At 65.1% G+C, this 41,476-nt stretch carries 31 protein-coding genes and 1 CRISPR repeat array; of the genes, 15 read left to right on the top strand and 16 right to left on the bottom strand.

Annotated features, from left to right (window positions below; genetic code table 11):
* Nucleotides 1-35: 35 nt before the first annotated feature.
* A CRISPR array of direct repeats spans nucleotides 36-3,819; the repeat unit is 37 nt; unit sequence GTCGGAACCCCACAAACCGCCGAAAGGCATTGGTGAC.
* A 1,282-nt stretch (nucleotides 3,820-5,101) separates the two neighbouring features.
* Nucleotides 5,102-7,369, bottom strand: coding sequence for an InlB B-repeat-containing protein (locus G4L39_RS09650; protein ID WP_165107807.1), 2,268 nt, complete (start codon nucleotides 7,367-7,369; stop codon nucleotides 5,102-5,104).
* Nucleotides 7,370-8,095: 726 nt separating this feature from the next.
* On the opposite strand from G4L39_RS09650, the gene G4L39_RS09645 reads away from it, so the two are divergent.
* From G4L39_RS09645 to G4L39_RS09620, 6 genes are all read left to right on the top strand, one after another.
* Entirely contained in the window at nucleotides 8,096-9,370 is a 1,275-nt protein-coding gene (locus tag G4L39_RS09645) for an ABC transporter permease (RefSeq protein ID WP_165107806.1), read from the top strand.
* Nucleotides 9,363-10,160: an ABC transporter ATP-binding protein gene (locus G4L39_RS09640; protein WP_165107805.1), complete on the top strand. Its 798-nt coding sequence runs from the start codon at nucleotides 9,363-9,365 to the stop codon at nucleotides 10,158-10,160. The genes G4L39_RS09645 and G4L39_RS09640 overlap by 8 nt, the downstream gene beginning before the upstream one ends.
* 25 nt (nucleotides 10,161-10,185) lie before the next feature.
* A complete protein-coding gene (locus tag G4L39_RS09635; protein ID WP_205880924.1) occupies nucleotides 10,186-10,833 on the top strand; it encodes a methyltransferase domain-containing protein in 648 nt (215 codons plus the stop codon).
* 425 nt (nucleotides 10,834-11,258) lie between these two features.
* Nucleotides 11,259-12,146: a PEP-CTERM sorting domain-containing protein gene (locus tag G4L39_RS09630; protein ID WP_205880923.1), complete on the top strand. Its 888-nt coding sequence runs from the start codon at nucleotides 11,259-11,261 to the stop codon at nucleotides 12,144-12,146.
* Nucleotides 12,147-12,588: 442 nt separating this feature from the next.
* Nucleotides 12,589-14,112, top strand: a complete 1,524-nt coding sequence (locus G4L39_RS09625; protein WP_205880922.1) for a TonB-dependent receptor — start codon at nucleotides 12,589-12,591, stop codon at nucleotides 14,110-14,112.
* Between the two features lie 16 nt (nucleotides 14,113-14,128).
* On the top strand, nucleotides 14,129-14,509 hold the full coding sequence (locus G4L39_RS09620; RefSeq protein ID WP_165107802.1) for a hypothetical protein: 381 nt from the start codon (nucleotides 14,129-14,131) through the stop codon (nucleotides 14,507-14,509).
* An 18-nt stretch (nucleotides 14,510-14,527) separates the two neighbouring features.
* Here the strand turns inward: G4L39_RS09620 and G4L39_RS09615 are convergent, their stop codons facing one another.
* The 8 genes from G4L39_RS09615 to G4L39_RS09580 form a co-directional block, all read right to left on the bottom strand.
* Nucleotides 14,528-15,007: a tRNA (cytidine(34)-2'-O)-methyltransferase gene (locus G4L39_RS09615; protein WP_165107801.1), complete on the bottom strand. Its 480-nt coding sequence runs from the start codon at nucleotides 15,005-15,007 to the stop codon at nucleotides 14,528-14,530.
* Nucleotides 15,004-15,801 carry a tRNA pseudouridine(38-40) synthase TruA gene (gene truA / locus G4L39_RS09610; RefSeq protein WP_240893912.1) on the bottom strand — a complete coding sequence of 266 codons (798 nt, stop codon included), beginning with the start codon at nucleotides 15,799-15,801 and terminating at the stop codon, nucleotides 15,004-15,006. The genes G4L39_RS09615 and truA overlap by 4 nt, the downstream gene beginning before the upstream one ends.
* 65 nt (nucleotides 15,802-15,866) lie before the next feature.
* Nucleotides 15,867-16,277 carry a Holliday junction resolvase RuvX gene (gene ruvX, locus G4L39_RS09605; protein ID WP_165107800.1) on the bottom strand — a complete coding sequence of 137 codons (411 nt, stop codon included), beginning with the start codon at nucleotides 16,275-16,277 and terminating at the stop codon, nucleotides 15,867-15,869.
* A 35-nt stretch (nucleotides 16,278-16,312) separates the two neighbouring features.
* A complete protein-coding gene (locus G4L39_RS09600; protein WP_165107799.1) occupies nucleotides 16,313-16,765 on the bottom strand; it encodes a molybdopterin synthase catalytic subunit in 453 nt (150 codons plus the stop codon).
* A 10-nt stretch (nucleotides 16,766-16,775) separates the two neighbouring features.
* Nucleotides 16,776-17,012 carry a MoaD/ThiS family protein gene (locus G4L39_RS09595; RefSeq protein WP_165107798.1) on the bottom strand — a complete coding sequence of 79 codons (237 nt, stop codon included), beginning with the start codon at nucleotides 17,010-17,012 and terminating at the stop codon, nucleotides 16,776-16,778.
* A 42-nt stretch (nucleotides 17,013-17,054) separates the two neighbouring features.
* The gene (gene frr, locus G4L39_RS09590; RefSeq protein WP_165107797.1) at nucleotides 17,055-17,615 is read right to left on the bottom strand and encodes a ribosome recycling factor; all 561 of its coding nucleotides are present in this window, start codon (nucleotides 17,613-17,615) and stop codon (nucleotides 17,055-17,057) included.
* 135 nt (nucleotides 17,616-17,750) lie between these two features.
* A complete protein-coding gene (locus G4L39_RS09585; protein ID WP_205880921.1) occupies nucleotides 17,751-18,086 on the bottom strand; it encodes a septum formation initiator family protein in 336 nt (111 codons plus the stop codon).
* Between the two features lie 104 nt (nucleotides 18,087-18,190).
* Nucleotides 18,191-18,898 carry a superoxide dismutase gene (locus G4L39_RS09580; protein WP_165107796.1) on the bottom strand — a complete coding sequence of 236 codons (708 nt, stop codon included), beginning with the start codon at nucleotides 18,896-18,898 and terminating at the stop codon, nucleotides 18,191-18,193.
* A 240-nt stretch (nucleotides 18,899-19,138) separates the two neighbouring features.
* Between G4L39_RS09580 and G4L39_RS09575 the strand changes: the two genes are divergently transcribed.
* Genes G4L39_RS09575 through gatB form a run of 3 tightly spaced genes read left to right on the top strand, consistent with a single transcriptional unit; the run spans nucleotide 19,139 to nucleotide 22,877 of the window.
* Nucleotides 19,139-19,651 (top strand): DUF192 domain-containing protein, encoded by a 513-nt coding sequence (locus tag G4L39_RS09575; RefSeq protein ID WP_165107794.1) that lies wholly within the window; start codon nucleotides 19,139-19,141, stop codon nucleotides 19,649-19,651.
* 22 nt (nucleotides 19,652-19,673) lie between these two features.
* Nucleotides 19,674-21,386 (top strand): NAD+ synthase, encoded by a 1,713-nt coding sequence (locus G4L39_RS09570; protein WP_165107792.1) that lies wholly within the window; start codon nucleotides 19,674-19,676, stop codon nucleotides 21,384-21,386.
* Nucleotides 21,387-21,395: 9 nt separating this feature from the next.
* Nucleotides 21,396-22,877, top strand: coding sequence for an Asp-tRNA(Asn)/Glu-tRNA(Gln) amidotransferase subunit GatB (gene gatB, locus G4L39_RS09565; protein ID WP_165107790.1), 1,482 nt, complete (start codon nucleotides 21,396-21,398; stop codon nucleotides 22,875-22,877).
* Nucleotides 22,878-22,964: 87 nt separating this feature from the next.
* Here gatB and G4L39_RS09560 read toward each other — a convergent pair whose 3' ends face one another.
* The 5 genes from G4L39_RS09560 to G4L39_RS09540 form a co-directional block, all read right to left on the bottom strand.
* Nucleotides 22,965-23,945, bottom strand: a complete 981-nt coding sequence (locus G4L39_RS09560; RefSeq protein WP_165107788.1) for an NAD(P)H-dependent glycerol-3-phosphate dehydrogenase — start codon at nucleotides 23,943-23,945, stop codon at nucleotides 22,965-22,967.
* On the bottom strand, nucleotides 23,942-24,580 hold the full coding sequence (plsY, locus tag G4L39_RS09555; protein ID WP_165107786.1) for a glycerol-3-phosphate 1-O-acyltransferase PlsY: 639 nt from the start codon (nucleotides 24,578-24,580) through the stop codon (nucleotides 23,942-23,944). The genes G4L39_RS09560 and plsY overlap by 4 nt, the downstream gene beginning before the upstream one ends.
* Nucleotides 24,581-24,721: 141 nt before the next feature.
* Nucleotides 24,722-26,125 carry a CNNM domain-containing protein gene (locus tag G4L39_RS09550; protein WP_165107784.1) on the bottom strand — a complete coding sequence of 468 codons (1,404 nt, stop codon included), beginning with the start codon at nucleotides 26,123-26,125 and terminating at the stop codon, nucleotides 24,722-24,724.
* Nucleotides 26,122-27,102, bottom strand: a complete 981-nt coding sequence (locus G4L39_RS09545) for a CNNM domain-containing protein (protein ID WP_165107782.1) — start codon at nucleotides 27,100-27,102, stop codon at nucleotides 26,122-26,124. Before G4L39_RS09545 ends, G4L39_RS09550 begins: the two co-directional genes overlap by 4 nt.
* 43 nt (nucleotides 27,103-27,145) lie before the next feature.
* On the bottom strand, nucleotides 27,146-28,378 hold the full coding sequence (locus G4L39_RS09540) for a hemolysin family protein (RefSeq protein ID WP_343203328.1): 1,233 nt from the start codon (nucleotides 28,376-28,378) through the stop codon (nucleotides 27,146-27,148).
* A 247-nt stretch (nucleotides 28,379-28,625) separates the two neighbouring features.
* Here G4L39_RS09540 and G4L39_RS09535 point away from each other — a divergent pair, with 247 nt between their 5' ends.
* The 4 genes from G4L39_RS09535 to G4L39_RS09520 all read left to right on the top strand — a co-directional run bounded on the left by G4L39_RS09535 (nucleotide 28,626) and on the right by G4L39_RS09520 (nucleotide 35,767).
* Complete coding sequence (locus G4L39_RS09535; protein ID WP_165107774.1) at nucleotides 28,626-29,939, top strand: MlaD family protein; 1,314 nt, start codon at nucleotides 28,626-28,628, stop codon at nucleotides 29,937-29,939.
* Nucleotides 29,940-30,202: 263 nt separating this feature from the next.
* A complete protein-coding gene (locus G4L39_RS09530; protein WP_165107773.1) occupies nucleotides 30,203-33,838 on the top strand; it encodes a sensor histidine kinase in 3,636 nt (1,211 codons plus the stop codon).
* Nucleotides 33,839-33,840: 2 nt separating this feature from the next.
* On the top strand, nucleotides 33,841-34,473 hold the full coding sequence (locus G4L39_RS09525) for a response regulator transcription factor (RefSeq protein WP_165107772.1): 633 nt from the start codon (nucleotides 33,841-33,843) through the stop codon (nucleotides 34,471-34,473).
* Nucleotides 34,427-35,767, top strand: a complete 1,341-nt coding sequence (locus G4L39_RS09520) for a glycoside hydrolase family 71/99 protein (RefSeq protein ID WP_165107771.1) — start codon at nucleotides 34,427-34,429, stop codon at nucleotides 35,765-35,767. The genes G4L39_RS09525 and G4L39_RS09520 overlap by 47 nt, the downstream gene beginning before the upstream one ends.
* 69 nt (nucleotides 35,768-35,836) lie before the next feature.
* Here the strand turns inward: G4L39_RS09520 and G4L39_RS09515 are convergent, their stop codons facing one another.
* Nucleotides 35,837-36,742 carry a manganese catalase family protein gene (locus G4L39_RS09515; protein WP_165107770.1) on the bottom strand — a complete coding sequence of 302 codons (906 nt, stop codon included), beginning with the start codon at nucleotides 36,740-36,742 and terminating at the stop codon, nucleotides 35,837-35,839.
* 151 nt (nucleotides 36,743-36,893) lie between these two features.
* On the opposite strand from G4L39_RS09515, the gene G4L39_RS09510 reads away from it, so the two are divergent.
* On the top strand, nucleotides 36,894-37,817 hold the full coding sequence (locus G4L39_RS09510) for a LysR family transcriptional regulator (RefSeq protein WP_165107768.1): 924 nt from the start codon (nucleotides 36,894-36,896) through the stop codon (nucleotides 37,815-37,817).
* 81 nt (nucleotides 37,818-37,898) lie between these two features.
* On the opposite strand, the gene G4L39_RS15440 is transcribed toward G4L39_RS09510, so the two are convergent.
* Nucleotides 37,899-38,855 carry a phosphodiester glycosidase family protein gene (locus G4L39_RS15440; RefSeq protein WP_165107767.1) on the bottom strand — a complete coding sequence of 319 codons (957 nt, stop codon included), beginning with the start codon at nucleotides 38,853-38,855 and terminating at the stop codon, nucleotides 37,899-37,901.
* 159 nt (nucleotides 38,856-39,014) lie between these two features.
* On the opposite strand from G4L39_RS15440, the gene G4L39_RS09500 reads away from it, so the two are divergent.
* A complete protein-coding gene (locus G4L39_RS09500; protein ID WP_165107766.1) occupies nucleotides 39,015-40,667 on the top strand; it encodes a hypothetical protein in 1,653 nt (550 codons plus the stop codon).
* Nucleotides 40,668-41,476 lie beyond the last annotated feature (809 nt).

Below are 41,476 nucleotides of genomic sequence, written 5' to 3'. Positions count from 1 at the left end.
AATGGTTGCACGTTCCACTCATCTCCTTTGGTCAGGTCGGAACCCCACAAACCGCCGAAAGGCATTGGTGACCGGTCGTCTTCCGGGTCATCTGACCAAGGCAGCAGCGTCGGAACCCCACAAACCGCCGAAAGGCATTGGTGACAGGGTCCCAATAAGGACCCACCCGTGGGAATCCCGGTCGGAACCCCACAAACCGCCGAAAGGCATTGGTGACGCTCCCCCGACCACCGGCCTTCTGCCGTTGGCACCTTGTCGGAACCCCACAAACCGCCGAAAGGCATTGGTGACCCGTCGAACAACATCCTGCAGATCTCCTTCTTCATAGTCGGAACCCCACAAACCGCCGAAAGGCATTGGTGACCAAGCTCCGGGCGCAATTCCTCAACGCCACGGCGCGCAGGTCGGAACCCCACAAACCGCCGAAAGGCATTGGTGACCAGCCGGTCTGCTGTTCCAGTACCGCCACATATCCGGGGTCGGTCGGAACCCCACAAACCGCCGAAAGGCATTGGTGACAGGTTAATGCATCCACCCCAGACCTCAACGCCCGGGGGTCGGAACCCCACAAACCGCCGAAAGGCATTGGTGACGGGAGGCTGCTGGGCGGATGACACCAGCGGAGTACATTGCGTCGGAACCCCACAAACCGCCGAAAGGCATTGGTGACACCCCGATTCTCCCAGGTTAATGCATCCACCCCAGACCTGTCGGAACCCCACAAACCGCCGAAAGGAATTGGTGACGCCCGATTCTCCCAGGTTAATGCATCCACCCCAGACCTCAAGTCGGAACCCCACAAACCGCCGAAAGGCATTGGTGACCGGTGTTGGTGGCCAGGTCTGTCATGCCGGCCTCAAAGGGTCGGAACCCCACAAACCGCCGAAAGGCATTGGTGACTGGTGACAATCATGCGAACCTCCTCAAAGCCTGAATCACGTGTCGGAACCCCACAAACCGCCGAAAGGCATTGGTGACAGGTTAATGCATCCACCCCAGACCTCAACGCCCGGGGGTCGGAACCCCACAAACCGCCGAAAGGCATTGGTGACCTGGCCCGTAGGAGCCGCCGCTGGATATAAGACACGACGGGTCGGAACCCCACAAACCGCCGAAAGGCATTGGTGACACGGTAGTCGGTCAGGATTTGCTCCGCAGCCCTCCTGTGGAGTCGGAACCCCACAAACCGCCGAAAGGCATTGGTGACTCGTGGCGGCGATGCCCCCTTCAGCGGGGGCAAGGATGGTCGGAACCCCACAAACCGCCGAAAGGCATTGGTGACACCGGACGACTGAGAGCCCCAGGACCGCATTGGTGCGGGTCGGAACCCCACAAACCGCCGAAAGGCATTGGTGACTCCGACCCTCCGGGGGGCTCCCCCGACCACCGGCCTTCTGTCGGAACCCCACAAACCGCCGAAAGGCATTGGTGACTTGTCATAGCACCTTAAGTAATAGCAGTCTGAATGCGTCGGAACCCCACAAACCGCCGAAAGGCATTGGTGACTTAGGGCCGTCGAACAACATCCTGCAGATCTCCTTGTCGGAACCCCACAAACCGCCGAAAGGCATTGGTGACGTGTCGAGGGCTTGGATGTTTAGTGGCCCACCGGGTGGTCGGAACCCCACAAACCGCCGAAAGGCATTGGTGACGTTAGTGCCTTAGTCTCAAGTTAAACTGTCTTGGGACGCAGTCGGAACCCCACAAACCGCCGAAAGGCATTGGTGACAATTCGTAACCACGGTAACATTCGTATTACACCCCCCAGTCGGAACCCCACAAACCGCCGAAAGGCATTGGTGACCTGTGTCCAATCCAACTGAGCCGTAAACGACCCCGTAGTCGGAACCCCACAAACCGCCGAAAGGCATTGGTGACATTCGTAACCACGGTAACATTCGTATTACACCCCCGTCGGAACCCCACAAACCGCCGAAAGGCATTGGTGACAACGACCCCGTAAGGGTAAGATCAACATTCACCACAAGTCGGAACCCCACAAACCGCCGAAAGGCATTGGTGACGTCCCCATGACAGTTTGACCCGCAGTCCGACCCTGTCGGAACCCCACAAACCGCCGAAAGGCATTGGTGACGTCGCCCCAACCTTAACAGGGTCCGCGTGGTACCGTGTCGGAACCCCACAAACCGCCGAAAGGCATTGGTGACAAGAATGCCCAACATACTCCATCCTCCATCAACCGGTCGGAACCCCACAAACCGCCGAAAGGCATTGGTGACGGCACTCTCTCAACTGCCTTTCGGCACCAATCGCGAGTCGGAACCCCACAAACCGCCGAAAGGCATTGGTGACCACGACCGCACACACTTTTCTACCGCAACCACCAAATGTCGGAACCCCACAAACCGCCGAAAGGCATTGGTGACGCAACCAAAAGGAACGCACTTCATCATCAGGCAAACGTCGGAACCCCACAAACCGCCGAAAGGCATTGGTGACACCGGCCTCCACAACAACAGTCCCATGACCCCAGCAATCGTCGGAACCCCACAAACCGCCGAAAGGCATTGGTGACAACCCCGCCTCCGTGGGCGCACCAACGCGCAGTCGGCGTCGGAACCCCACAAACCGCCGAAAGGCATTGGTGACCGGCAGGGGCGCCCAGCATCGTTATCGACCAATCGCGTCGGAACCCCACAAACCGCCGAAAGGCATTGGTGACGTCGTCTTCACGGGCGACGATTTTGTATCCATCTCGGAGTCGGAACCCCACAAACCGCCGAAAGGCATTGGTGACATATGCTCCCCTTGGTTTTCCCCGGGGCATGACGCCCCGTCGGAACCCCACAAACCGCCGAAAGGCATTGGTGACCTCGGAGGCCCGGGTGATCACTACGACGACGGATCGAATCCGTCGGAACCCCACAAACCGCCGAAAGGCATTGGTGACAGCAAACCGGCACCCGAACGGAGCCGGACCGATGAAATAGGAGTCGGAACCCCACAAACCGCCGAAAGGCATTGGTGACGTTCAAACGCCGCCCGAAGCCCCGCCTTTACGGCGGGGGTCGGAACCCCACAAACCGCCGAAAGGCATTGGTGACTAGTGACTTACTTAACCTCGTATCCGGTCTGGACGAGTCGGAACCCCACAAACCGCCGAAAGGCATTGGTGACCCGGCCGGTCAGGGTACCAATCAACACCCACCCGTGGTCGGAACCCCACAAACCGCCGAAAGGCATTGGTGACACCTGGCCCGAGGGCGGGAGCTCCCGGGCCGTACCGGTCGTCGGAACCCCACAAACCGCCGAAAGGCATTGGTGACGCCAAGGCCTTGGTCAACCCGGTCATGGCCTAGGCCAAGGTCGGAACCCCACAAACCGCCGAAAGGCATTGGTGACTGGGGCTTTGGCGGAACGGCGTGCAGATCCCACGGGAGGCGTCGGAACCCCACAAACCGCCGAAAGGCATTGGTGACGGCACGATTCTCGCTAGAGGTTGGTGCGATGCCAACCGTCGGAACCCCACAAACCGCCGAAAGGCATTGGTGACATTATCGCGATGTCGTGTTGGTTGACCAGGCGGGCCCAGGGTCGGAACCCCACAAACCGCCGAAAGGCATTGGTGACGAGGCACCCAGTCTCCTTGGTGCCGGTGAGCTCCAGCAGGTCGGAACCCCACAAACCGCCGAAAGGCATTGGTGACCACACAATGGCGACCGGAGCCATCGAGGCCTGAGGATAGGTCGGAACCCCACAAACCGCCGAAAGGCATTGGTGACGCTGCGGTAGGCTCGGGACGTAACCCGGATCGTGCCGTTGTCGGAACCCCACAAACCGCCGAAAGGCATTGGCGACTTGATCGCGACCTGCGCGATCTACGGGATCTTCCGCCGGTCAGAAGGCAGCACATGGCGGAAAGGCACTGGTGACCTGTACGCGGCGGCAGGGCAGAACGTACCGTCCTGCCGGAACCCCACACACTGCCGAAAGGCCATATCGACAGATACTCCCTGGGCACCAATCCCGGGATATCTTAGCAATGGAGCCCGCGCTCCGAGCGCCGAAAGGAGACGACAGCCGTGGGGCAGACAATCATGTCTGCCGGGATCAGGCTGTGTCGTGAAGTTGCGTCGCGCCCAGAGGGGATGAGGGTTTTGCCGCAGGCATGATTGCCTGCGCCACGGCTTCTCTACGATGCGAACCCTCCAAACGCCGAAAGGCCTTGATGACCAGGCTCGCGCGTGGCAAATGACCTCCTCGCGCAGGCGGTCGGAACCCCACGAACCGCTGAAAGGCATTAGAGACCGTTCCACCCACTTTTAGATATCGACCGCACCCGAGACCGGCGCACGGCCACGCGCCGCCCAAAGATTACCGAACCAGCCCGTCCTCAAGCACTTGAAGGTTTCCATTGCGACCAGGCGCGAATAGGCACCCAAAACACGGTGGCTGCAGGACCTTGTTACGGTTCGGACATTGTAGGGAAACCAGGTAATGTGCTGTACAAAGCGAGCCCCCGGCGACACCGACGGGCCCAACCAGGAAGATGCTAATTATTAAAGCACAGGGAACACAAGACGCGGAGGCTGGCGTTGATTAGAGCCGCATGTCTCAAACCGACCATGTGCGTATGCCTGGGCTATTAGGCACATCGCCGGATGCCCTGCCCCCTGCGAATGGCAGCACTTCAGCGGCCCCACGGCGCCAGCCGATTCATCACAAGCTGCCGGCCGGCAGCTGTGAAGCTGCAGACACAGGGGTCCGTCGCCCTCCCTGTCCCGGGGCATCAGCAGCAATCCCCCGGGTTTCACCTCTGTGACCCGTGGTTCAATCCCCTCGCGTCTTTCCAGTGGAGCCGCGGGCATCCGGGAACTCTACGTGTCCCGCCGCATTTACCGGGGAGGCCGCATCCCGGCCGTTCGTTCTTTTACCGGCCACCGTGGAGGGTGGCCTTCCTTTCTATTTCATCGGCTTGGCCCCTCTGCGCTCCGCCTGTCTGCCCTCCGTATCTCTTCAGTTCATGTCCTCAGTGCTTCAGTGGTGAACGAGGCGGACAAGACGCAGGCACTGCCGGGCCCGCGGCTCTCCGACTTCTTGCCGGTCCACCGGCTATTCCGCAGGCGGTCTTCTTCCACGGCTATGGCTGAAGCCGGGCCCGATAGAAGCGGTGAGGAAGCCGTAAGGCGTTGGTATCCAGGAGGGTCACCCGGTCCAGTGCGGGGGTCACCTCCATCCAGGGCGTCCATTGGAGGAGGTCTTCGGAAGTTTCAACCGTTACGGACCGCCCGGGCATGCCGCGCAGTTCGAGACGCAATCCGGCGGCTTCGCGCGAGCCCGGACCGGTCACCAACTCGGGCAGCCGGCGGAAACGGGCCCGCACCACCTTGCTGGTCTCGGCGGGCACCTGAATGACCGGGTCCGTACCGGTGACGTCTCCGGCCCAGCCGATGAAGGTCCAGCCGGGCTCCGGCACGGCCCGGAGGGTCACAACCGTGTTGATTGGTACGATGCTGTTGGACGGGTTTGCAATCACCTGGCCCTGGCCTTCAAGAATCACCGTGACGGTGACCTGGTTGGATTCCAACGGGGCGAACAGGGCTGTCACAGTCGGTTCAGGTGTGGTGGGAACAATGATCACGGGATTGATTGTTCCGCCGGCATTGCCGCCCCACAGGGCAAAGCGCTGGCCCGGAGCTGGAACGGCCGTGAGCCGCACCGGCTGCCCGAAAGGATAGAGGTCCAGCGACGGATCGGTCTGAATGGACCCCTCCCCCACCACGCTCAGACGCAGGCCGGTGGCGAATACGGGCCGAATCCGGCGCGGTCGGTCCATGAGGAGTCGCAGCTCCGGTTTGGTGCCGGTAACGTCCCCCAACCAGCCCAGGAAGGTCCAACCCGGATCCGGCACGGCACGGACCGTGACCTCGGTGCCCCGAAGGAAAGACACTCCCGGCGGATCAACCGTGACCTGTCCGCCTCCGGGATTATTGATCTCGAGGTTCAGCCGTTGGGGAATGACGATCCGGATGGGCGGCATTTCCCAGCGCATGGTGAGGTCGGAGCTGCAGACGGCTGCCCGCAGCCAAGCGGAGCGGTTGAGCACGATGAGCCCCCCGGCCGGGGGATAGGGCAGGCCGCGGAAGTCCGGTGTGGTGCCGTTCAGGGTGTAAAAGATCTGTCCGTTCGGAAACCCGCTGAAGAGGAACAGGGCCACCTCCCTGTCACTTACGATGTTTGTCCCCTCGATAAGGGCCCAGGGAAAGTATCCAGTGGTGAGGGGATCGTAAATGGCCTCCTGGGCAATCAACCAGCGCGCGTCCACGCGCACCGGGGCACTGGTCCGTGCGCCGAGGGCATTCGATGCGACGACCTGATAGGTGTAGATGCCGGCCTGGGAGAATGGGCCGAGCGTCAGTAAAGGGCTGGTGGCGTCGGCAAGGGGCTGTCCGTCCCGGAACCATTGGTACTCGATGGGCTCGGCCCCAATGGCCCGAGCCTCCCAAACATTCGTGCCCGTCACGAGCATGATCGTGTCTCGGGGCAGGAGGATCCAGGCAGGCTCCGCCAGGCATTTGCCGGCCGAGTCGGAGGTTACCAGTGCCTGAATTTCCTCAGGGGTCAGGGCGCGATTGTAGAAACTGATCTCGTCCACCAGGCCCCGATAGGTGTCCCCGCTCAGGCTCAAGGGCTGGTAGGTGATGAAGCGCGTGTCCCAGCGGGGAATGCCCGCAGGAGGGACGAGCGCCTCGGCTTGCAGGGAACCGTTCACGTAGATGCGGGCGGTGGCACTGGCCAGGTCATATGTTACGGCCACGTGGGTCCACGCGTCGGGTTCCACCAACCCCGGCCCGGTTTGCACGAGCCCGGGGATGACATAGTACTCCCGTGAAATGCGCATTCTCTGGGCGATGTTGGCCCGCACGCCACCTCCGGACAGCAGTTCTACAAACAGTCCGGGACCGGCGTTCGCCCAAGGCTCATAGGAATAGATCAGATACTGGTTTGTGTTCGTGCTGGTGGGCCGGATCCACGCCTCCACGGTCAGCCCGGGATCCCGACCCACCTGAAGACGCTGGGCACTCAGGGCGATCCGCTGGTTCGAAGCAGTAAAAAGCCAGGCCTGCCCGACCTTGCCGGGTGCGTAGGCCACGTTCTGGGCCTCACTAACGGTATGCAATCCGGTGGCATTGGCAACGTCGCCCTCCGCCCGCCACCAGGCCACGAGCCCCAAGGGAGCGGGCACACAGGACGAAGCCCGGGCCGACAGTTCTGCGAAGGAGGTCGCCAACAACAACGCTGCAAACCATGAAAGCAAGGGCTTGCGACGCGAAGCATGGCTTGAGTGGACTGGGACTTGGTGGATGAATTCCTCGGGCGGGTTTCCAGGTCGTGTGAGCTGTTTCATAATGCAACCTCCCGGGTGTGTTCTGTGTGTATCTGGCCTCTGTGGGCCGGAGTTGTCAACGAAAATGTTTCGCGGCGCCCGGCCGGGGCAAGTTCCCGGGCTGGCCCGGGTTGGTACTCAGGAGCATACTGTGCATCGCGCAGGAGGGCGCGCCTCGCGTGCGGGCTGACTCCCGGCCGCGATTCGGGCGCGGCGCCGGAGGTTTTGGCTGGGCCGGGGGAGTAGCGTGGAGTTTCCCCGCTTGGCGGACGGGCGGCTAAATGCCCCGGGGGGATCCTGGCACCGCGAGGGGGTGCTGAAGGCAGGGAACGACGACATTCGTGCCGGATGGCGGGCTTTCGCAGAATGGCGAGGTGCTTGGCCAGATCCAGCAGTTTACAACGGACCGCGTGCCGGCAGCCGTTGCTGCGGCGGGCACGGACGACGGTGCCGCTCCCGTTCATCCTTCCCCGGAACAACACGCCGGTGATTCCTTCCATGTCCACTGTGCTCCTGTGGTTGAATCCCTCCGCGCCTTCATGGTTTGTGAACGGGCACCGGGCGCCGTGTCCATACCCTCAGTGGCGGTCATTGGCGTGGCAGGCGCCCGGCGAAATCCGGATCATTTGGCCCTGGCGGGTTTATCCGAGAGCCCTTGGTTGGTCCGGGTGGCCGAATCCGGCCTGTGCGTTGTTGATTCCGTGCGTTCGTTGACAGGCTGTGTTGCGGTTGCCTAGGCTGCCGCGGATGTCGCGTTTGCCTTTTGAACTGTTACTGGCATTGCGGTACCTGCGGCCGAAACGCTCCTTTGTGTCGGTCATCACGCTGATTTCCGTTCTGGGGGTGACCCTTGGGGTGGCGGTGTTGATCATCGTGATCAGTGTGATGAGCGGGTTCGACCGGGACCTGCGGGAGCGTGTGTTCGGGTTCAATGCGCATGCGCGGGTGTTGCTTCGGGACGGTGTGATGACCGGCTGGCAGGACTGGCTGGCCAGGGTGGAGAAACACCCCGTGGTGGCGGGGGCCACGCCGTATGTACTGGGCCAGGTGCTGGTGGAAACGCAGCCGGTGCACGGGCAGCCCCGGGTGTATGCCCCGGTGATCCGCGGTTGTCTGCCCGAACGGGAGGCGCAGGTGACGGCGCTGCCGCGGAGCATGGCCGAAGGTCGGTTCGAGCTCGGCCCGCGCGATCTGCTGGTGGGCACGGTGTTCGCGGAGAACATGGGGCTGCGGGTGGGGGATCGCGTCACGGTGTATTCCTGGCAGGAATTGCGACGGCTCAAGGAAAGCCATGAACGGGGTCAAGCCGAGGCCATTTTACCGGAGGACTTCACCGTGCGCGGCATTTTCGATGCCGGGTACTATGAGTTCAATGCCAACGTGGTGGTGGCCCGTTTGGAGGATGCGCAGGAGTTGTTCGACCTGGCGGATCAGGATGCCGTGCATGGTTTGCTGGTGGCGTTGCGGGATCCCCTTCAGCCCCAGGGCGCGGCTCGGGCGCTGCGCGAGGCGCTGGGGCCGGAGGCGTTGGTGACCACGTGGATGGAGGACAGTCCGCTCATGTTGGCGGTGCTGGTGGAAAAGAACGTGATGCTGTACATCCTGTTTTTCATCGTGGTGGTGGCGGCGTTCGGGATCACGTGTACCCTGATCACGTTCGTGGTGATGAAGACGCGAGAGATCGGTGTGCTCAAGGCCCTGGGGGCCACCAACCGGCAGGTGCTGTGGGTGTTTCTGGGTCAGAGCCTGATCGTGAGCGTGGGGGGTGTACTGGGCGGCATGACCCTTGGTTTGACCGCCATTGCCCACCGCAACGAGTTTCTGGCGTTTTTGAGGCGCCTGACCGGGTTCGAGCTGTTTCCGGCGTCGATTTACGGATTTGACCAACTGCCGGCCCTGGTGTTGCCGCAGGACGTGGCCATCATCTGTGGCGGGTCGCTTTTGATTTGCCTGCTGGCGGCGGCGTTCCCGGCCCGACATGCCAGCCGACTGAATCCGGTGGAGGCTTTGCGACATGAGTGAATCCATTTCGTCCATCCCGAACACCCGGGGAACAGGGCTCGGGCCGGGCGCTTCCTCGGAACCGGCGCGGCCGCCCATTTTGGAGGCACGGCGCCTGGTCAAGCGGTACCGCATGGGGCGTCGAAGTTTGGAGGTGTTGCGCGGGGTGAACCTGGTGATCCGGGAGGGGGCTTTTCTGGCCATTCGCGGCGCTTCCGGGGCCGGCAAGAGCACGTTATTGCACCTGCTGGGGGGCCTGGACGTGCCGGACGAAGGGGAGATTCTTTTTCAGGGTCGTCCGCTGGCCGGGTTGTCGGAAACAGCGTTGTCCCGATTTCGGAATCGACATGTGGGTTTTGTCTTTCAGGCCTATCATCTGCTGCCCGAGCTGGACGCACTGGAAAATGTGTGTTTACCGGCCCGGATGGCCCGCATGGACCCGCGGGAGGCGGAACGGCGCGGGCGGGAATTACTGGCCCGGGTGGGGCTGGGTGCACGCATGGAACACAAACCGGCGGAATTGTCCGGGGGCGAACAACAGCGGGTGGCCATTGCCCGGGCCCTGATCAATGAACCGGCCCTGGTTTTGGCTGATGAACCGACCGGCAACCTGGACTCGCAAACCGGGGAAGAAATCCTGCGACTGTTGTTGGAAATCCGGGCCGAACGGGGCCTGACGCTGGTCATGGCCACACACGACGATCGTGTGGCCGCTCATGCACCGGCGGTGGTGGAGTTGGTGGATGGGGTGATCCGCGGTCAAGTCCCGGTCCAACCAACAGGTCCGGACCTTTCCGGTGTGGGATGCTGAAAGTCTCATGAGATCCGAGGGACCGATGACGCCAGATCGTTGGGATTATTGGGAGCACCGTTACCAGACCGGTGACACTGGTTGGGACAAGGGTGAGCCGGCGCCGGGCCTGGTGGATTTTCTGGAGGCGCATCCGAACCTGCCACGGGGGGCCGTCCTGGTACCGGGGTGCGGCTCCGGCCACGATCTGATCCCGTGGGCCCGTGCGGGGTTCCATGTCACCGGGCTGGATTTTGCCCCGACGGCCGTGACCCGTGCCCGGCAACGCCTGGCCGGGGCCGGTCTGCCGGGCGAGGTGCTATGCGGCGATTTTTTGCGGCTGGAACCTCCCCGCCAGTTCGATTGGTTGTTCGAGCACACGCTGTATTGCGCCATTCTGCCGGCCGACCGTTCGGCCTATGTGAACGCCGTACTGCGGTGGCTCAAGCCGGGCGGGTACTTCCTGGCCATTCATTATCTCATACCCGATGACGGTCCGGAGCCGCCCTTTGGCACCACCGTCGAGGAGGTTAAAAGCCGCTTCGGACCCCATTTCGAACTCCTCGAGACCTGGGTGCCCCGATCCTACCCGAATCGTGTGGGGCTTGAACGGATGTTCTGGTGGCGCCGGAGCGTGGAAGCCCAAATCAGTCCTCCTGAAGTAGCCGGGCGTGGTCTGGGGGCTCCGGTCTGAACATGTGCGTGCCAATGTCGTACGCCGGCATGGGCTTGCCGGGTCGGCGTGGGATGTTCCCCGCCACTGCTGCCAAAGAGGTAGACCGGTCCAGGAGGGCGAGGACAAGCCAACCTGTTAGTTTCCAACGAGAAAGGCGGCCATGGGGAGAAGGTCAGCCGGCTCGGCGCCGGTGGTGCCGCCGTTGTTTAACCCGGACAACCGCAGGATGTCGGCAAGGACCCAACCCGGCCGGGGTTCAACTGGCCGGTCATTTCGAGCCGGGACGATCAGGACGCGCTAGTGCAAGGTTTGAAAAAACTTGTTGACAGGTGGGTTACAGTCCTGTAAAAGCGCGGTGTACGTAACTGAAACCCGAACAACCACACCTCTGAGTCGCAGCAGGCTCTATGCGTAGTATCAGCGCGCTCTGTGGGGCGGTGAGCTTGGCAGCGTTCACCGCGTTGGCTGGCGGCAACATCGCTTGGATCAGCTTTCACCCGGGTGACAACCAACCCTCGGCCGCAGCTGCGGCGCGTGGTTTTACCCAGGCTCCGGACGCCGGCTACACTCAGCTTTTAACGGCGAACGGGTACAGCGTCACCCGGTTCCTCACGCAGGACAACCCTCCTCAGAGCCTGATTGACCAGCTCAACACGTTTGATCTGATCATTATCAGCCGATCGGTCAACAGCGCTCATTACCAACAAAGTAACGAAACCTATGCATGGAACACCGCCATCACCAAACCCGTGATGATCCTGGGTGGATACGTCCTGCGGGACAATCGCCTGGGTTATGTCACTGCCAGCACTACTCCTATCGACACCACCAACGACATCCGGCTGCTTGTGGAGCAACCTGCGCACCCGATCTTCAATGGAATCCAGCTTGATCAGAACAACATTACCGTCAATCCGTACGCCACGATCGTCACGGCCATCATTGACGGTACAAACAACGTACAACGAGGCATTTCAGTCTCCCCCGACCCGCTGGACGGCGGGGGCACGATCCTCGCCAGAATTGCGCCGGCTGATGCCGGCCCGGTGGGTGGTACACGGATGATCATCGCCGAATGGCCGGCCGGGGCCACGCTGACACCCTCGGACGGCGGCGCAAGGAATGAAATCCTTGGAGGCCGGAGGTTGGTGTTTCTGACCGGAAGTCGTGAGAGGGATCAGGTGACATCAGAAGTGGCGGGGATCTTCGACCTGATCGGCGACGGTCCCCAGTTGTTACTGAACGCGGTGGCCTACATGATCCCCGAGCCCAACACGGCCGCGCTGTTGTTGTTGGGCGGATTGCCCCTACTGTTCCTCCGGCGACGCTGACCCGTCGTACAATCCGGCTGCTGCTTTTGGGACCGACCGGCAGGGCGACGTATCCTGCCGGTCGTTTCTTCTTCGGAACAACCCGTCTGGTTCTTTTGCGCCCATACGGAAAGGATCCTAATCGAACCGGCTGACCATGATGGGACTGAGCAGTGGTGAGGGCGGTGCATCCCCGCTCCGATCCCCGAGAGGGGCACAGCGCTCCATGCCCGTGCGCGACGCGGACCGCGAGGACGCGGTCTTCCTCCGGGGTGGGATTGATGGGCCGGGCACCTCCTTTGGTCCCCGTTAGAAGAACGGGGTGCGGGGACGTTGGTCATTTCCCATCCAATCGCAGGCAAAGGCTTGATGGCCCGGGGTTGTTGCCTGTTTGGATGGACACTTGAACGTTGCGGCGACGGGGGCACGCAGGTTTACTGGGTCGGACAAGGCACAACCATCCATGGACTGGTCAAGCGAGGCATCCCCCAGTCCGCACGAAAAGGCGTTGCGGATCAATCTGGACGCGCGCTGGTACGGCACGTTTGCCGAAATCGGCGCCGGGCAGGAGGTGGCGCGCTGGTTTTTCCGTGTCGGCGGTGCGTCGGGCACGGTGGCCAAGACCATCTCGGCCTATGACATGGCGGTGAGCGACGCCGTGTACGGTCCCACCCAGCGCTACGTAAGCCGGCAGCGACTGGAGGCGATGCTCGATCACGAGTTTGCCCTGATCCTGGAGCGGCTGGATCGGATCAAGGGTGCCGAACGGAATTTCTTTGCCTTTGCCGACACGGTGGCGACGCGAAGTTACGCCCGCCGACAGGAAGGGCATGGCTGGATGGGCATCCGGTTCCAACACGCCCCGCGCCAGCCGCCCTCGGACCTGATCATTCACGTCCGGCTGCTGGACAAGGAACCGGTGCGCCAGCAAGAGGCCCTGGGGATCCTGGGGGTCAACCTGATTCATGGAACGTTTTACCTGCGGGACCATCCCGAACAGCTGATCCGGTCCCTGCTGGATCATCTGACGTGGGAACGGATCGAGGTGGATTTGATTGATTTTTCCGGTCCGGCTTTTGCGCACGTGGACAATCGGTTGATGGCGCTGCAGCTGGTGGAGCAGGACCTGACCGAGGCTGCGATGTTCACCGCCAGCGGCGAACCGGTTCAATGGGCCGAGGTGCTGTACAAACGTCCCGTGCTGGTACAACGCGGCAGTTTCAGACCCTACACCAACGCCGCGCTGGACGTGCTGGAGCGGGCCCATGAACAATTCGTCCGCGAGCCGGAGCTGCACGGCGAAACCCCTGTGGTCCTGCTGGAGATGACGTTGCGCCATTTGACCACCGGGGATGCGGTGGATCATCGGGATTTCCTCCAGCGGGCGGACATGCTGCGGGTTTTGGGGAAACCGATTCTCATTTCCAATTTCCGGCGGTTTCACCGGCTTGCCTCCTACCTGAGCCGTTATACGCCGAAACCGATTGCGCTGGCGCTGGGCGCCTCCAAGCTGTTCGAGATTTTCGACGAAAGTTTTTACAACCCGGACGAGGGCGGCCTGCTCGGTGGCCTGGGCCAACTGTTCAAGAACCGGGGCCGGCTTTACGTGTATCCGTCGCTCGACAAGGCCACGGGCGCCCGGGTTTCGGTGGACAATTTTCCGGTGGCCGCACACCTGCGGCACCTCTACGAGCACCTGAGGACCAATCGTTATTTGGTGGGCCTGACTCCCACGGACGAGGAATTCGTTCGCATCCGGCGTGCGAAGGTTCTGGCCATGATCCAGCGCGGCGATCCCGATTGGGAAGCCTACGTACCGCCGCCGATCGCGGCGGTGATCAAGCGGGATCGGCTCTTCGGTTACCGGCCGCGGGCGGAGGAGGGGCCAACCGAAGGTGCATTGCCGCCGTCTCCGGCCCGGTCTTCGGGTGCAACGGCGCCGGGAGGTCTTTCCGGGGCTGACCCGGGCAGCGCCTCCCGTTCCTGAGCGTGTTGGGTCAGCCATGGAACGACCTCCCGAAATGCCCCCGCTGAAGGCAGCCGGGCCCGAGTTGACTCCGGTGCGGATTGCCGCCGCGCTGTTGATTGCGTTGGTGGCGGACGCGGTGCAGATCGGGCTCGGTCCCTTCGGATTGACCTGGGTAGACGACCTGTTGGACGTGGTGGTGGCGGTGCTGGAGGTGGCACTGCTGGGATTTCACCCGCTGTTGTTACCCACGTTTGTCCTGGAGGTGGTGCCGGTGGTGGAGTACCTGCCCAGTTGGACGGGATGTGTACTGGCGGTGGTGGCGCTGCGGCGGCGCGCAGCCCGGAGGCGGTCGCAACAGGCCCACCCGCCCTTGAGCCGGGACGGCGGAGCGGCCGGACCGGTCATTGACGTTTGAGTGCGGGGCGCGACGAGATCAATCGCCCGGCGGGGCCACTTCGCCCTGAAAGCCCAGTTGGCGCAGGGCCTCGTACAACACCACCGCCACGCAGTTGGCCAGGTTCAACGACCGGACACCGGGATGGAACATGGGCAGGCGCAACCAGCGGTCCGGGTGTTCATGTAACAGTTGCGGAGGAAGCCCGGCGGTTTCACGACCGAAGACCAGATAATCTCCGGGGGCATAGCGGACCTCGGTATATCGGCGGGGCCCGCCTGCTTCAATGAACCACAACCGCGCGTCAGGGGGCAGAGCGGCGCGGAATGTGGGCCAGTCCGGCCAGAGCCGCCAGTCCAGGTGTTCCCAGTAATCCAGGCCGGCCCGGCGCAGCGTCGGTTCGTCCCATCGAAATCCGAGCGGCTCGATCAGGTGCAGCCGCGTGCGTGTGGCGGCGCAGAGCCGGGCGATGTTGCCGGTGTTGGGAGGGATTTCCGGCTCCAGGAGCACCACGTTCATTCGTCGGCGGGCGGTTCGATGGCGCCGGTCGTGGCCGCAGTCGTTGGCGGCGTCCGGCGCGGGTAAAACACCTTCCAGAGAATCAGACCGTGTGCGGGTGCGGTCATGCCCGCCAGCCGGCGATCCCCCGAGGCCAACATGCGCGGGATGTCGTCCGGCTGGTATTTGCCCAGGCCCACCTGGACCATCGTGCCCACCAGGCCGCGGCACATTTTGTAGAGGAACCCGTCGGCTTCGATGATGCACGTGAGTAACGGGCCGCTCCGGCGCCATTCGCAACGGCGAACCGTGCGCACCGTGGAGGCGCGGGGGTAACCGGGATTGGCGGAAAACGCGCGGAAATCGTGTGTTCCGAGGAAATGGGCCGCGGCCTGGCGCATGGCCGCCAGATTCAGCGGGCGGGGCACGTGCCAGGCCATCCACCGCAGCAGCGGATTCATGACGGGATGATTCCAGAGCTGGTAACGGTACTGTTTGCCGAGGGCACTGAATCGGGCGTGGAAATCCGGCGGGGCGCGGCGGACGGAAAAGACCCGGATATCCGGTGGCAGATGCGCGTTGATGGCCAGGGGCAGCTGCCGGAGCGGGATGCGGCATTCCCGGCGGGGCAGGTCGAAATGCGCCACCATCCCGAGCGCGTGCACGCCGGTGTCGGTCCGGCTGGAGCTATGGACGCGGGGTTTGCTGGGGAACAGGGCGGCCAGGGCGGCCTCCACCTTTTCCTGCACGCCGGTGCCAATGGTTTGGACCTGCCACCCTTCGTAGCGGGTGCCGTCGTATGCGATCACCATCATCAGGCGGACATGGTCCGGGGGAACCATGGCCGAGGGGTTCCGGGCCGGGGTGGGCTGGGACGCGTTCACGGGGCTCGGTCCAGGTAGCTTTGCAAGAGCACGGCGGCCGCGGAGCTGTCGATGCGCGGACGTTGTTTGCGTGTGTTGCGACCCGCCTCGTGCAACAGGCGCCGGGCCTGTACCGTCGTGAGGCGTTCGTCCCATGGAATCAGGGGAATGCTCAGTACCTGCCGAAGCTGTTCCATCCAGGCCCGCACCTGCTCCGCGGCGGGCCCGTAGGAACCGTCCATGTTGCGAGGGATACCGACCACAATTTGCTCCACCCGGTGCTCTTGAATGAGACGCTGAAGTTCCTGGAGGAAACGGTCCGCCGGTTGTGCGGGCAAAAAACCCAACGGCCGGGCCAGCATTCCCAGCTCGTCGCTGACCGCCAAACCCACCCGGCGGGTCCCGTAGTCGAGGGCCATGACGCGCATGACAGGGGACAATGGGCGGCAAAGCATCCGGCTCGTCAAGGACCGGATGTGCCGCCGGAGAGACCGGTCCCGGGTGGCCGGCCCGCGGCCTGCAATTCATCGGCCGTCCAACCCCGGCGTTTCCAGATGGGGACGTCTTCCTTCAGCCGGTCCATGAAAGCCGCCAACAGCGCAAAAGCCTCCCGCCGGTGCGCCGCGGCAATGCGGACGATGATGGCGGCTTCACCCACGGGTATGAGGCCGACCCGGTGCAGCACCTGAACCGCCTGACAGGGATAACCGGCCTGCAGCTCGGAAAGGATGCGGCGGATCTCACTGCAGGCCATTGGTTCGTAGGCCTCGTATTCCAGGGCGGCGATGGGCCGGTCCTGTTCGAGATCGCGCACCAGGCCGCGGAACTCGACCCAGGCACCGGTGCCCGGGTTGCAGAAGTCCGGAACGGGCTGGTCTTCCAGTCGGTCGGCGGTCAGCAACACGTGGATTTCCATCGGGCCTTGGTCAACCGCCGGAGACGGGCGGGATGAGGGCCACTTCGTCCCCGGACTCGAAGCGGGTGTCGGCCGTCACGTAACGCGCATTGCGAGCCAGGCGCACGGTGGGCCGGTACGGGGCCAGTCCGGGAAAGCGCTGAAGCAGCACGGTCCAAAGCCCTTCGGCATCCACCCCGGTACAGTCCAGCTCGATCTCGGCGCAGCCGGTGACGTCTTTCAAATGGGCGAAAAACAGAACGCGCATGAGGAGGGAAAGGGGGGCGGCCCGGACGGCCCGGCCCCCGGGTCAGACCGTCATGATCTCCTTTTCTTTGTGTTCGAGGTGTTTGTCGATCCGGGCGATGAACTCGTCGGTCAACTTTTGCAGCTCCTTCTCGGCCTGTTTTTCCTCGTCCTCGGTGATGCCGCTGTCATGTTTGTGCTTGCGGAGTTCTTCCAATGCATCCCGCCGCACGTGCCGGATGGCCACGCGGGCGTCCTCGGCCATTTTGCGCACGATGCGCACAAACTCCTGCCGTCGTTCCTGGCTCAGCTCGGGGAAGAACAACCGCACGGTCTTACCCTGAATGGAGGGCGTGATCCCCAGGTTGGCCTTTTGGATCGCCTTTTCAATCGCATGAACCAGCGAGGCGTCCCAGGGCTGGATCACCAACACGCGCGGTTCCGGCGTGGTGATGCCCGCCAGCTCGCGGATCCGCATCTGGCCGCCGTAGGCCTCGACCATGATGTTTTCCACCAGAGCCGGTGACGCCTTGCCGGTGCGCACGCCGGCGAACTCGCGCAGCACGAACTGCTCGGTCTTGGTCATTTTTTCCTCGGCTTCCAGGAGAATCTCGTCGAGCGTCATAACGCGTTGCAGCCTACCAGAATCCCTGGCGCGTGTATAGCGCACACCGATGCCGGGCCACCCGCCACGAAGCCGGGTCAGGGCTGATCCTGACCGGGTTCATCCGTGCGATCGGGATCCCCTCGGCCCGGCAAATTACGGGAACCCGGGCGGATTGGTCGCCGGGGGCTCGAAGCGGATCACTGTTTCGCCCGGCCGCGCCAGGCCGAGTCGTTCCCGCGCCAGCCGTTCCACCGCCTTGGGATCCTCCTGCAGGGCGCGAATGGCCGCGCTCATTTGCCGGGCCGTTTCCTCCTCCTGACGGATCTCGCGGTCCAGTCGCAGGATCTCCCGTCGCATGCGCTCGTTTTGGCGGATGACCGGCCCGTACCAATGCGCGGCCAGGGTCAAAACGCCCAAAATCACGGCGGCCACCAACAATGTGGTGGTCCACCGGATGAGTCGTTCCCAAAACCCCAGTCCCGCGCTCACGCCCGCCAATTAAGCAGGTCCGGCTCCGTGCGAGAAGCGCAAAACCGCGGGGAACCGGGAGGCCGGGCCCGCAGGCAGGGCGTCCAACGGCCGAAGCCCCGTGGTCAGACCGGTCGGCGTGCGTACCGCTCGGCTACAAAATCCCAGTGCACGACGTTCCACCAGGCTGCCAGGTAATCCGCCCGACGGTTTTGGTATTTCAGATAATAGGCATGCTCCCAGACATCGACGCCCAGAATCGGGTACGCTCCGTCTGCCAGGGGCGTGTCCTGGTTGGGCGTGGTTTGAATCCGGAGTCGCCCCGCATGCCAAACCAACCAGGCCCAGCCACTCCCAAAAACGCCGAGGGCCGCCGACGTGAACTGCTGGCGGAAGGCGTCCAAACCGCCGAAAGCCGTTTCCAACGCCTTCAGCAGTTCGCCCCCCGGTTTGCCGCCCTTCGGGCTCATCATCTGCCAGAAAAGGGAATGATTGAAATGGCCACCCCCGTTGTTGCGCACCGCGGTGCGCACCGACTCGGGCACCGAAGCCAGGTTGCGCAGCATGTCTTCCAATGCGCGCCCGCGGAGGGAAGGTTCCGCCTCAATGGCCTTGTTCAGATTCGCCACATAACCGCCGTGGTGTCGGTCGTGATGGATTTCCATGGTCCGCGCGTCAATGTGCGGTTCCAGGGCATCCACCGCGTACGGCAACGGCGGCAGCGTGAAGGGTTGAACCGATGGGGCGGCGGTTTGTGCCAGGGATCGGGCGGACACAGCCGTGCCAATCACGGCCAGTGTTGTCCGTTTGAGGGCTTCGCGTCGCGTTAGCATGCCGTACCGTTAGCCCGGAGGGCCCGTGCTCGCAAGCGCGCGCCGACTTTGCCGCGGAACAACGCCCGGCACCCCGTACGGCAACCCGGCGCCGCCCGGGTCGAGCCCCGCCCGCTCGTGCGCCCGGTATCCAGCCGGATTTCGAAGCCGCACCCCTGAATGCCCCGGAAGCCCGATTGAATTGGCGCTTCGGTTGGTCCATGCTGCAGTCACGTGAGGCTGACATTGTGGGGATGGTGCATGGCTTTGATGGGACTGGCTCCGTGGTGGGCAGGCTGCGGGCGGCAGGCCGCGCCGCCTGCACCGGCGACCCCGCCGGTGGACCCCGAATACGGGCATCTGTTGCATGCGCAGCCGCCCCTGCCCACGGTCCGGCTCTGGCTGGGTGCCGAGGAAATTGTGGCCGAGGTGGCGCGACGGCCGGTGGAAATCGCCACCGGCATGATGTTCCGCGAGGAGTTGCCCGAGGGCCGCGGCATGTTGTTTGTCTTTCCCGGACCGGGCCGGCGGAGTTTCTGGATGCGCAACTGTCGGGTGCCGCTCTCGGCCGCCTACATGGATCCGCGGGGCGTGATCCTGGAGATCGTGGACCTCAACCCCATGGACGAAACCCCCGTGCCTTCCGAGTCGGACCAGATCCAGTTTGTGCTCGAGGTGCCGCGCAACTGGTTTGCCCGGCACGGCATCGGGCCCGGCACCCTCGTCCGCACCGAACGCGGCAGTCTCCAGGAAACCTTCTTCGGCCGCCGCTGAGCCCTTTCGCCTCCACACCGGCATGAAACTGGTTTTGGCCCAACTCAATCCGACCATCGGAGATTTCCACGGCAACGTGCGGCGGTTGCTGGCCGTTTACGAGGAAGCCGTGGCGTGGGGCGCCGACCTCGTGGTGGCGCCGGAACTTTATCTCACCGGTTACCCGCCCCGCGATCTGCTGCACGACCGTGGATTTCTGGCCGCCAACCGGGCAGCCCTCAGCCGGCTGGCAGCGGCCACGAACCGTACCGCGCTGGTGGTGGGGTTCGTGGACGAAAGCGCATCCCGACCCGGACGCGGCCTCGCCAACGCCGCCGCGCTGCTCCAACACGGCCGCGTGGTGGCCGTCCGCCACAAAACCCTCCTCCCCACCTACGACGTCTTCGACGAGGACCGGTACTTCGACCCCGCCCCGGACAACCCGCCGGTCCCCTTCCTCGGAAAACAGATCGGACTCACCATCTGCGAGGACATCTGGAATGACGAGGATTTCTGGCCGGAACGGCGGTACCGCGCCAATCCACCCGCGGCCCTGGCCGCGGCAGGGGCGCAATTCCTCATCAACATCTCCGCCTCCCCCTGGTGGCTGGGCAAAACCCGCACCCGCTTCGCCATGTTGCGGTCGCTGGCCCGCAAGCTCCGGCTGCCCGTCATCTTCTGCAACCAGGTCGGCGGCAACGACGAGTTGATCTTCGACGGTCACAGCCTGGTGTTCGACCCCGAGGGCCACCTGATCGCCGAGGGCCGTCTTTTTGCCGAGGACGTCCTTCGAGTGGACCTCGATCGCCCGGAACCCCGGTCTTTCACTGAACCGGCCGAAGAATCCATGGTCTGGGATGCCCTGGTCCTGGGCACCCGCGATTACTTTCGAAAGTGCGGCTTTCAAAAGGCGGTCCTGGGATTGAGCGGCGGGATCGATTCCGCCCTGACCGCCTGCATCGCCGCAGCCGCCCTGGGTCCGGAGAATGTCCACGGGGTTTCCCTACCCTCGCGGTATTCCTCGCCCGGCAGCCTGGCGGACGCCCGGGAACTGGCCGTGCGGCTCGGCATTCGTTACGACGTACTGCCCATCGAGCCCGTCTTCGAGACCTGCAGGCAACAGTTGGCCCCCTTGTTTCGCAACCTCCCCGAAGACGTCACGGAGGAAAACCTCCAGGCTCGCATCCGCGGCCTGCTGCTCATGGCCCTGTCCAACAAGTTCGGTTCCCTCCTCCTGACCACCGGCAACAAGAGCGAACTGGCCGTGGGTTATTGCACGCTTTACGGCGACATGAACGGCGGCCTGGCGGTGATCAGCGACGTTCCCAAAACCATGGTCTACCGCCTCGCACGGTGGGTGAACCGGGAACGCGAGATCATCCCCGCCGCATGTCTCACCAAACCGCCCTCGGCAGAATTGCGCCCCAACCAAACCGATCAGGACACCCTGCCACCCTACGAGGTCCTCGACGCCATCCTCGAGGCTGCCGTGGTGCAGGGCAGGACGTTCGAGGAAATCGTGCGTGACGGCCACGACGCCGACACCGTCCGGCGCGTGTTGCACATGATCCATCGCAGCGAATACAAACGGCGCCAGGCACCGCCCGGCCTCAAGGTAACCACCAAGGCCTTCGGCATCGGACGGCGCATGCCCGTGGCCCACCGTTACGATCCCCTGACCGTGACCGCCGCGCCCGAATCCGCCGGTGCCCCGGCTCACCCCGACCCGACCGGAATCGACCGTTCTTCACACTGAATCCCGACCATGAAATACGAAGCCGTCATCGGATTGGAAACCCACGTGCAGCTCAAGACCCGCACCAAAATGTGGTGCGCCTGTCCCAACCAGTTCGGCGCGCCGCCCAACACCCTGGTCTGCCCCGTTTGTCTGGGCCTGCCGGGCACGTTGCCCGTCCCCAATGAGGAAGCCATCCGGCTCACACTCCTGACCGGCATGCTGCTGCACTGTGAACTGCCGCCCCTGGCCCGGTTCGACCGCAAAAGCTATTTCTACCCGGACATGCCCAAAAACTACCAAATCACCCAGTACGATCTCCCGTCCACCCGCAACGGCTACGTGGAGTTCGAGTTCGAAGGAAAGGTCCATCGGGTCCGCATCGCACGCGCCCACCTGGAAGAGGACGTCGGCAAAAGCTTTCACTTCGAGCACCACAGCGGGGTGGACTTCAACCGGGCCGGCGTCCCGCTGCTGGAGATCGTCTCCGAGCCGGACCTGCGCAGCGCGGACATGGCCTGGGCCTACCTCACTGCGCTGAAAGAAATCCTCGTGCAGGGCGGCATCAGCGATTGCGACATGGAAAAGGGCATGGTGCGATGCGACGTCAACGTGAGCGTTCGTCCCCGGGGCAGCGACCGTCTCGGCGCCAAAATCGAAATCAAAAACATGAACAGTTTCTCCGGCGTGCGCCGCGCCCTGGAATACGAAATCGCCCGTCAAATCGCCGTGTTGAAGGCCGGCGGCACGCTGGTGCAATCCACCCGTCGCTGGGACGAGTTGACCGGAACCACCGAGGAGATGCGGACCAAGGAAGAGGCCCACGACTACCGGTACTTCCCCGATCCCGACCTTCTGCCCATCGTCCCGCAACCCGACTGGCTCGAGGCCCTTCGCGCCCGATGCATCGAGCGCCCCCTCGAACGCAAACACCGGCTGATGCAACAATACGGTCTGCCCGCCCAGGACGCCGAAGTCTTCAAGTCCGATCCCGCATTGGCCGCCTACTTCGAGACCCTCGCCCCGCGCGTGCGCAATCCCAAGCTCCTGGCCAACTGGATCCTCAACAACCTGCGCGCCAAACTGGCCGAGTGGCACGCCGAACAAACCGCAGCCCTCCGAACCGAAAACCCGGATGCGCCACCACCGCCGCCTCCCGGGCCCGAATCCCTTCGGTTCCCACCCGAAGCCCTGATCGAACTGATCCAGCTGGTGGAAAACCAGACCCTCAGCAGCACCGCCGCTCAGCAGGTGTTCGCCGAAATGTTTGCCACCGGCAGGCGACCCGCAGACATCGTCCGGGAAAAGGGCCTCGCCCAGGTCAGCGACGCAGCCCAATTGGAACAACTCTGCGACCAGGTGCTCGCCGCCCATCCGGGTCCGGCCGAGGACTACCGCAGGGGCAAAACCGCCGCGCTCAACTTCCTCAAAGGTCAGGTCATGAAGCTGAGCCGCGGCAAGGCCAATCCCGTCCTCGTGGGCGAAATCCTCGAACGCAAATTGCGGTCCTGAACCGGTCGGACACTGCACGCGCCCCGCAGGGCACTTGTTTCCGCCCCCGCCAAACACGCCGACCCTGCGGCACCGCCTCTGCCGGCCTCAGTCCTCCGGCTTGGATTCTCGCGACAACAGATCCTGCACCGTCTGACGTACGTCCTTGCCCTCGTAGAGCATGGCGTACACCTGGTCGATGATCGGCGTCTCCACCTCCAATCGGCGCGCCAGCGCATGGGCCGACCGGGCCGTGGGATAACCCTCCGCCACCGCCGTCATGGTGGCCAGAATCTGGTCCACCGATTCACCCCGGCCCAACCGCTCGCCAAATTGCCGGTTCCGGCTCAGCTTGGAAAAGCACGTCACCATGAGGTCGCCAATCCCGCTCAGGCCGGAAAACGTCTCCGCCCGCGCCCCACAAGCCACGCCCAACCGACGCATCTCCGCAATTGCCCGCGTCACCAGCGCGGCCTTGGAATTGTCGCCAAACCCCAGGCCGTCGCACACGCCGGCCCCAATGGCAAACACGTTCTTGAGCGCGCCGCCGAGCTCCACCCCCAACAGGTCACTGCTGCTGTACACACGGAAGGTGGGACCATGAAACAGCATCTGCACCTGCCGGGTCGCCTCCGCATCCTTCCCCGCCGCCACCACCGCCGTCGGCACCCCCCGCGCCACTTCCAGGGCCAGCGACGGCCCGGACAACGCCACCACCCGCGCCCGCGGCGCCGTCTCCCGCAACACGCCCGACATGGTCAGCCCCGTCTCATATTCAATGCCCTTGGTCACCGTCACCACCACCCCGGTAAACCTCTCCAGACACTGCGTCACGGTTCGGAACGCCCGCGACACACTCGCCACCACCACCAGTTCCGCCCCATCCACGGCCCGCCCCGCATCCGGTTCCAACCGCAACCCCGTCGGAAGCTCAATCCCGGGCAGGTACCGTTCGTTCTGACCCGTCCGCGCGATGGCCTCCAGCGTCGCCGGAAAATAATCCCACAACGTCACGTCATGCCCCCGGCAGGCCAACATCCGTGCCAGGGCCGTCCCCCAGGCGCCCGCACCCAACACCGTGATCCTCATGCGCGTTTCCCCCATTCCACCCTGGGTTCCGTCCCCTGCCAGAGTCGCCGCAGGTTCTGATGATGCCGCGCAATGGCGATCAGTCCCAATGCAGTGGTGACCCACGCCAGCAGCCCGCTCCGCTCCGTCAACCAGACCGCCGCCGGCAACAACACCGCCGCCGTCACCGACGCCAGCGACACGTAACGGAACCACACCAACATCAACACCCATCCCACCAGGGCCACCGCCAGCGCCAGGGGCGCCAGCGCCAGAAACACACCGGCACTCGTTGCGATGCCCTTCCCGCCGCGAAAACCCAGCCAGCACGTGTACGTGTGCCCCAGCACGGCCCCGAACCCGGCCAACACCCGCGCCGCACCGGGGTCAAACCCGCCTGCGCCCCAGCGGTCCATCACGGCAGCCACGGCCGCACATGCCACCGTGCAGGCCAGGTAACCCTTCAACACGTCCACCACCAACACCACCAGCCCGGGCCCACGCCCCAACACCCGGAACGCATTCGTCGCCCCGATGTTGCCGCTGCCGTACCGGCGCAGGTCCACACCCCGCGCCCGGGCCACCAGATACCCGGTCGGGATCGAACCCAGCAGATAACCCGCACAAAGGCAGGTCAGAAGACCCAACCATGACATGCGCCGCAGTCTAAAAACCGGTCAGCCCGGGTAAAGCGGGATCTGCCCCCGCCGCAGCAAAAAGCCCGCTCGCCAGCAACCTCCACCGCGCGGGCTCACCCGCCGGACCCGCGTTGAAACCGCGCCGTTGCGCGCTCCGGGTCAGCGCCGTCGGCGCCCGCGGCTGCCGGACCGTTCCCCCCTCCGTTCGCCCGACCCCGGCACCGGTGTCACCGACGTGTCGCTCGAAGGTGCCGGCCCCGTCCGTTCGATGCGGAACCGGGTAACCCGGCCACCCTCCGTCTCCAACACCTGCAACCGCCAATTCCCCCGGACCACAACATCGCCCACCTTGGGGAAACCACCCAGCTGATGCGTGATCCAACCACTCGCGGTCGCAAGCCCGGGCACCTGGAGCGGTTCGCCCAGCAACTCGCCCAATTCATGCAGGGGCAGTGTCCCCGCCGCCTCCCACACACCCTCACCCACGGGAGTGAGCACCGGCTTTTCCTGATCGAACTCGTCCTGGATCGGCCCCACCAGCTCTTCCAACACGTTCTCCAGCGTCACCAGGCCCACCGTCGTCCCATACTCATCCACCACAATGGCCATGTGCAACCGCCGTTCCAAAAACAGCCGCAGCAGCCGCTCCAGACTCCCCACCTCCGGCACGTACAACAGCGGATGCGCCACCGGCAACAGCTCCGCCGCCGTCCGCACCTTCAACCGCATCGCGTACAAATCCTTGATGTGAACCACGCCCAGCGTCCGATCCAAATCCCCCTCCTCGCAGATGGGAAAACGGGAATACCGCGACTGCTCCGCCACCTCCAGACAGGCGCTGATGCCGGCCGTGGTGTCCAACGCCACAATCTCATGCCGCGGCCGCATCACCTCCCGCACCACCCGATGCCGCAGATCCAGCGCGTTCTGGACCAGCTCCCGGCTGAACCGTGACGCCCCCAGTTGCAGCTGCGAACTGGCCAGCACCAGCCGCAGTTCCTCCTCCGAACGAATGCCCTCCCCCTCCACCGCAGGCTCGATCCCCACACACCGCAACAACCACAACGCACTCTCGTTCAGCAACCAGATGAACGGGTACATCACCAGGTAAAACACGTGCATCGGGTAGGCCACCCACAAACTCACCGGCAACGCCTTCCGGATCGCCAGCGATTTCGGCGCCATCTCCCCCACCACGATGTGCAGAAACGTGATCACGCTGAACCCCACGCCAAACGCCAACGACTCCCGCACCGCGGCACTCTCCACCGACAACAACCGAAACACCGGCTGCAACAGGAATGCAAACACCGGCTCCCCGATCCATCCCAACCCCAGGCTGGCCAGCGTGATGCCCAGTTGACAGGCACTCAAATACGCGTCCAGATGCCGCACCAGGTGCAGCGCCATGCGCGCCCGGCGCACCCGCAACGGCGCCAACTGCGTCTGGCGCACCTTCACCAGTGCAAACTCCGTGGCCACAAAAAAGCCGTTCAGCAGCACCAGCCCCGCCACGGCCAGCAACTTCAACACCACCGCTGTCCAACCCCAGACCTCGTTCACAGGCGCAAATCTCCGAAAATCAGTTTCAAAATGTCCTCCCGATGCAGCGTGCCCAGCGGCTCCCCCTGCGCGCCCTGCACCACCGCCAGCGGCCGGCCCGACCCCTGCATCCGCCGCAACAACACCTCCAACCGATCATTCTCATCCGCCAGCAGCGCCGGCTCCCACCATGCCTCCAGCGGCTGACCCGGATCCGGCTCCCCCGCAAACAGGACCCGATCCACCGACACCATCCCCACCACCTCCGGTACGGCCCCCACCGCGCGCACAATCACGTGACTCCATCCGCGTTCCCGAGCCCGCTGCAAAAGCTCGCCCACCGTGGCGGTCGCGGCGATCCATGGAGACTCATCCCAACCGCGCGTCAACGTGCGCGCCGAAAGCGCCGACAACCCCAGCACCTGCATGATCATGCGCCGTTCCGCCGAGGTCAGCGCCCGGGCCGAGTCCATCATCAGGGTGTGCATCTCCTCGCGGTTGCCAAACAGCCGACCTGTAAAGGCCCGGCCGCCCGTCCACCTCAGCAAGGCCCGCGACACACCCTCCAACACTCCCACCACCGGTCGCAATCCCACATACACCACCCGGAACAACGGCGCACACGCCAGACACAGCCGGTTCGGCCGGCTCCGAAACCACATCTTCGGCAGCAGATCGAAAAACGCGTAAAACAGGTACATCCCGACCCCGTACAGGATGACCAACCCCCACGTCCATCCGCCGGTCCACCGGTACGCCTGTACAAACATCCATCCCAGCACCACCACGTTCGCCAGCGCGTTGCCCACCACCACCGTCCACAAAAAACTCTCCGGCCGCTCCAGATGCTCCAACAGCAACCGCGCCGCCCGCCGACCCTGCCGCGCCTGCACACGGATCCGCACCCGGTTCACCGCAAACAGGCCCGCCTCCATCCCCGACAGCAGGAACGACAGCCCCAGCACCGGTACCAACCACCACGCACCCATCTCCATCATCCACGCCACCTCCTCGCCATGACCGTCTCAAGACCCGCCGCCTTCATCGCTTCAACTGCTCCACCAGCACCTGCCGGATCCGACGTTCATCCACCTCAATCGCCGTCAGCCGCAAACCACGAAACTCCACCGATTCCCCCCGCGCCGGCACCACCCCGAGCAAACTCAACATCAGTCCGGCCACCGTCTCCACCTCCTCCACCCCTGCCAGCGCCGGACATTCCCGCTCGAAATCCTCCAGGCGCACCGCCCCGTCCACGCGCCAGCGCCCCTGCCCGAGCCGTTCCCAACGCATCCGACGCACGGAAGGTCGCGCCCGTCCCCCCACCACCTCCGTCAAAATGTCCTCCAGTGTCACCAAACCGGCCAGCACACCGAACTCGTCCAGCACGATCGCCATCCCGCGCCGCTGCCGCTGCAGACTTTGCAACAGCTGCAACAGGTTCATCGACTCCGGCACAAAGGCCGGCACCTCGATCACCTCCGCCAGATCCCCGTGCGGGTCCAACAAAAACGTCCGCACGTTCAGGATCCCCACGATCGTGTCCGCCTCCTCGTCGTACAACGGCAGACGCCGATACCGCAGGCGCCGCGCCTCCCGCACCATCTCCTCCACCGGCAGATCATCCCGCAACCAGCTCATTTGTGCCCGCGGCACCATCACATCCCGCACCGTCCGTCGGTCCAGCCCGATGATCTGCAACAGCAAATCCCGCTGGCCCCGCACCAGGCTCCCCTGCTGGTACGCCAGCTCCACCAGCTCGCGGTACTCCTCATCCGACAAACCCGCCGTCGCCGGATTCGGCACGGCACCCCACCAGCGCAACAGTCGGCCGTGGACCGCCTGCGCCAAACCATGCAGCGGCCGGAATACCCGATGAACCCAGACCAGGGGCCGAATCACCCGCAACGACCACACCCCCGCCTTGCGCACCGCCAGCGTCTTGGGCAACACCTCGCAACCCACCAGCGTCACCAGCAACACCCCCGCCACCGTCCCCGCCCAGGGCCACCGCCCCGTCAACGCCATCCACAAACCCGCCCCCAACAACACCCCGTTGGCCAACGTGTTGCCCAGCACCATCGTCGCAAGAACCGACTCGGGCTGCCGCAAACATTCCCCCAGCAACCGGCCCCGGACCGGATCCGACTCCGCCAGCCGACGCGCCTGCCACTGGCTCAGCGAAAACACCGCCGTCTCCGCCAGTGCAAAGAAAAAACTCCCCGCGGCCCCCACCGTGGCCAGCAACAGGCACCCTATCGCTGCGTCGTCCACGCGCCCAGTATGCCCGAAAACCAACCCGCATCCCAAGCCGGATCCCCTCCCCAACCGATGGCCCGCGCCGCCACCGCTCCATCCCGCACGCCGCAGACCCATCCCCTTCCGACCGGGAACCGCCACGGCTCGGCACCACTACCAACCCCGGATCATTGACGATCCGCTCCGAATCTGAAATCGTCCCCAACAAACACAAACGGGCGCCGGAATCGGTCCGCCCGCGCCGCGACACGCAGCTTTCATCATGCCGCTGCAGGATTTGACACCGGAATTGCGCACGCGACTCAACCGGCTCGAGCGGCTGGCCGGCTGGTTCGTGCTGATTGCACTGGCCCTGCTGCTGATCGGATTTGCCTACTACGTCTACCACACCGCCCAGCGCAAGGGCTGGTTCGTCGTCAAAGCCCGCTATTTCACCCTGCTGGACCGCGCCACGGGCCTGCGCGTGGGTGACCCGGTCAAACTCATGGGCTTCGAAGTCGGCCGCATCACCCGCGTCGAAGCCCAGCCCCCCGACGACTTCTATTACAACGTGTACGTCGAGTTCGAGGTGCGCGCCCCCTACTACGGCTACCTTTGGACCACCGGCTCGCGCGTCCGTGTCACACCGGCCGATCTCTGGGGCAAACGGGAGATCGAAGTCACCAAGGGCAGCGGCGGCACACCCACCTACATCTTTCACCCCCTCCGAGACGTGACCCTCGCAGAGGCCGCTCAGCTGCCCGAACCCGACCGCTGGCAACTGGCCGAGGACATCTACGACCCGCACCAGCCGCAGATCCTCATCCCCGCCCTAACCCCGCTCACACCGGACACGCTCACCCGCCTCCGTGACCTCGGCCGGGAACGCATCCGATTGCTCGACACCCGCGAAACGCGCCGCTGGATGACCGGCATCTGGAATGATCGCGAAGGCCGTTACGACCCCTACACCCCCCGCTCCACGCCCTACTGGCTCCGGGCCGACGAAACACCCGCCCTCACCGAGCGCCTCGACCAGCTCGTCAAGGAGGTCGAACAAGCCCTGCCCGGCATCCTCACCCTCACCAACGACGTTCGACAAACCCTCCAACACCTGGCCGGGCTCACGCGCGAACTCGAATCCCGGGCCGCCGAACTGCAGCAGCCCCTCAGCAACCTCACCCAGGTCACCGCCCAGCTCCAGGGTCAGGGCGCGCTCGGCGCCTGGTTGCTCGACCCCACCAGCCGCACCAACCTCAATGCCCTCCTGGCCGGTGCACCCGCCGCACTCGACCAAACCACCCGGCTGCTCGACCGCGCCGATCAATCCCTCCAGCAAATCACCGCCGAACTGGTCGAAACCCTCAACCACCTCGCCGGCATCACCGGCAACCTCCGCCAACAGGTCGAGGCCAATACCAATCTCGTCAGCTCCATTACCCGCACCATCGTGGACCTCGACGATTTCGTCCAGGGCCTCAAACGTCACTGGCTGCTGCGGTCGGCCTTCCGAACCCGCGGTGAACCCAATCCGGCCCACACGACGCCCGCCCCCCGAGCACCCCTGCGGGCCCCCAATGACCCGCGCCAGCCCTGAACCCGCCCACCATGCGCCCCGCCGCGTTGTCCATCCCGCCAACGCACCCCAACCCACCGCCGCCAAACCACACCGGCCGCCCCCTGAACCTCCCCCGCTCACCCTCGGCCCCATGCCCGTCACCACCACGGCACGAGGCCCACGTTCCAAACGCCTCACGCACACAGCCCGCATCCCGGCAACCCTGTCAGGGAGCGAGACCAATCCGCATACCCGCACCGCCCCAGCCCGCCCGCACAGCCCGCCGGCTCGCCATCGCATGCTTGTGGCTCGCCCTGTCCTGGCCCGCAAGCGTCCCCGGCACAGTCCTGTGGAGCCTGTCCGGGCCCATCCTGGCACGGCCCGGTCAGCCGGAAACCGTGCTCGTCGCCGGCGGATTGGCCCGCGACGACAATGCCTCCGACACCCTTTACCTCCGGTTCACGGTCACACCCCTCGACGACGCACCCAACCCGGAGGATGAACTCGGACTGCAACTCCACCACGGCCAGAACCTTCGCCTCGGCGTGGGCAAGGCCCGCGGCGCCGTCGGCTACAGCGTTTACCTCGCCCCCGGACCGGCCCGCCCGGAAGCCGTTCCGCGGCCGTTCCGCGACCTGAACTCGGCCCGGCCGGAACCTGAACCCCGCCCCGCCGGAATCCCTTTCGAGATGCCACGCCGCGGTCAGCCCCGAACCCTCGTGCTCAAAATCCAGTTCGTTCCCGGCGGCGACGACCTCCTGACTGTCTGGCTTAATCCCGACCTCGGCCCCGGCGCCAACGAGGTTCATCAGCCCGAAACCCTCCGCACCGAATTCTACGCCGACGCCTCCTTCGACCGCATCCTCCTGGCCGCATACGGCACCACCACGGGCTGGTGGTTCAGTGAACTGGCCATCGCAACCACGTTCGCCGATTTTGTCGAACCCAGCAGCGTGGCCGTGAAGCCCTCACCATCCCCGCCGCTGCACGCACCCGCATTTGACATCCAGTCCTGGCCACTCCCCAAAACCGATCCCACCCGGGCGTCTCGCTCCCTGGCCATCACGCCCGAGGGCTACCTCTGGATCGCCGGCCCCGATGGCCTGCTCCGTTTCGACAAACATCAGTTCCACTCCGTCCCGGTCCCCGCCGCCACTTCCACCCCACTCCGCCAACTCGCAGCGGACCGCACAGGGTCACTCTGGACCGTCACCGACCGGGGCGACATTCTCCAGTTGAACCATCACGGCTGGACAACCCATCACCTCCCGGAAGCGCCACCCGGCTCAGCCCCGCTGCTGACCGCCGATGGACAAGGCCAACTCTGGCTCGCATGCTCCAACCGGCTTTGGCAATGGGACGGACGTCAATGGACCCAGTTCACCTCCCCCGCCACCACCAACACCAGTGCCATCTCCGCCGTCGTCACAGACCCTCAGGGCCGGGTGTGGATCCTCCACCGGGATCGGCAAATTGAGCAGTACACCAACAACCGCACCCGGCTCCATCTGCTGCCCGGGCCGGACCTCCCACCGGATGCGACCGTCACCGCATGGATCATCCGCCCTGATCAGACCCACTGGCTGGCCACGCCCGAACAACTCTGGCGAGGCACCGCCCGCAACGAAAACCTCTCCTGGGAACTCGCCGCATCCATCGGCCCCGGCGAACGAATCCTGGCCGTCGTCCCAATGCCCGATCAACCTCCCATGGCGATCCTCAACACCGGTGAATGGCTCCTACCCGCCACTCCTTCCAACCCACCCGCACGATTGCGCATCCTGCCCAACCTGGACGGCGTGACTCACCTCCTCGTCGATACCGACGGCACACTGTGGGCCATCCAGCCGGACACCCTTCTGCAATTCCGCCCCCGCTGGCGACAGACTTGTCCACCGGCCGACCCGTCGCCCGCACCTGTCACCGGCGTGGTTGAGGTTGCCCCGGGCACTTTCTGGATTGCCCAACCGGGCGTGGGTCTCCTGCGCTGGACCCGGGAACGCCCCGCCCGCCTCAACGTCGCCGGCATGCCACCGCGCGACCCTCTCCTCTCCCTCCTCGCCGTTACACGGGACGGCAGTTGCTGGCTCGGCACCAGCGCGGGATTGCTCCGTTTCAAAGACCCTCTCGCCGTCGCCGACGAATGCCAGAACCTCGGCTTCACCAGTCAGGTGGTCCGTGCCCTGACAGAAACCGGAGACGACACCCTTTGGATCGGCACCGCCGAGGGCGAACTCTGGCGCCTGACCCGCGGACACTGGCAGCAGGTCACGGGGCCGTGGCACCCCGCCCCAATCACCACCCTCTGCCCCCACAATGAACAATTGTGGATCGGCACTGCCGGCCGCGGCCTGTTCCGACTGGACCTGCAAAACCCGTCGCTCTCCGTGGCTGAAACGGCCCTGCCCGCAACCCACGTCTTTGCACTGTACCCCGCACAAGGACCCGGGCTATGGGCCGCCACCGACAAGGGACTCTGGTGCCGTGACAACAGCCGATGGACCCGCCTTTATCCCGGACCGGGCCAGGCACCTCAACCCGTCTGGGCCGTGGTGCAGGACAACCAGGGCCGACTCTGGTGGGCCGGCGCCGAAGGTCTCGCCTGCATCCCGAGCCCCGCCCCCGATACCGGCCTCCACACCAACGGCCCCTGGCGGATCTGGCCATGGCACGACCCCCAACCCACTCCCAACCCGGCCACCGCTCGGCCGGTCCTACTGGAGCGGGATTCCGAGGGGCGCCTCTGGCTGGCCCGCGGAAACCATTTGGAAATCCTCCACCCCGATTTTGCACCGGTCCAATCCCGACCCTTGCGCGTCATCATCCACACCGTGCGCGTGAACGATCGCCCCATCACCCGACCGCCGGGCCCCCTACCTGTCGAGCCCGACGCTCAACCCGCCACCGCAACACCCCTGGACCTCGGCGCCGGAGCCCGATCCGTGGACCTCGAGTTTGCCATCCTCAACACCGAAACGGACGACCTCCGCATCTCCTACAGACTCGAGGGATTGGAGGACGAATGGCACACGGCCGGACCCGCCCGGCGCGTCACTTACGGGCACTTGCGCCCCGGCCAATACCAGTTCCGGATCCGGGCCCGTGAAGCTTCCGGCCCGGCCCGCACCGCGGAAACCGTTCTGCCCCTGCGCGTGCGACCCCGGCTCTGGCAGCAACCCTGGTTCACCCCTACCGTCATCCTCGCCACCCTCCTGGCCGGCGGGGCATTCGCCCAAACCCGCGAACGACGTCGCGCACGCCGCCGCCTCGAAACCCTCCAACGCGAACACGCCCTCGAACGCGAACGCGCCCGCATCGCCCGCGACCTCCACGACGAAATGGGCGGCAAACTCTGCCGGATTTCCTTCCTCACCGAGCACCTCCGCCGCCAGCCCCGCGGCACCGAACCCGATCGCCACCTCCTGACCGACATCGGCGAAACCGCGCGCGAACTGCTGCGCGCCCTGGACGAAATCGTCTGGGCCGTCAACCCCGCCAACGACACGCTCGAGCACCTCGCCGCCTACCTCTCCCAACACGCCCAGGATTTCTTTCAGGGCACATCCATCGAATGCCGCGTGGACCTGCCGGAGACGCTTCCGGGCATTCCCTTGCCCGGCCACATCCGGCATCATCTTTTCCTGGCGGTGCACGAGGCGTTCACCAACGCACTCAAACACAGCGGCGCCAGCCGCGTCGAACTCCGCCTCGAATGCACCCCGGAAACCATGACCTGGATCGTGCGCGACAACGGACACGGGTTTGAACCCGCCCCGGCCGGCCCCGGCCGGACCGGTTGCGGGCTGCAAAACCTCCACACCCGCATGGCCGAACTCGGCGGCAGCTGCACCGTCTCCTCCCACCCGGGCCAGGGCACCGAGATCCGCCTGCGCCTGCCACTGCCCGATGTCCACTCCACCTCCAACCACACCTCATGACCATGCAACCTCCGATCCGCGTAGCCATTGTGGACGACGACCGCGCCCTCTGCGCGGCCATGGCCGCCTTCCTCGATGCCACACCGGGATTCCAATGCGTCGGCATCCACTTCACCGCCGAGTCCGCCCTTCAGGGCATCCCCGCCCGGCCACCCGACGTCGTACTCATGGACATCAACATGCCCGGCCGTGACGGCATCGCCTGCGTCCGCGAGCTCAAGGCCCACCTCCCCGACACCCAGATCGTCATGCTCACCGTCTACGAGGACACGGACAAGATCTTCGCCGCCCTCTCCGCCGGTGCCACGGGTTACCTCCTCAAACGTCTCAGCCCGGAAAAACTGCTCGAAGCCATCCGCGAGGTCCACGAGGGCGGTTCGCCCATGTCCAGCTCCATCGCCCGCAAGGTCGTCGCCTCCTTCCGCCGGGGCGGCCCGCCGCCGCGCCCGCCCCTGCCGCTCTCACCCCGCGAACAGGCCGTGCTCGAAGCCCTCGCCCGCGGCCTCACCTACAAGCAAATCGCCGACCAGCTCCAGATCAGCGTCGACACCATCCGCACCTACATCCGCCGCATCTACGAAAAGCTCCATGTCCAATCCCGCACCGAAGCCGTCGCCAAATACCTGCGGTCCTGAGCACGCCCACCGCACCGGGCACCGCCGCCGCACCGCTGCCAGCCTCGCCCTGGCCACACTCTTGGCCTGGCCGGGACAGCCCGCCCCGCTCCACGCCAAAACCATCCTCGCCTACTACCTCGTATGGTACGCCGCCCCGCCCCACAGCACCGAATGGGGCTGGCATTGGACCATGGACCGATTCCAACCCGACCGCATCAACGCCCTCGGGGAACGCGAGATCGCCTCCTGGTACCAACCGTGGATCGGCCCCTACGACTCCGGCGACACCGTTGCACTCGAGTACCATGCCCTCCTGATGCGCATCGCCGGCGTGGACGCCGTCGTCATCAACTGGTTCGGCCCGGAAAATGTTTTTGATTACGCCCGTATCGACCAAAATCTGCGCCGCTTCCTGCCCCTGCTGGAACAAGCCGGACTCCAATGGGCCCTCTGTTTCGAAGACCGTTCCCTGCAGGCACCCGAACCTGCCAACCTCCGGTCGGACCCAGACCCCATTCCACGGGCCATTTCCATCCTTCGCCACGCCGCCCGCGTATACTTCAACCACCCGAACTACCTGCGCTGGCAGGGCCGGCCCGTGCTGCTGAATTTCGGTCCGCAGGTGCTCCGCAACCCCGGTCAGTGGCAGCAGGTACTCAACAGCCTCGACCCTCCGCCGGCCCTCTTCACCATCAACACACCCGCTCCCGGCGCCGTCGGCGCCTTCGCCTGGCCGCCCATGTGGCTCAGCCAGGCCCCGGGCACCGACGGCGTGCTCTCCGAAACCGCCCTGCACCGCTACCTCACCGACTTCGAACAGTCCGCCCGAACCTGGCCCGCCGCCATCAGCACCGCCTTCCCCCGCTTCCACGACATCCATCCCAGGGCCGGTGTCCGGGGCTACTGGGGGTACCTCGGCGACCGCGCCGGAGCCACCTTCCGTCAAACCCTGCAACGCGCCCTGACCAACGCAACCCCCATGGCCATGATCGCCACATGGAACGACTTCGGCGAAGGCACCCAGATCGAGCCCAGCGGCGAATTTGGCCTGCGCGATCTCCTGACCCTGCAGGAACTCCGCCGGACCCACGTGGACCCGGCCTTCGCCGGCACCCCGCAAGCTCTGGAACTGGTCCGGCGCCTTTACCTCCACCGGCGCTGCTCCGGCACAAACTCCGCCCGACAGGCCGAACTCGACGCTGCCGCCCGCGCCCTCGGCTCCTTCCAGTTCAGGGAGGCCGCGGCCCTCCTGCCACCCCTCGAGCCGACCGTAACCCGGGGGCCCAACCGTCCCGACCTCGACACGAAATAAAAGAGCCGCGCACGCGCCGTCCGGCACGCCCGCGGCTCCTTCCATCCGAGCCCCGCCGGGGCCACGCCCTTAACGCGCCCGGGCCGTCAGTTTCTGCGCAATCTCGTAGATCTCGGCCGGATTGTACTCGGGGGCAAATTCCGCCGAGATCTCGGACAGCTCCGGCAACGGCCCGCCCGGAGGCGGCCCGTCCACCACCTCCAGCTCGCCGTCCCCGGCCGGGGAGGGGCCATTCCAGATCTTCGCCATCTCGCGATAATCCTCCGGACTGAACCGGTACAACTTCCGGTGCACCCCCATCTGCTCAAACTTCCTCGCCTCGGGGAACACCGAGTTCTCAATCTTGGGAATCGGCAGCATCTTCTTCACATCCACGCCGGTGAGCGTCTCCAGCGCCTTTGCATACGCCAGCGCGTGCACGCCGCCGCGCACGAACAGGTAACCCAGCATCTCCCGCGCGGCCGGGTTGCGTGTCATCTCATACACGCGCAGCTTTTGCGTCCGCGCGCCGCATTCGAGGAAGAAGTTGTGCAGCAGGTCCAGAATCAGGTTCCCGCTGGCAAACACATAATCCCCCCGCCACGGTTGCCCCATGGAGTTGCCCACCAGCGTCGTCTGCGCCGTGGCGATGAAATGATGCGTGTTCCGTACATCCCGGGCCGATTCCAGGGGCGCAGCCACCGGATCCACCGGCTGCGTCTCCGAGGTCCGCGGCCCGTTCAACAACATGTTCACCGAAGCCGAGACCAGCTCAATATGGCCCAGCTCCTCCGTGGCAATGTTCGCAATCAGCTCATAGTAGGGCCGCAGCTTTTCCCGACCGCGAAAGTTGAACGATTGGTACATGTAGTTCATCAGGGTGGACATTTCGCCGAAACGTCCCCCCAACAACTCCTGAACCGCAGCCGCGGCGTTCGGATCGGCCTCTTTGGGTTTGGGCAGTTCAATCTGCAGCTTGTCAATGCGCAGGAACATACCGCAATCCTCCGTCACCTGGGTTTGTTCAGCCCCGGTCCGGCCGGCACCGGAACCCTCATGTTCCGGCGCCCCGAAACCGCCTTCACCGTTGCCCGCGCATTGCCCCCGCGCCAACAGGAGTTTACGATGGCTGCCATAGGCACAACCTATGGAACTGCAGCAGCTCCGGTACTTCGTCGCCGTGGTGGAGGCGGGCGGCTTTTCCCGCGCCGCCGCCCGGCTCCACGTCACCCAGCCCTCTCTCAGCCAGCAAATCGCCAAACTCGAACAGGAACTCGGCCAACCCCTGCTCGACCGCCTGCCGCGGGGCGTCGTCCCCACCGAGGCCGGCCGCCGATTCTACGAACGGGCCCGACGCGTGCTGGCCGAACTGGCCGACGCAACCCGCTGCGTGGCCGATTGTCGCCAGGCCCTGGAAGGGCGGCTGATCATCGGCGCCATCCCCACCATTGCACCCGGTCTGTTGCCCGGCCTGATCGCCCATTTCATCCGCCAGCATCCCCGCGTCGAAATCGAAGTGGTCGAAGAGGTCACCGAACGACTGCTCCAGCGCCTGGACGAAGGCCTGATTGACCTGGCCCTCGTCTCCACCGTGGACATCCACACCGCCATCCACACCGAAACCCTCGGACTGGAACCGCTGGGCGTGCTCGTCCCGGCCGGACACCCGTTCGCCCGCCGACGCCAACTGCGTTGGCAGGACCTCGAAGGCCAAAAGGCGCTTGTCCTGAGCGAACTCCACTGCCTCGGCCGCCAGGTCAACGAATTCTGCAAGGCCCGCGACGTTCGCTGGCAGGTCTGGTTCCATGCCGCCCACCTTGGCACCATCCTCGAAATGGTCGCCCAGGGCATCGGCATCTCCCTCGTGCCGATCTCCTTCCAACCCATCGCCGACACCCGCGGGTGCCGTTGGATCCCCCTGCAGGAACCGGTCCCGCGCCGGGAAATCAACCTCCTCCTCCACAACCTCCGTTACCGCACCCGCGCCACCCTCACCTTCGCCGACCTTGCACGCCAAACCGTGCACCACGCCGGCTGGACAGCCGGCAACCCGCACCAGCCCACCCCCTGACACCAGCGCCGCATCCAACTCACCCCAACCCCTCTCTCGGGCCCCCAGTCCATCACGCCCGCCGGTCCCCCATCTGCATGTTCAGTTCCGGACCCGCAAACCCATCAGCACCGGCAACGGCCGCGGAGATCCTTCCGAAGGCCGATTCACCACCTCCAAACGGCCACCCACACCCCGCACCAGCAGGACACTGCTGCCCCCGCCGTCCAGGTTCACCGCCTCCCAACAACCCCGGCGGCGCATCCACCCCGCCAACTCGCGCAACGTCATCCCCTCGCTGTACCCCGGCCGCCGCCCATCCACCACCACCCACCACAATCGCCGCCCCGTCGCATCCAAACCCACCGCCGTCCGCGGATGCCGGGTCCGACCCTCCACCGGCACCTCTTGGCCCGCCATCACCAGCGCACCAAAACCCGACGCCGCCCACCGCACCGGCCGACCCTCATCCACCTGACCCAACCGCACCCGACCCGCCGGTTCCTGCCACACACTCCAATGCCTGCGCTCGGGACGGCTCACCTCCCGCCGGCCGTCGTGCGCCCAACCCAAAATGTCCACCCGCATCCCCTCACGCCATCGCGCCGGAGCTTCTCTCCCCGACGGGCCATCCAACCACGCAAACGCATTGGCGTTCACAGCCACGACCAAACCCGCCCGCGCCGCCAGTTCCATGGGCGACATCAATTGGGCCTCCGCACCGCCCGGCCCGTCCGGATCCGGCGCAACCGCCACCGCCAGTTCCCACCCGCCCTGCTCCAGCTCCACCACCAACTCGTGCACCCGCACCGGCCGCGGCTTCTCCAACACCTCCAACCGGTAGGTGACCCCCGCCGGCAACCGCACTTCCGCGGCCCTCTCCGCCCCGGCGCCACCCCATAAGCCGAACACCCAAATCAACGCGACCCAAACCCACCCCAAAACCCGTGCCCGACCGCGCCCAAACAACCCCGCACCGCCCCGGCGGTCCCCACCGCGCGGACCCGGCGCCCACACCTCGCTGCATCTCTGGCTGACCCGTGCTCGGTCCACACTCATCACCGCCAACAAACATTCATCGCCCCGCGCGCGCCAGACCAAACCTCAAACCCCGCATCCCACCCCGGCCGGGCAATACCACCGCCCCACTCGCCCCTCCACAAGCGCACCCCCGGGCCGGACTCGCCCTCGTCCGCCCGAGCGAATACCCTGCCACGCATGAAACGTTCACACGAGCCTCAGCCCCGGCCGGTCAACCAACACCTCGCGAGTCTCTCCACCACGATGCGCCCGCTTCAAGCCGCGGCCCTGGCCCTCCTACTGGCCGTCCCCTCCAGGGCACCCGCGGAAACCCCTCCCGAGCCGCCGCCCGACCCCCGGCTCTCCCGGCTCGGCATCAACCTCAGCGGCATCGCTGACTGGGGCACCGAACACCCGTTCTCTGACGCCTTCAAAACAGCCCGACCATGGATCAGCCAGCGAGCCGGAGCGCCGTGGGGCCAGGGCCCCAAACTCGATCTCGACGCGTCCGGCTGGGTCCGGCGCCTGGAACCTGAGGCTTGGGCTGAAACCCTGCTTTTTACCGCCGGCCACGCACCAGCCGGCACCTACCTCTGCCTTTACGAGGGTGAAGGCGAACTCGAAATCCGCGGCAGCGGCCGGGTCATCAGTAGCGCCCCGGGTCGCATCGAATTCCAACTCGACCCCGACCGGGGTCCGCTCTTCCTCCAAATCCGCAAAACCCATGTGGACCGGCCCATCCGCAACATCCGGGTCTTCATGCCCGGGACCGGCCCCGACGCCCCCACCGCCCCATTTCACCCCCGTTTCCTCCAGCGCTGGCGCGGGTTCAACACCATCCGGTTCATGGACTGGATGGAAACCAACAATTCCCGCCAGCGTTCCTGGGCCGACCGGCCCACCCTGTCGCACGCCACCTGGAGCGAACGCGGTGTGCCCGTCGAAGTGATGGTCGACCTCTGCAATCGCCTCGGCGCCAACCCCTGGTTCTGCATGCCGCATCAGGCCGACGACGAGTACGTCCGCCAGTTCGCACGCCTTGTCCGCGACCGTCTCCGCAGCGACCTGGTCGTCTATGTCGAATACTCCAACGAGGTCTGGAACTCCATCTTCGCCCAGCACCGGTACGCCGCCGCCGAAGGACGGCGCCTTGGCTTTTCCGACAAGGACTGGGAGGCCGCCTGGCGCTTCACCGCTTGGCGATCCCGCCAGATCCACCAAATTTGGGAGGAGGTCTTTGGCAAGCGCAGTCGCATCGTCCGCGTCATCGCCTCGCAGGCCGCAAACCCCCATGTGACCGAACAAATCCTGACCTTCCGCGACAGCGCCCGCCACTTCGACGCACTGGCCATCGCCCCCTACTTCTCCCTCAACGTCGCGCCGCAGCGTTCCGGATCCACGCCACCGGCCGACGAGGTTGCCCAATGGTCGTTGGACCAGCTGTTCGATCATCTGCGCCGCCACTCCATCCCGGAGGCCGTCCAACACATGCGCGCCCAACGCGACCTGGCCCAACGTCACGGGCTACGTCTCATCGCCTACGAGGCCGGTCAACACCTCGTCGGAGTTCAGGGAGCCGAGAATCACGACACACTGACCCAACTCCTCACGGCCGCCAACCGTCACCCTGCCATGGGACGCCTGTATGAAACCTACCTGGACGCCTGGCTTGAAGTTGCCGGAGGCGACCTCTGCTGCCTGTTCGCCTCCTGCGGAGCCTACTCCAAATGGGGTAGCTGGGGCCTGCTGGAGGGCGCCAGCCAGGATCATTCCCCCAAATTCGACGCGGTGGTGAACTGGAACCAAACCCATCTCCGCCCGGCCCCTGCAGCGCCCAACCCGGCCCCGTAAACTCCACACCGCCCACACCGCGCCCGGCCCGCCCCCGGCACAACCCGGCCCGAGCGGAACCGGTCGGAAAGCCCTGCCGCACCCGAAGATCCACCGACCACGGTGCCACCAAATAGCGGAAGCCCGATCCGAAGAGTCCCTCCGGGCGAGTTGACAAATGCATCGCCAGTTCGAAGATACCTCGTTAACGCACCGGGGATCAGCACTGCAACAACTCAGCGTCAGGGCTTCGCAGCAACTTCGCAGAACGACTCCGCGCATCCAAGGCTCGCTCCGGCAGCACAAGTGCAAGTGGGAGAACCCGTTCCGGAGTCAAAGTGGACCCGGCATGGACTGCTGAAACAACGCCACCACGGCTCCCGGTCGAACCGCCTTGCCAACCCTGTCGGCCCGGGGAGGTGTAAACTCCAACCGTCAGGTCAGCCAGGCATGCAAAACGCGTTAAGCGGGACGCCTGAATCCTTAGCCAGCCGTTGGGGCGGGGTGCAAAGGGTGTTTTCGAATCGGAGGAGTCTCTAAACGAGACCTGGGAGGGCTCTGGGGCCCATCGGGGAGGGGTCGTCCGGGCGCCGGAAGGGCCGCAGGGCCGTGCCAGGGTGGTCTTTTTCCCAGATGCGGGCATGCTCCGCCCTGGCCGCCAGGGGCGGGCGGTCGGCGCGCGCGCGGGGTTCGGGCCGTGGCTCCAGTTTAGCCGGAGGGCACCGCCGCTTCCGCCGCCACGGCCCGCCACCAGCGCACTTGCCACTGGTGCCACCAGTCCAGCCAGCTGACCGCCACTTCCACCCGCGCCACCAGCCGCCGCGCATGCC

The sequence above is a fragment of the Limisphaera ngatamarikiensis genome, assembly GCF_011044775.1.
GTDB lineage: Bacteria > Verrucomicrobiota > Verrucomicrobiia > Limisphaerales > Limisphaeraceae > Limisphaera > Limisphaera ngatamarikiensis.
The sequence above is the reverse complement of the archived record's forward strand: the minus strand, read 5'-3'. Positions and strand labels throughout refer to the sequence as shown.

Bases quoted from the DNA above. Each gene is read 5' to 3' on its own strand.
- G4L39_RS09650 (WP_165107807.1), bottom strand. From the start codon at position 7,369: ATGAAACAGCTCACACGACCTGGAAACCCGCCCGAGGAATTCATCCAC.
- G4L39_RS09645 (WP_165107806.1), top strand. From the start codon at position 8,096: ATGTCGCGTTTGCCTTTTGAACTGTTACTGGCATTGCGGTACCTGCGG.
- G4L39_RS09640 (WP_165107805.1), top strand. From the start codon at position 9,363: ATGAGTGAATCCATTTCGTCCATCCCGAACACCCGGGGAACAGGGCTC.
- G4L39_RS09635 (WP_205880924.1), top strand. From the start codon at position 10,186: ATGACGCCAGATCGTTGGGATTATTGGGAGCACCGTTACCAGACCGGT.
- G4L39_RS09625 (WP_205880922.1), top strand. From the start codon at position 12,589: ATGGACTGGTCAAGCGAGGCATCCCCCAGTCCGCACGAAAAGGCGTTG.
- G4L39_RS09620 (WP_165107802.1), top strand. From the start codon at position 14,129: ATGGAACGACCTCCCGAAATGCCCCCGCTGAAGGCAGCCGGGCCCGAG.
- G4L39_RS09615 (WP_165107801.1), bottom strand. From the start codon at position 15,007: ATGAACGTGGTGCTCCTGGAGCCGGAAATCCCTCCCAACACCGGCAAC.
- truA (WP_240893912.1), bottom strand. From the start codon at position 15,801: ATGATGGTGATCGCATACGACGGCACCCGCTACGAAGGGTGGCAGGTC.
- ruvX (WP_165107800.1), bottom strand. From the start codon at position 16,277: ATGCGCGTCATGGCCCTCGACTACGGGACCCGCCGGGTGGGTTTGGCG.
- G4L39_RS09600 (WP_165107799.1), bottom strand. From the start codon at position 16,765: ATGGAAATCCACGTGTTGCTGACCGCCGACCGACTGGAAGACCAGCCC.
- G4L39_RS09595 (WP_165107798.1), bottom strand. From the start codon at position 17,012: ATGCGCGTTCTGTTTTTCGCCCATTTGAAAGACGTCACCGGCTGCGCC.
- frr (WP_165107797.1), bottom strand. From the start codon at position 17,615: ATGACGCTCGACGAGATTCTCCTGGAAGCCGAGGAAAAAATGACCAAG.
- G4L39_RS09580 (WP_165107796.1), bottom strand. From the start codon at position 18,898: ATGCTAACGCGACGCGAAGCCCTCAAACGGACAACACTGGCCGTGATT.
- G4L39_RS09575 (WP_165107794.1), top strand. From the start codon at position 19,139: ATGGCTTTGATGGGACTGGCTCCGTGGTGGGCAGGCTGCGGGCGGCAG.
- G4L39_RS09570 (WP_165107792.1), top strand. From the start codon at position 19,674: ATGAAACTGGTTTTGGCCCAACTCAATCCGACCATCGGAGATTTCCAC.
- gatB (WP_165107790.1), top strand. From the start codon at position 21,396: ATGAAATACGAAGCCGTCATCGGATTGGAAACCCACGTGCAGCTCAAG.
- G4L39_RS09560 (WP_165107788.1), bottom strand. From the start codon at position 23,945: ATGAGGATCACGGTGTTGGGTGCGGGCGCCTGGGGGACGGCCCTGGCA.
- plsY (WP_165107786.1), bottom strand. From the start codon at position 24,580: ATGTCATGGTTGGGTCTTCTGACCTGCCTTTGTGCGGGTTATCTGCTG.
- G4L39_RS09545 (WP_165107782.1), bottom strand. From the start codon at position 27,102: ATGATGGAGATGGGTGCGTGGTGGTTGGTACCGGTGCTGGGGCTGTCG.
- G4L39_RS09535 (WP_165107774.1), top strand. From the start codon at position 28,626: ATGCCGCTGCAGGATTTGACACCGGAATTGCGCACGCGACTCAACCGG.
- G4L39_RS09525 (WP_165107772.1), top strand. From the start codon at position 33,841: ATGCAACCTCCGATCCGCGTAGCCATTGTGGACGACGACCGCGCCCTC.
- G4L39_RS09520 (WP_165107771.1), top strand. From the start codon at position 34,427: ATGTCCAATCCCGCACCGAAGCCGTCGCCAAATACCTGCGGTCCTGAG.
- G4L39_RS09515 (WP_165107770.1), bottom strand. From the start codon at position 36,742: ATGTTCCTGCGCATTGACAAGCTGCAGATTGAACTGCCCAAACCCAAA.
- G4L39_RS09510 (WP_165107768.1), top strand. From the start codon at position 36,894: ATGGAACTGCAGCAGCTCCGGTACTTCGTCGCCGTGGTGGAGGCGGGC.
- G4L39_RS15440 (WP_165107767.1), bottom strand. From the start codon at position 38,855: ATGAGTGTGGACCGAGCACGGGTCAGCCAGAGATGCAGCGAGGTGTGG.
- G4L39_RS09500 (WP_165107766.1), top strand. From the start codon at position 39,015: ATGAAACGTTCACACGAGCCTCAGCCCCGGCCGGTCAACCAACACCTC.